Raw genomic sequence first — 57,248 nt, forward strand, 5'->3', positions numbered from 1 at the left:
CGACCAGAAACGAGCATCGACCTCGGATATGTCCCCACCCATGAACAGCCCAACGAGCGAACCCAACGAACGTCACGGTAAGCACCGTTGCAGTACTAGTACGGCTGCGGCTTCACGTAGACCACGACCTGTGCCGCCAGGCCGGAAGCCAGGAGGTGGTCGACCAGCACCAGGTCCGGCAGGAGCTCCCGGCCGGCGTTGTCCGCAATGATGCAGACACGCCCGCCTTCGGCCCGCTCCAGCTCGGCCCACAGCGACTCGCTGTCGTCGGCCACCAGGTCGGACGCGATCGGCCCTCCGGCCTCCGCAGTGATCTGGAAGCTCAGGTCGGCGCGGTTGCCCCAGAGCGCCGAGGAGAGAAGCGCGGCGGCTCGCTTGTCGGTGAAGTCCGCAGGCAGGTCGCCCAGGGCCGCCAGCTCGGCGTCGACGGCCGGGCCGGCAAGTTCGGCATCCTTGAACGGTGCGAACGGGTCGATGCCCTGCCAAGCCCCGGGCCGGAAGTAGCCGGTGGCTTCGAGCAGCCTGCGGTAGAAGTAACTCTCGGCCCACAGGAACGGCGCATCGCCCCACGGTCGTCCGAACAGGCCCTCACCCCACTCCAGCCACTGCTGGTGATCGTGGGCACTGGTGCTGAGCGGCTGCAGCACACCGTCAATGCTCTCGGCGAGGAGCTCCTCGATCGCGACCCGCTCGCTCGGCCCGTACGGCAGTGCATCGAGCACCTGGCGAATGAGCTTCGGGTGACGCTCGTGGAAGACATCCCGGGCGAACGAGCCGGGGGAGCCGCTCAGGATCACGGGTGCGCTGGGCATGCTCAGAGTCGTCCTTCCACTCGGCTATCGGCGGGTTCGGAACTGGCCGGCCCAGCGTCGCGGACGTGGATCTCCTCGGTGCCCAAGCCCACCGCGAGGTGGGTGCCCGCGGCATCGACGGCGATCGAACGCGCCCACCCTCCGAGGTTCACGAACCGGCTGAGGTGCCGAACCGTGCGCGAGTCCGGGGTGCACGGAGCCGTCGCCGCCGCTGACCACAATGACCGCCACCGAACCCTCATTGGAGCCCGCCCACTCGGCGAGCTCCCGCACCAGTAGCAAGTGCTGCGGTGGTGAGAGCGATCACGCCGCAGCAGTGAGCTCCCGCGCCCGCTCCGCGAAGTCCACCACCAGACGGTGACCGCCGAACGGCTCCATGCGGCGCTGGAGGTCCTGGACGGCCTCGATGGCGCGGGAGGACTGCACCTGCTTGGTGAGGGAGAGGGTCCGTACACCGGCAGCGTGCGCGGCTTCAAGGTCATTGCGCTGCAGGTGCGAGACGGCCAGTGCCGCCTGGGACATCGCGCCGCGCCGGGCACGCTTCTGCTGCCGGGCGTGGTCGATGGAGAGGCGGGCGTGCTCGGCCGCGTGGTCGGGCTGGTCGAGGTCGCGGAAGGTGTTGGCGTGCTCGCCGTGGAGGTAGGCGGCGTCGATGAACTTCGCCCACTCGGGCTCCTGATCCGACTGGACCCGCTCGAAGGCGTCCTCGGAGCGGATGATCGCCTGAGCGGCGCCGCCCTTGTCGCCGAGCTTGGCCAGGGCGCGAGCCTCCAGCGCCCAGAGATCGGCCAGGCAAGCGGGCGAGGAGACCCCGGAGAGTCCGGCTCGGCCGGCTTGGGCGAGTCGGCGGCCCTCGTCAGGGTGGCCGAGGAGGGTGGCCTGGTCGGCCATGCCTGCCAGCACGTGGGCGCCGAGCGCGGGGTTGTGCGATTCCTCGGCGAGGCGGAGGGACTGGATCAGGTAGCGCTGGGCGGTGCCGTGTTCGCCGTTGTCGTAGGCCATCCAGCCGAGGAGGTACGTCTGCTCGGCGGCGGCCTCGCACAGTGCCCGCCGAACCTGCTCGGTGTAGGTGCGACGGAGCAAGGGGTAGACGTGGGCGTTCATGTACTGGGCGAGCGCCAGTCGGCCCGAGCCGCCGCCCTGGAAGATGTCCATCTGTTGGAAGGCGCCGAACATGTTCCGGACAGCCGTCACGTCTTCCAACCGCACCTGCGGACCAGGGGTTGGGGACTGATCCAGCGTGCTCAAGAGCCAGTCACGCGAGGGCCCGACGCCCGCGACAGCGGCGAACGGGGCCATGGCCAGGAACTTGCGACGGTCCACGTCAGCTCTCCCCAGGTTGGTGACGGCTTCCACGGTAGCCGCGTACGAGGAGTTGTACACCAGTGAGCGATCGGCGGACGGGGCGTCGGCGAGGCCGAGATCGTAGGTGGTGACCCGGTAGCCGAGTTCGGCGGAGAACACGTCGGCCAAGATGTCCGGCACCGGCTGGCGTGGAATCTCGCCGCCCAGCCAGCGGCGGACGCTCGTCGTGTCCGGCGCGATGTGGGGCTGGCCCCACTCCTTCGCCTTCGCACGAACTCGCCTGCTCAGCTCGCCCCGGCTGATGCCGGACTGCTCCAGCAGCTGCTCGAGTTTGGCGTTCACTGGTTTCATCGCCGTGGCCCCCAGCACGATCGGTAGCGGAAGTGACACCCTTCGACACCCCCACCGACATTACTCCCGATTACTCAACAGCGGTTACCTGGTTGCCCGAAGTGATCTGCACCGCTTGAGGAGTACTCAGCCATGAGGACCGAGAGCACAGCAACTGATGTGACGTCACTCGGTTCTCCGGATGCCTGCCTCAACGCAGGGGAGCCGAGCGACCCGCCCGAAGTCGCGAGGCCGACCGAGCGGAGGTGGTACCGCATGAGCCTCCCCCTCGTCCGGCCCGAGCACATGGAACCGGTACGCGAGATCGTCCGCGCGCACCTGCGGCTGTGGCGCAAAGCCGAGTTGAGCTTCGTCGCCGAGCTCGGCGTCACGGAGTTGCTCACCAACGTCTACAAGCACACCCGCGGTGACTGCGAGCTCGTCCTGTCGGAGACGGACACCGGCGTCTTCGTCGGGGTCAGCGACTTCGACGGGACCTTCCCGGTGATCCGAGAGCCGGCCGATGACGAAGTCGGCGGACGAGGGCTGTTCCTGCTCGCGGCCATGGCGGATGAGTTCGGCACCAAGCCGCGCAGAACAGGCAAGCAGGTCTGGTTCCGGCTCGGCCCCGAGGCATCAAGGCCCTACGAGGAGGAGAGCGCCGCATGACGTCGGCACCCACCCTGCCTGTCGCGCAGCCTGAAGGGCTCGGAATGACCCGCCCAGGCGTGCTCTACCGGTGCACCTCGTACTTCGACGTGCATGGCACTGAGTTGGCCCAGCTCTTCGACTGGGAGGTACTGCCGAACGCGGAGGCCGCGTACAAGCACCTGCGGCGAGCCGCTGCCGGCGTCAGCCAGGCGCTGAGTCGAAGCACGGATGCAGAGCTACGGAGGTGGCTGGGCGACCACTCCGTCCTTCCCTCCGTGATCAAGGCGATCGACGACGGCGGTGGCTACGAACTGGAGCTGTGCGGCACCGGCGTCCGCATGGCGCTCGCCGTTCATCGCGTCACCCTGCTGCCTCTGCTGAGTCGACGCCACTTCACCTGCCCTGCGCTCATTCTGCGCGGGCGACGGCTCTGGATAGACAGCCGCGACAGCGCTGGCTAACCCGGCGACCCACGCAGACCGCGCCGCCGCCGAGCTCGTCCTGCGCGTGCTCGACGCTGCCCTCAAGGCTTCACCGCTGGGTCAGCGACGTGCCTGTGCGCGTCCGAAAAACCCCAAATAACCCACAAGCAGCCGATTCGAATGGAGACCCCGTGCCCGAGTCCGTTATGAAGCCCGGCCTGCCCGGCCCGCCGTCCGGCTACCGGTACCTCGACTTCTTGGGAGGCCCCAGCCGCCTTGTCCACGAGGACACCTGCCGGGGCTGCTTCATGAACCTCGCCGAACGCGAGCTGCCCGACATCCTCGCCCCCGTGTACGACGACGGCGTCATCACCGTCAGGCAGGACGCGGAGTGGGCGGTGCCCGGCTTCATGGTCGTCGGTGTCCGTCCGCACATCGGCGCTCTTGACGAGATGGAGCTGCCGTTGGTGGAACGGCTCGGGCGGGTGACGCACTTCGTCCGGCGAGCCATGCGTGAGCGGCTGGGCCTGGCGGCGGTGCAGATGTACCAGGAGGAGAAGCTCGACCGCCCGCACTTCCACGTGTGGATGCTCCCGCTGTGGCCGGACACCATGGCCGCTCACGGCATCAACCCGCGGATCTACGAGTCCAACATCGCGCGCTACCTCACGCTGTTCGCCCTCGACTCCCACGAGAAGGAGATCCGCCGCTGCGCGGACGAGGTGCGCGGCTTCCTCACCGAGGTACCCGAGCTTGGCGCTGACACTCGCGGCTGAAGCCGAGTGAACCTCGCCGACGGCCGAACAGCCGGCCGTTCCGGGCTACGGCCCTCGTTCCCAACTGCCGCAGGCGGCCCGCCGCAACGGCAGGTCGCCGTATCGAGAGGAGCTTGAACGTATGCGCATCGCACATGTGGCCCCCTTATGGGAGAGCGTCCCTCCCCGGGGCTACGGGGCCGTCGAGTCGCTGGTCGCCGACCTCACCGCCGCCCAGGTCCTCGACGGGCACGACGTCACCGTCTTCGCCTCTGGCGACTCCAAGGTGGCCGGCAACCTCCACAGCATCGGTACGACGGCTCTTCACGCGGACCCGAGTGTCCGCGAGCCCGAGGTCTACCGGATGCTCCAGCTCCAGGAGGTCCGCGACCGCGCCTTCGAGTTCGACGTCATCCATTCGCACGTCCACTCCAACACCGGGTGTCTGGCGATTCCGGCGCTCCACGGACTGAGCACTCCGGTGGTCCACACGGTGCACTGCTTCTTCAACGAGGACAACGCGCCGCTCTTCCGCCGGTTCGCCGCCGAGCGCTACGTGGCGATCAGCGGCGACCAGCGCTCCCACCTGCCAGAGCTCAACTACCTCCGCACGGTCCACCACGGCATCGACGTGGAAGCCTTCCCCTTCGGCACCGAAGCGGCCGACTCGTGGCCGTACCTGGTGTTCCTCGGCCGGATCCGACCCGAGAAGGGCGTCCACGTCGCCATCGAGGCGGCGCGCCGCGCAGGGCTGCGGCTGAAGATCGCCGGCCGGGTCAAGCCCGGTGACCGGGCGTACTTCGAGCAGCAGATCCAGCCGCATGTGGACGGCGACCAGGTGACCTTCCTGGGTGAGCTCGACTTCCCGCAGAAGACCGCACTCCTCGCTGGCGCCGCTGCCACCCTGATGACCTCGCTCATCCCGGAGCCGTTCGGACTCGTGCCGATCGAGTCGATGGCCTGCGGCACCCCTGTGGTCTCCCTGCGCGCCGGGGCCGCCCCCGAGCTCGTCCGAGACGGCATCACCGGGTTCCTCGCCGAGAACGCCCAGGAGATGGCCGACGCGATCCGCCGCTCGCCGACGATCGACCGCGCCAGCTGTCGCGCGCACGTGGCCTCGGAGTTCTCGATCCGCCGGATGGCGGACGGCTACCAAGCCGCCTACCGGATGGCCATACAGGGCTGATCCGCTCGGCGACGCACTGCTCAACTCCCGACCCCACTACCGCCAGTGAGGCATCATGCGCAGTGTCATCCTCAGCGCGGGCAAGAGCTGCTTCGTGGCCTGCCCCGGCTGCTACAACTACTTCGGCCGCACGATCACCGAGACGCCCCAAGTGCTCCGGTTCGCGGCCGGCTTACACGAACAGTTCGGCATCGAGAAGATCACCGTCGGAGGCGGCGACCCGCTCACCCGGCCCGACATCATCACGCTGCTCACCGGTCTGCACGACCTGGGTCTCCGAATCCACCTGGACACCGTCGGCACCGCCTTCCTCGGCGCCGCGCAGATCCGCTTCATGGGGACGGGTACCGTCGACCAGGTGTCAGCCGACGATGTGGCCGCCGTCAGCGACCTGATCGGCATCCCGCTCGACGGCAGCACCGACGCCGTGCAGCAGCAGTTTCGCCGGCACGCGACCGTCGCCTCCCAGCTGGCGGTCTTATCGCTATTGGGCAAGGTCGGAGCCCGGATCTGCGTCAACACCGTCGTCCACAGCGGCAACAGCGGTGACATCGCGGCGATCGCCGGGCTGCTCAGCGGATTCGTCGGCATCGAGGAGTGGCAGCTCTTTCAGTTCATGCCGATCGGGCCCTTGGGGCACCGGAACCGCGAGCGCTACCTCATCAGCGAAGGCGAGTTCCAGCGCGCCGTTGCCGTTGCCCGGGATAACGCGCCCGGACACGTCAGGATCGCCGCCAAGAGCGCGGGTGGCCGCAAGCATCGCTACCTGCTGATCGACTCAGCTGGCCTCGTGTGGACACCGGAGCAGTCGCAGGCCGCCGTCTGGCACAGCGAGGACGCCAACGACCGCCGACACCTGATCGGCAACGTCAGCGACGCCGACATCCTCGACCGCCTGGCCGCGCTGGAGAACGCCGTCGAGGAGGTGCCGGCATGACGGTCGCCGACCTGCTCGTCGTTGTCGCCCATCCCGACGATGAGACCTTGCACTGCGGCGGACTCCTCCACCGCACCGCCCTTCGCGGCGGTACGACGGTCACAGTCACCCTGACCCGCGGAGGCGCGGGCAGGACCCTCGGCATGTGCACTGAAGAGGACCTGCCCGCCGTTCGCGAGCAGGAGCTCCGTCGCGCCACCGAGGCGCTCGGAGTCACGTGCGCCGAGGTCCACGACCTGCCCGACGGCGGCCTCAGCGACCACGAGGCGAGCGGGACAACTCTCGTCCTGGAGGCATTGCGCCGCTGGAGGCCCCATCGAGTGGTGGCCTTCCCACCCAACGGGATGAACGGCCATCCGGACCACCGCGCCGCACACCGGATCGCCCTCGCCGCGCTCGACCGCTACGAGGCCAGCCCGGACGTGCTCCTGGTGACCAGCACGATCCAGTACACCGAACCGGCCAGACCCGGCTTCCTGGACCCCCGCCAGGTCGAGGCGATGCGACTGTCGGCCACCCTGCGGATGCAGGTGGGCGATGCCCTGGAAGCGAAGCTGCGCGCCATGGGCCACTACGAGACCCAGGCGCGCAGCGTCGCGAAGATCCTTCGCTGTTACCCGGAGACGCTCCTCACCGAGGCGTTTCACCGGGTGTCCGGCTGACGAGCCGATCGCCTCACACGGCGGCGGTCAGCAGCTTGCGGACGTGCTCCACCGCCTCGGCCACCGGCACGGACTGGGTCTCGCCGGTGGCCCGGGTGGTGACCTCGACCGTGCCGTCGGCCAGGCCGCGGGCGCCGACCGTGATCCGGTAGGGGATGCCGATCAGCTCGACGTCGCGGAACTTCACGCCGGGCCGCTCGTCTCGGTCGTCCAACAGCACGTCCACCCGCTCACCTTGGAGCTGCCTGTACAGGTTCTCGGCGGCCTCTGTCACCTTCTCGTCGCTGGTGCCGAGCATGACGACCGCCACCTCGAACGGGGCGACCGCAACCGGCCAGATGATGCCCTTGTCGTCGTGGTGCGTCTCCACGATCGACGCCAGTGCCCGCTCCACGCCGATCCCGTAGCTGCCCATGATCGGGACGACGCGCTCGCCGTCCCGGCCGAGCACGGTCACGCCCAGGGTCTCGGTGTACTTGCGGCCAAGCTTGAAGATGTGGCCCACCTCGATCGTGACCACCACCTCCAGCGGCGTACCGCACTGCGGGCAGGGCTCGCCGGCGGTCACCTCGCGCAGGTCCGCCCATCGCTGTACCGCGATGTCCCGCTCGACGGACACACCGCGCAGGTGGACGCCGTCGATATTGGCACCGGTGGTCATGTCGGTGCGGCCGCGCAGGGCTTCATCCGCGAGGACGGGCAGCTCGGCGACGCCGACCGCGCCCAGGCTGCCGGGGGAGGCGCCAAGCGCCGCCTGGATTTCCTCGGCAGTGGCGGGCCGCACCGCCGTGGCGGCGAGCGTGTCGATGAGCTTCTGCTCGACCAGGGCGTGGTCACCGCGGACCAGGATCAGGGTCAGCTGGTCGTCGACCACATACACCAGCGTCTTGATCTGCCGCTCGGCCGGCACGTCGTGCTGGACGGACAGCTCCTCGATGGTGCGCGCGTTCGGGGTGTCGAACCGCTCCGGGGCGTCCAGACCAGGGCCGTCCACCACGGCGGGCAGGGCGGAGGTCGCCTTCTCGGTGTTCGCCGCGTAGTCGCAGCCGGGGCAACGGACCACGAGGTCCTCGCCGGCGTTCGACGGGCTCATGAACTCCACGGACGCGCTGCCGCCCATGCTGCCGCTGGACGCCTGCACCGGGATCGCGGGCAGCCCCAGGCGGGCGAAGATCCGCTCGTAGGCGGCCTTGTGCAGGTCGAAGGAGCGGTCGAGGCCGCCGGCCTCGATGTCGAAACTGTACGAGTCCTTCATAGTGAACTCGCGCACCCGCAGCAGGCCGCTCTTCGGGCGGGCCTCGTCGCGGAACTTGGTCTGGAACTGGTACCACATCTGCGGAAGGTCCCGGTACGACTTCAGCTCCTGCGACAGGACGGTGAAGATCTCCTCGTGCGTCATGCCGAGCGCCAGGTCCGCGCCCTTGCGGTCCTTGAGCCGGAACATCTCCTCGCCCATCACCTCCCAGCGGCCGCTGCGCTGCCAGATCTCGGCCGGGTGCAGGGCGGGCAGGATGAACTCCTGGGCGCCGATCGCGGTCATCTCCTCGCGGATGATGTCCACGATCTTGGCGCGGACGCGCACGGCCAGCGGCAGCAGGGAGTAGTGGCCGGCCATGAGCTGCCGGACGAACCCTCCTCTCACCAGCAGGCGGTGGCTCACCGCATCCGCGTCCGCCGGGTCCTCCCGGAGAGTGGGCACGTACAGCTGGGACCAACGCATCGGACCGGAGACCGTCCTCTCGGTGAAACTGCGGAGTGTCGCGGCGGCGCTCACGCCGACATCACGACGGGGAACGCATTCTAGTGGCGGAGCCCTGCCCGAATCGCTCCGTTTTGAGAAGCCCAGGTCAGAGGCCACGTGCAGAGCAGCGTCCCTGATGACACGGACGGAGGCAGATGGCTGACACATCGGATGAGACGCCCAGCAGCGATCAATCCGTCGACGCCATCCGCCGCTACTACGACGCCCTCGGCGAGGCCGAGCACGACCGGCTCACCAAGGACGTCGCCGGTCGGGTCTCCTTCGAGATCCACCGCCGCTTCCTGGCCCCATATCTGAGCAAGGATCAGCGAGTCCTGGAGATCGGAGCGGGCCCAGGCCGCTTCACGACGGTGCTCGCCGAACACGACGCTCGCGTCGTGGTTACCGACATTTCGCCCGTCCAACTCCACCTGAACGAGATCAACGTCACCGCCGCTGGACACGAGCACGCCATCGAAGCCCGCCACACCCTCGACGTGCGCGACACCAGCCGCTTCCCCGACGCCGCGTTCGACTTGGTCCTCGCCTACGGAGGCCCGCTCTCGTACGCGTTCGACCAGGAACACCAGACCCTCACCGGCCTCTTCCGCATCGTGAAGCCCGGGGGCGTCGTGGTCGCTTCGGTCATGTCCCTGTGGGGAAGCTGGCGAGCCCGCTTCCCCGGCGCCACCCAGCTCGCTATCCGCTACGGCGCCGACGTCACCGATGCAGTCATCCGCACCGGCGACCTGCGCCACGTACCCGGCATGACCCACGTCTGCCGCATGTTCACCTGGGAACAACTCACCGCCCTCGTGACCGAATCCGGCGGCGAGACCCTCGCCGGATCGGCGAGTAACTGGGCGAGCCTCGAGGACCCGGCCGTGCTCGCCGACATCGAACGGTCTCCGGGACTCTGGGAGCGATTCCTCACCTACGAGACCGCCGCCTGCGCCAGCCTCGGCGCCCGCGACGGCGGCACACACATCCTCTTTGCCGCCCGCCGGGCCGGTCCCGCGTAGCGAGCCAGGTGCGCCTGGCAACAGTCAGTTCAGGAGGTCAGCCGCGGACGAGGGGAGCCGCAAATGCCGACCTTGGTCGGCCATAGCCCGCATTAACGCGTAAGCGTCCTGTGCAGTGATCTCCCCGTTCACAGCCGCGATGGCCATGAGATCGATGGTCTCGCGGGTGGTGATGCCCTTGAGTCGTGCGTACCTGAGCGCCTCGTTGTCATCCGAGATCCACCACGAGCCCGCGAACTCCCCGAGGTTCAGGATGACGTGGCAGGTCTCAGCTTCGCCGAGATGCTTCAGCGGCTCGTCGTCGGTGCCGCCGAAGACCGTGCGGCGGATGCGGTTGATCTGTTGGACATCGACGTCACTGGTGATCTCGATTGGCTCGCCGAGCCAGCCATCAGTCGCGAGGTTGCCGAGGGAGGGCAGGACGGATGCGGACCGGTGCGCTTCGTAGGCGACTGCGGCGGTCCATCGTCCGCGTTCGTCGAGTACTGCCTTGAGCAGATCGAGTCGCTCCACCGAGGCGAAATTGCACAGCACCGTATTGTCGGGGAAGAAGTAGGCGTTCACGAGGAGCTGGGAGCCTCGCTTCCCGTCTCCAGATCGCGCCTGAGCGCGTCAACATCCCTGCCAAGAAGGCCAGCGTACGGGCGGAGCGTGGCCTCGCCCGCCTCGTAGGCCGCGTAAGTGTCGCGCACGAGGAGTCCTGGGGGTCTAGAGCTGCTTGTGGTGACGGTTCGTCGGGCGAGCTCCTCACCTCGGCCAGCCAGGGCTGCCGCATTGGCCGAGCTGATGGCCTTGTAGCGCTCGCAGGCGCCGGCGTCGATCAGACGAAGGTTCAGTAGCCGATACGCGAGAGCCGAAGGGGTCACCATCCAGTCACACGCCAGAGCAGCGAACGATGCCTCGGTGAGACCGATGGTGCCCACGGCCTGGCGCATTTCCTCTTCTGGCATGAGGAAGGCTGCGGCGAAGGCGTTGGCCTGGATCTCGCTTGGCTCCTTCGCGTACGCCTTGTCGAATACGTCGTTATCGAGGTGCAGCTCTTGGTTGTCACCCGCCAGCAGGTGACCGAGTTCGTGGGCCAGGGTGAACCGCTGCCGAGAGGGGAGGTGGCAGGTAGCGAGCACAATGATCTTCGCCTCGCTCGATGCGGCGGCAAGCCCGTCGAAGTCGGGGCCCACCTCGACGACCGCCACATCGGCTCCAAACACCTCCTCCACCAGCTTGGGAAGGTCCTCCTGTTGCACGGACAGCCCGCTGCGAGCTACGGCCTCTAGCGCGCTGGCGGCCAGACGGCGCCCCCGCTCCGTCCAGCTCCCTGCAGCGGGATGTTGGAGCACGGGTCGCCACGGCTGCGGGAAACCGACAGCTGCCATGTCTGATCTGAGCGTGCTGTACCGCCTCGCCGCGCGGATCGCCTCACCGGCGCTACCGCCGGTGGTCCGCGCTGCCAGAGCCAGCGGAGGCTCCTCTCCGGTGATCAGCCAGTCGACTGTCACGGTGCACACCTCGGCGATACGCGCCAGGTCAAGCGATGAGAAGCGGCGGCTGCCGCTGAGGGACTTGGAGAGCTTGGAGTCGTCGAGCCCGATTCGGAGGCCGAAATCGCGTTGACTCAGCCCCGATGCCTGGATCAGCTCGCGTACGCGGTCGGGGGTGTTCGGCATGCAAGCCATGCTAGCAGGGATGTTTGCGAAAATCGAAAATCAGCGCGAGGATGATGGGGCACATGGGCCGTCGTACTCTTCGGCTGGTTTGCTCCAGAGATGATCCCGGTTCCGGCATGATCAGGTGGCAGTAGCAGCGGTGGTGGCGAAGGGACGCGCGATGGCGGTTGTGTCTGACGAGCAGGTGCAGCGGGGCCCGCGCACCGCGCAGCCTGCGGCTCTGCCGCAGATCCCCGAACCGGGACAGGTCGTCAACGTTCGGGGTTCCACCTGGGCGGTCGCGGACGTGCGCCAACAGGGCTTGCCGCGCAGCCCCGCCGATGAGGGCATGGCTCGGCTTACGCACGTAGTCAGCCTCCAGTCCCTGGAAGAAGACCGCCTTGGCGAGGAACTGGCGGTTGTCTGGGAGCTAGAGGTCGGGCACACCGTCGCGCCTGATCAGGGTCTGCCGGAGACCATCGCAGTGGATGGCTTCGATGACCCGAACACGCTCGCTGCATTCGTTGACGCCGTACGTTGGGGTGCGGTTACCTCCGCTGACGCCGACTCGTACCAGGCTCCGTTCCGCAGCGGCGCCAACGTCGAGGCGTACCAGTTGGAGCCGCTGCGCCGCGCCCTGCAGTCCTCTCGCACCAATCTGCTGCTCGCCGACGACGTCGGCCTGGGCAAGACCATCGAGGCCGGCCTGGTCATCCAGGAGCTGCTGCTGCGGCACCGGGCGCGCTCGGTCGTCATTGTCTGCCCGCCGAGCCTTGCCCTGAAGTGGCAGGACGAGATGCGGGAGAAGTTCGGCCTGGACTTCGTGATCGTCAACAGCGAGCTGATGTCGCAGGTACGGCGCAGCCACGGGCTGAACGCGAATCCGTTCCGGCTCTTCCCGCGGGTCATCGTGAGCCTGTCGTGGCTGCCGACGGTACGCGCGCAGCGTCTGCTGCGCGCGATTTACGCTGACGCCCGGGACACAGCCACCGCCCGGCGGTTCGCGTTCGATGTGCTCGTCGTCGATGAAGCCCACCATGTCGCACCCGCTGGCCCGAGCGCTGCGGACGGCCACCGCGGGTACGCCGTGGACAGCCAGCGCACGATGGCCACCCGCGAGCTGGCGGAGCGGTGCGAGCACCGCCTGTTCCTGTCCGCCACCCCGCACAATGGCTACCCGGAGTCGTTCACCGCGCTGCTGGAGATGATCGACGGTCGGCGGTTCAGCCGCGGCGCCCTCCTTGACGAGCGGGCGCTGCGTGAGGTGACGGTGCGTCGGCTGAAGACTGAGCTGAAGGAGAAGGGCTTCAAGGCCCGGCAGCTGAAGACCATCCCGTTCACGCCAGACGACGACGAGCAGCAGCAGTTCGCGGTTCTGGAGCGCCTCCTCGCCGAGAGCGCCCGCGCCAACGGCAAGAAGCGCTCGGGTGACATCGTGGCGATGCTGCTGAAGAAGCGCTTCTTGTCCAGCCCGTGGTCGTTCGCCCGCACGCTGGAGCTCTACGAGCAGGCCGCCGCAACGGGTCGGCTGCCGGATCTGGATGACGAGGACGACTACTACGAGGAGATCCTCGGCAGCCAGCAGTCGGACGAGGAGGAAGGCCGGGAAGACCATCCGGAATTCACCGCCCTGCGGCAGAGCAAGGGCTCCGATCCGCTGGTAGCCGCGAGCCCCCAGGAGATTTCCGCCCTGGTCTCATGGGGCCGGCGCTTCGAGCACCGGCCGGATTCGCGTCTGAAGGCGCTGATCGGCTTCCTCGACGCGGTCTGCCGTCCGGATGGCAAGACCTGGATGAATGAGCGGGTGGTGGTGTTCACCGAATACGCCGCCACCTTGGACTGGATCGCCGACGTGCTCACCCAGCGCGGCTACGGCGAGGTGCTGGCCACCATCCAAGGATCCACGCCCGCTGAGGAGCGGGAGGAGATCCGTGCCCGCTTCACCGAAGACCCGAGCAAGGAGCGCGTGCGGGTGCTCGTCGCCACCGACTCGGCCGGCGAGGGCATCGACCTGCAGGCGTACTGCCACCGGCTGGTCAACTTCGACATCCCGTTCAACCCCTCCCGGTTGGAGCAGCGGATCGGGCGTATCGACCGCTACGGCCAGCACCACACGCCCGAGATCTACCACTTCGCGCCCGACTCGACCTCGGCGACCTACGCCGCGGACATGGACTTCATGCGCCGCATCGCGGAGAAGGTCGGCAACGTCGCCCACGATCTCGGCTCGGTCAACCAGATCATCGACGGCGAACTGCAGGAGCACTTCAGCCCGACCACGACCGCTGCCCGCAAGACCAGGGCTGCCGACCACGACAGCGGCGACGCGATCATCACCCGAGCGCTGGCGGGCGGCATCGAGCTCAACCGTCGACTCACCGAACTGTCCCGCACCTACGACCAGCGCAAGCTGGAGATGCACCTGACTCCCGGCAATGCGCGCCGGGTGGTGGATGCGGCCCTGGCGCTCACCGCGCAGCCGCCGCTGATCGAGATCGGCGATGATCGCAGCGACGCCAGGGTGTTCGAGATCCCCTCGCTCGGGTCGGCCTGGCAGCACGCCCTCGATGGGCTCGACACCCGCCTGAACCCTGGCGTCCTGCGGCCGATCACGTTCGACGACAAGGCGGCCCAGGACCGCACCGATTTGGTGCACGTCCACCTCGGCCACGCGCTGATGCAACGGTCGGCCCGGCTACTGCGCAGCGCGCTGTTCAGCGTCGACTCCCCGGTGCACCGGGTGACCGCAGTCGTGGTCGAGGACCTGCCGCAGTCGTGCGTGGCCGCCGTCTCGCGGCTGGTCCTCGTCGGGCGCGGCGGCCTGCGGCTACACGAGGAGGTCTTCCTCACCGGCGTCCGCCTGCGGGGGCAGGCCATGGCCGAGGTCAAGGTGGAGGAGGTGCTCGACCAGGCCCTCGACGCGGAGCATCTGATCCTGGCCGACGAGGGCGTGCGTGCATCGCTCGCCCAGCTGTGGGACGCCGAGGACTCCCGGCTGCGGACCCGCCTGCTCAATGCGGTGGCGCGCAGGGCCGAGTCCCATCAGGAGCGGGTCACCGAGACACTCCGCACCCGCCAGGAGTCCGACGTGTCCCGTGCCCGGGAGATCTTCACGGCCTTCCGGATCAACCTGGAGGAGTCCCGCGAGCGGCTGGCGCGGGAGATCAAGGCCCAGGAGGAACTGCTGTTCACCGACGACCAGCAGGCACAGCGCCGCCGTGACCTGCTGGCCATGGAGGACCGGCTGGCAAACCTCCATGAGGAGGAGCAGCGCGAGATCGCCGCGATCGGCGAGCGCTACGCCGACGTCAAACCGCACGTGTCCGCCGCAGCCGTGGTCTTCGCGCTGACCCCGGCCGACGCCGAAGCAGGGAGGGTGCAGTCATGAGGCGCAAGTCCGCCGGGTCGGCACGATCCACCGCCGACCTCCACCGCGCGTGGCTGGAACTGGTGGACGCCGACGGGCCGTTCCTGTCCGTTCCCGCCCTCAAGCGCGTCTGGCAGCAGGGGATGCCCCAAGTCGGTGCCGACCAGGCGGCCCTGCTCAAGGACGCCAAGCCGGCATTTGAGAAGGCATGGGAAGGCTGGGACCTGCGCCGAGACGACCCGTCCGCGCTCGACCGCTACCGCGAGGCCCGCGACGCCTGGGTCGAACTGGTTCTGCGGAACATCCTCGGCTGGGGCGACCACTACACCAGCGATCTGACCGGGGCGCTGTTCGCCGAGGTCGCCGGCGGCGTGCGGTCACCCAACTATGCCGTGACGGTGACGCCCACCGGAGCACTCGCCTACGGCGAGACGGTCGGCGCGCTCGTCCTTGTCGTTGACCCCGTGGACTCGCTACGCGATCCGCTGGACGACGGTTGGGCGACCAGTCCGATCGACCGCATGGAAGAACTGCTGCGGCATGGAAAGGTCCCCGTCGGCGTCGTCACCGATGGACGCTGGTGGGCGATCGTCAGCGCCCGCAAGGACACCATGGTCGCCTCCGGCATCGTCGACGCCCAGACCTGGATCGAGGAGCCCCAGACCCGCAACGCCTTCGTCGAATTGCTCCGTCTTCGGCGACTGCTCGGCGGACGCCCCGAGGACCGTCTAACCGAGTTGTTCGGCGAGTCGGTCGCCGCAGCTGAGGAGATCACCGAAGCGCTCGGCGTCCAGGTGCGGCGCGCGGTCGAGCTGCTCGTACAGGCCCTGTCGGAGGCCGGCCTGGACGCCGTCCGCCACGGCGAGCCCGACCCCCTGCCGACGGACCGCGAGGGGGTCTACGAGGCCGCCGTGACTGTGATGATGCGAGTGGTCTTCCTGCTCTTCGCCGAGGAACGCGGCCTGCTTCCGCAGAGCCGGCTGTTCGCGATGGGCTACGGCATCAGCGACGAGCTGGACGCCCTCGACCGCCGCGAACGCGAAGAGGGCAGCGAAACCCTCGACGGCACCCACCTGACCTGGCACCGGCTGCTGGCGACCTCTCAGGCGCTCTCGCGCGGCGCCTCGTTCGAGGACCTGCGTCTGCCCTCCTACGGCGGATCACTTTTCGACCCCGACCGCTTCCCGTTCCTCACCGCCCGCAGCCCGCGCGGCACCCTGGCCATCACGGTCAGCGACCGGGTCATGCTGGAGGTGCTGCGCGCAGTGCAGATGGCCCAGCTACGGGGCGAGCCGGCCCGGCGGATCTCCTTCCGCGACATCGACGTCGAGCAGATCGGCTACATCTACGAGGGCCTGCTCGGCTACGCCAGCAAGGAGACGGACCAGGTCACCATCGGACTCATCGGCAAGGCCGGCGAGGAACCGGAAATGCCGCTGGCCGAGCTGGAGGCCATGGCCGCCCACTACCGTGACCCTGCGAAGCTGGCCGACGCCATCCTGGCCTGGGTGAAGGACGAGCAGCCCGCCGCCAACTTGCCATCCAAGGCCGCACTGGCCAAGGCGATCCGCGGCAGCGACGAGGTCGAGGACGCCGAACGCGCGCTGAGAGCCGTAACCATCGACGAGGCCCTGCGCGACCGGCTGCGGCCCCACATCGGCATCATCCGGCGGGACCTGCGCAACCGGCCCTTCGTGGTCGAGCCCGGCGGCGTGCTGATCGTCGAAACCCCGTCACGTGCCACGGCCGGCGCCCACTACACCCCGCGCAAGCTGGCGGAGGAGGTCGTCAAGCACGCCCTGGAGCCGCTGGTCTTCAATCCCGGCCCGCACCAGATCGGCGACCCCGATGCGTGGCGACCGGTGTCGTCCGACGACATCCTCGACGTCAAGATCGCCGACATCGCCTGCGGCTCCGGCGCGTTTCTCGTCGCCGCCGCGCGGTACCTGGCCGCCCGGCTTGTCGAGGCGTGGCGTCGCGAGGGCGTGGCAACCGGAACGGCGCACGACCTGTATGTCCACGCGATAAGGACAATCGTCGCGAAGTGCCTGTACGGCGCGGACATCAACGCCATGGCCGTGGAGATGTGCAAGCTCTCGCTGTGGCTGGTCTCCCTGGACCCCAAACTGCCGTTCTCCTTCGTCGACGACAAGGTGCTGCACGGCAACTCCCTGCTCGGCCTCACCGACACCGAACAGCTGAGCGCGCTCCACATCACCCCGGCCAAGGCCGCAGCGACACCGCTCTTCGACTTCGACGAGGGCACCGCGACGATCCGCCACCTCGACATCGACGGCGTGCTGAACAGGGCGACGAAACTGCGCCAGAACCTGGCGAGCGAGGTCAACGACGACGACCCGCAGCGATCTGCGGCGACGAAGCGGCGGCAGTGGCGCGAGTATCAGGAACTCACTCGCCAACTCGCGGATGTCGCCGACGGCGTTATCGCCGCCGGACTACGACTGGGCGGCAAGCCCGGCAAAGCGCTCACCGAGGCGTATGAGAACCTCCGAGTCGCCGTCGGCCTGGCCTACCCCGCGGACGGCGGCACTGCTAATCGGGCGATGCTCGACGGCATCCTCTCCGCCGGCCTCACCCCGACCATCGAGACCGACTACGACCGGTGGAAGCCGCTGCACTGGATCCTGGCCGTACCAGACGTGATGGAGCGTGGCGGCTTCGACGCCATTATCGGCAACCCGCCCTTCCTAGGTGGGCAGAAGCTCACCGGCGCGATGGGCACCAATATGCGCGACTGGTTTGTCAACGTGTTGGCGTCCGGGACACGGGGTAGCGCCGACGGCGTCGCCTACTTCTTCCTGCGCGCGATGGCCCTAGTGACCCGTAAGGGCAACCTCGGCCTGATCGCGACGAACACCGTCGCCCAGGGAGGCACTCGCGAAGTCGGGCTCGATCGCATGGTCGCCGACGGATTCGCCATCACCCGGGCGATCCAGAGCCGGTCGTGGCCAGCCACTAGCGCCAACCTGGAGTACGCGGCGGTCTGGGGGACTCGGAATTCAGTCAATCCGAATGTGCCACGAGTGGCCGATGGCGTCGAAGTGAAGCAGATCTCGACGCTTCTGGAACCTGCAGGGCGCATCGATGGTACCCCGGTACGACTGCCCGAGAACGCTGGCATCACATTCCAGGGATGCATCGTACTGGGAAAGGGATTCATCCTGAACCCCGAGGAGGCGATGGAATGGATCAACGCCGACCCGAAGAACGCCGAGGTGCTTTTCCCTTATCTAAACGGCGAAGACCTCAACTCGCGAGCAAATATGTCTCCCTCTCGGTGGGTGATCGACTTTTTCGATCGCTCAGAGGACAAAGCAAGAGAGTATCCGATTCCTTACGCCCGGCTCCTTGATCAGGTAAAATCTGAGCGCCAGAAGGTGAATCGCAAAGCCCTTCGCGAAAGATGGTGGCAGTATGCCGAAAAGCGCCCGGCGATGCGGAAAGCCATTGCAGACCTGAACGAAATGCTCATCATGACTCGGCACTCCGTAACGGTCATGCCGTGCCGAGTTCCCAAGGGGATCGTACCCAGCGAAGCCACGGTCATCTTTGCGACTGACTCATTTTCGGATCAGGCGGTGTTGTCGTCGAGCCTGCATCAAACCTGGGCAATCTTGTACGGTTCAACATTGGAGACGCGGGTCCGTTACACCCCCTCCGATGTCTTCGAGACTTTCCCTCGCCCGAAACCAACCAATCGGCTCACCGAGATTGGTGCGACCCTCGACACGGAGCGGCGCGAGATCATGCTGCGTCGCGATCTCGGGCTGACAAAGCTGTACAACCGCATCAACGACCCAGACATCACCGATACCGCCGACCCCGACATCGCGCGGCTGCGGCAGATCCACGTCGCGCTCGACCAGGCCGTCATGGATGCCTACGGCTGGGGGGAAGTGCCGCTGGAGCACGGGTTCCACATCTACCGGCAGATTCAGCGCTGGACGGTCAGCCCGGCGGCGCGGGTCGAGATCCTGGACCGGCTGCTGGGGGAGAATCACCGCCGCGCCGCCGGACAGAGTGAGGCACCGCCCCCACTCGAGAGCGAGGATGAGATCGAGGGTGAGGACGAGTGAGCACACCCAGCGCGAAGCCGACGGCTGCATCTCCCGCTGCCAGGGCCGATGACCAGCCGGAGTACCGGCTCGCATGTGAGCCGGATGGACGGTCGTGGACGGTACGGGAGAACCTGGTCGACATCCTCGAACGGGAGTTGCTCGGACCGGCGGGCGGCTCGGAGGAGGTGCTGGACGCGGCGCCGGACGCGGCGTACCTGGTCGGCCGGATCGCTCCGTTCAAGCTGACTGTCAGCCGCGACGACCCGCAGGACGCCGACGCAAACGAGCAGGCCACCGATGTCGGTGACGCCGTGGCCGCTGACGAGGGCCGCGGCGTGCCCGTCACGGCCGTCGATGAGAGCGGCTCGGCCGCCGACGAGGACGCCGGCGTGGAGGACCAGCCGCAGCAGCGTGGACTGATGATCCCCGCCTCAATGGGTCTGCGCTGCCAGATCCCGTCTGACCTCGGCTCTTTCACGGTCACCGCCTCCTGGGGACTGTACGAGCCGGTCAAGGTGGAGTCCGAGACCACTGATGGCGGGCGCGTCCGCCGCTACAAGCGCACGCCCATCGAGATCGTCACGAAGGTCGCCGTCGCCGACCTCAAAGCAGGGGCAACGACGGAGTTCCCGCTGAAGGACAAGGTCGTGCTGCGCGTCGACCGGCACGATGACGAGGCGCGGGGCTGCCTGATCGTCGAGGTGGCGTTGTGCAACGACCGGGAGACGCCGCGCAAGATCCCGGTCGAGGCGTGGCTGTACCAGACCAAGCTGACCGTGGACGCCGGTGGCGCCGAGGTGTTCCTCCCCGTCGCCGATCCCGTGGAGGACACCCGCCACGAGCGGGACGACGAGCTGCGGCGGCTGAATCTCCAATACCGGGACCGGCTGGAGTTCGCCGTCGGGCGCACATGCTCGGTGGACTGGCAGGTGGCAGCAGGTGCGCGCCGGGCCAGCGAAGTGTGGACGACCTGGCTGCCGACCTGTCAGACGCCACAGACCACGGCGGAGGAGATCGGCAAAGCGCTGCTGGACATGACCGCGCTCGCCACGGCGAGCGGGGAGGAGCTGCGGGCCGGCCTGGAGCCGATCGTCCGCGAGTACGCGGCCTGGCTGGATGGCGAGGAGCGTCGTGCCGAGGCTCTGCCGGAGCACCTGCGGGGCGAGGGGCTTGACGCGGTCAGCGAGGCGCGCAAGGTCCAGCGCCAGCTCGCCGAGGGCCTGGAACACCTGCTCGGCGACGACGAGGCGCTGCGCTGCTTCCAGTTCATGAACCGAGTGATGGCGGATCAGCGCATCCACACCCAGGTGGCCGAGCACCGGGCCAAACACCCGAAGGTGAGCATCGAGCAGGCTCGCGCCACAGTGCTCGCTGACAAGGGCGCGAAGGCACACTCGTGGCGCACCTTCCAGTTGGCCTTCATTCTCATGCAGCTGCCGCTGCTCACCGATCCGGCGGCGGAGAAGCGCTCCGGCGATCTGGCGAAGGCGCAGCTGCTGTTCTTCCCGACCGGTGGTGGCAAGACCGAGGCGTATCTGGGTCTGGCGGCCTACACGTTCGCGATCCGGCGACGTCAGGGCGTCGTCGTGACTCCGGACGGCGCGCTGGACGGTGGTGTGGGCGTGGCCGTGCTTATGCGTTACACGCTACGGCTGCTGACGGCGCAGCAGTTCCAGCGGGCTACGGCGCTCGTCTGCGCGGCCGAGCTGGCGCGCAGGAGGGACCCGAAGACGTGGGGCGAGGAGCCGTTCCGGATCGGGCTGTGGGTGGGCACGGATGTGAGCCCGAAGCGGTTCGAGGAAGCGGCAACGCAGCTGGAGAAGGCCAACAACCGCTCCGGTTACCGGCTGACGGTGCTGCAGATCCAGCGGTGTCCGTGGTGCGGCAGCAAGATCGGTGCCCGGGAGGTCAAGGCGGTCAAGGCGTCCCGTCGGGTGCACGTGTACTGCGGGGATGAACTTGCGGGCTGCCCGTTCGCGGAGGGTGGCGAGGTGGCTGAGGGGCTGCCGGTGCTGACGGTGGATGAGGAGATCTACCGGCTCACCCCGGCGTTCGTTATCGCCACCGTGGACAAATTCGCCCGCCTGGCGCGGGAAGGGGAGGCCGCCTCCCTGTTCGGCTACGCGTCCCGGTTCTGCGGGCGGCATGGTTACGTGCACCCGGACTCTCGGTACTGCGAGCTGACTGACAATGGCAGGCATCCGGCCAAGGACGGTCTGCCTGCTGCAGGGCTTCGCCCGGCCGGGCGGCTGCGCCCACCGGACTTGATCATCCAGGACGAGCTGCACCTGATCACCGGGGCGCTCGGCACGACGGTGGGCCTGTTCGAGGTGGCGATCGACGTGATGGCGGGCTGGCGAGACGCGCAGGGCCAGGCGGTCCGGCCGCTGCTGGTCGCCTCGACCGCCACTGCCCGCAACGCGGCCGATCAGGTGCGCGCCCTCTACGGGCGGGATGTGACGATCTTCCCGCCGCAGGTGCTCGACGCCGGGAAGACGTTCTTCTCCAAGGAGGAGCCCGTCTCGGAGCACTTCCCCGGTCGGCGCTACGTGGGGATCAGCACCACGGGCGTCCGGTTGACCACGGCGGAGATCCGGGTCGCCGAGGTCCTCATGGCCGGCGCGCAGTTGCTGCTCGACCGGTCCGGCACGGCCGCCGACCCCTACATGACCCTGGTCGGCTACTTCAGCGCCACACGCGAATTGGCTGGTATGGCCCGCTACATGGGCGACGACATCCAGACCGCTCTCTTCAAGCGGCGACCGTGGTCGAAGCTGCCCCGCCGCACCGGCACGGACTACGGGACGCTCAACACCGCGGAGCTCACCTCCCGTGTAGCCAGTGCTGACATCACCACCACGCTGGACCAGATGGCAGTGCCGTTCGACCCGGCCTTCGACTCCGTCTCCGGTAAGCGGGAGTTGCGCGCGTTGCGCGAGGCGGGCAAGCCGATGCCCACCCGCGAGGTAAGCCCGTACGACGCAATCCTGGCCACCTCGATGCTGCAGGTAGGCGTGGACGTGACCCGGCTCGGCCTGATGCTTGTGGTCGGCCAGCCGAAGAACACGGCGGAGTACATCCAGGCGTCCTCGCGCGTGGGACGTTCCGGGGAGAAGCCCGGACTGGTGGTCACGCTGGGAAACTGGGCCCGGCCGCGCGACCTGGCGCACTTCGAGCAGTTCCGGCACTACCACGAGACCTTCTACGCCAGGGTGGAAGCGCTGTCTGTCACGCCGTTCTCGGTCACCTCCCTGGAGCGCGGGCTGGACGGCGTGCTGGTCAGTGCGGCCCGGGTCCTCGACGCCGTCCGTCCCGACGGCTTGTCGCCCGAACAGCACGCAGGTCGGATCGCGGCCGAGCGCGACTTCGCGGAGGCGCTGATCGACGCGCTGGTGGCGCGGGTGCAGCGGGCATCCGACGAGGATGCGGCTGACCGGGCACGTCAGCGTCTGCGCAACCGGCTCGACCAGTGGGAGAAGCGGCGCACGCATTTGGCGCGCCTGCGCAAGGGCCTGGTCTACGAGCGGACTTCGGACGAGGCGCACTTCGGCCCGCTCATGATCAGCGCCGAGAACGCCCGCTCCGCGGCGGACAGCAAGGACGCTCCACCGTTCGTCGTGGCCAACTCGATGCGCGAGGTGCAACCGGAGATCAACCTCCTGGTGAGCCCTATCAAGGAGAACCTGATCTTCGTGGAACCGCCCGGCACTCCGAGCTGGGACTTCGCTCCGCTCAAGGAGGACTCGTGACCGCCGAACCCCTCGCTGAGACACGGTTCCTCTATGACGCGTCCAACGCCGTCGATCCGCTGGGCGACGCCGAGCGGGAGTCGGACGAGGGCCGCAAGCACAACCGGGCCAAGGTCGGCTCGGGCCGCCCGTCCTCCCTGCTGTACACCTACGGCCCGGGCGCGATCATGGACCTTCCGCAGTTCACGGTCATGCCCTCCGGCCTCGACGACTGGGACCGGATCTGGCGTCGCCGCGACGGCATCCCGCAGATCCGCGCGCCGCGGCTCCGTCAGGCCGTGGCCATGCTGCTGCGCTCACGGGATATCCAGCTGAGGCCCTTCCCCTGGCAGGCGAAGAAGATGAGCCTGTCCACCGAGGGCAACGACCTGGGTGTACCGGCTCGCGTGTTCCCGCAGTGGCTGCGGTGCACCGGCTGCGACATGCTCGGCGCCCTCGCGCAATTCGACTACCGCAACACCCACCCCTACCGCACGGACCTGGCCTGCTTCGAGCACACCCGGTGCACCGGCCGGGCCGGTGACCGTACGCGCAGGCCGACTCGCCGCCCGGCGGTGCCGGCCCGCTACCTCCTGGCCTGCGTCGACGGTCACCTCGACGAGTTCCCCTACGAGCGGTGGGTCCACCAGGGCCAGCAATGCGACAAGGCAGAGTTCCCGGCGCTGAAGATGGTCGACCGCACGGCCGGCAAGGGTGCTTCGGCCGTGATCCGCTGCGAGTCCTGCGGCGCGCGGCGGCCGATGAACGAGGCACAGGGCGAAGCCGGACGGTCCAAGCTGCCGCGCTGCCGCGGGCGCCACCCGCACCTGGACGCGTTCGAGCCGGGCGGATGCGGCAACGAGACCCGGCTGATGCTCGTCGGCGCCTCCAACTTGTGGTTCCCGGCGACGCACTCGATCATCGTGATGCCGGAGTCATCGGAGGAGCGCAAGAGCGACCTCGCCGACCAGATCCGTACCGCCCTGGGCGAGAAGCTCGCGAAGTACCGGGATGACCTGGAGACCCTGCGGGACGTGCTGGACGGCAAGGTCGACGTCACCGACCTGTCGGACGCAGAACTGGCGGAGGCGGTGGCAGCCGCTGGCGCGCCTCCGGCCTCCGAGGCGGAACAGGATGAGCGCATCCGCACCTGGGATCCCGTCGACCTTCTCGTTCCCGAATGGCTGTACCTGCAAAAGGACGTGCTCGGCCCCAGGGTTGAGGACCCGTCGAGCGGGCTGACGCTCTCGAAACGAGAGCGCGATCCCGGCCTGCCACCGCAGATCACCCGCGTGCTCGCGGTCGAGAAGCTGCGCAAGGTGAACGCCCTAATCGGCTTCACCCGGATCGACGCCATGGACCGCGTAGGGGACCTGCCACGCCGACTTGCCCCGTTGACCCGCAGCGCCCGCCCGGCGTGGACCGTCGCCACCGAGGACCGCGGGGAGGGCATCTTCCTTCAGCTGGACGACCAGGCGGTCGCCGTGTGGGAAGAGCGGATCTCCACCAGCGACATCTGGCGGGCGCACCGCGACGCCCATCGGCGCAACTTCCACCGCCGCTTCTCCGAGACGGCCGTCGAGGTTGACCCCGACACCCGGCTGAGGCCGCCGCGCTACTGGCTCGTCCACACCCTCGCCCACGTGCTTATCCGCGAACTGGCCATGACCTGCGGATACTCCGCGGCCAGCCTGAGCGAGCGCCTGTACGCCTGGCCGGAATCCGAGGGACGGGCTGCCGCCGCCGGCCTGCTGATCTGTACCACCGCCTCGGACAGCGACGGCACGCTCGGCGGCTTGGTGCAGCTGAGCGAACCCACGCGCCTGCAGGGGGTCGTCTCCCGCGCCCTCTACCGCGCCACCCGGTGCTCCTCGGACCCGATCTGCGCCACGCGCACGCCGCAGGACCCCGAGGACTTCCTTCACGGCGCCGCCTGCCACTGCTGCGTCATGGCCTCCGAGACCTCCTGCGAACGGGCCAACCGCTTCCTCGACCGCCGCTTCCTCGTCGACCTACCCGGGAGCAACCTTGGCTTCTTCGACCACGCCGATTGACCCGGCAGCGGCGAGACAGCTCGGGCAGCTCCTCAGCGGCACCGAAGCCCGGGAGATCGCCGACCGGCTCACCGATGGCGACACCCTGACGGCTGCCCTCAAAGTGGTCGCCACCGGACGCCGACCCGAGGTGCGAGCGCTGCTGGAACGGGGCTCTGGACCAGGATCTCCCGGCGCAGGCCAGGTCGTGGCCGTGCTCCGGGCCGTGGAAGGAGCGCGGTCGATCACTACCGCCCTCGACCCGCTCTGGACCATGCCCGGCCACCTCGCACAGTCCGGCCCGCTGACCAGCTCTGTCGCCCGCCTCGTCGACAGCGCCCGCCAGTCCGTCACCTGCTCGACCTTCAACTTCCAACGGTCGTCAGAGCTCTGGGGAGCGCTACGCCGAGCAGTCAGCCGTCCCGAGATCGACGTGCGGATCTATCTCGATTCCCAAGCAGCCGACCGGCACTCCAAGCCCGGGTCACCGACCACAGCAGAGGTGGCCGCGCACCTTCGCCCAGGGATCGTCCTACGCACTAGGGAGTTCGACGGAGGACCAGTGCGCAACCACGCTAAGTTCCTCGCCATCGATCACCGGTTCCTCCTGGTCACCAGCGCCAACTTCTCCTGGAGCGCGGAGTACGGCAACGTCGAGTTCGGAGTCCTCATCGACAACCCCAATCTGACTGAGTCCGTCGAGCGAGAGATCCATCGGATCGAAGACCAGCTCTATGAGCGCGTTCCCCGTCCTGGAACGACGTGAACCGCCGGAGTCACCGGCAGCGCCATCAGACAATCCCGCCACTCACTCTCGCTGACGACTACCGGCCGATGGTTCCACGCTCTCGTCTACCTTCCTGAACGATCCGTCGGTCACGCCGAGTCGTCCACGTCACTGGTCCTTGGGCCTGAGTTACACAGGGACCGGGGTACCCAAAACACCCTGCAGGTCAGCGCCTGCGGCAGACGATGCTTCCACCATCTGCCGGAGCGACTCACCGTGGAGGTAGCGGTAGCTCTGCGGTGGGTGGAACGGGCCGGCCGCCCGAAGCGCGCTGAGCGGAACCGGTTCCTCGAAGGTAACCGGTTCCGTAAGTGTGAGACCGCTTGCCTGCGAAGCGCCGCTCATGTATTCGTCGAACTCGCGCCTGCTGATGCCCGTTTGCGCCCGATGTGCTGACCAGACTTCCCGAGGAGAGCCGACGTGGACGGCAGCGACCAGAGCCGCTCCGACGAGGGCCATGGTGGGAGCAGTGGCGTAGAGCACGACGGGCGTGCCCGGCGGGACGGCGACGCGCTGTCGACGCACCTCCACGGTCTTACTGCCGGCGAGAATCGCGGTGGCGAAACGGGGGTGGACGGACAGCAGCATCGCGCGCTCCGGCTCGTTCACGTCCTTCGATGCCCTTCCTCGTAGATCGCTTGGAACAGCCTGTTGTCGATCTTCGTCAGCGATATCAGGGACAACGGTAGCCCCAGGTCACCGGCAAACGACTTCAGCTGTCGCAGCGTCACCGGTTTGGGGAAGATCTCGGTGTCCGAGAACCGCAAGGCCATCGCTCGACCGGAGCCCTCATGGGCGATCTCACGGACCTCAGCTCGACCATATACGCCCAGGTGTTCGAATCTGGCGAACAGGGTGTCAGCTGTGTCGATCACTACCTCGTCCAAGCGCGAACAGCCGATCACCATCTGCCCGTCCTGGCCCGGCAAGCCGTCGCTGACGTACCAGAGCAGGCGCCCCGGGACGCTCTCGTTTCGGTGCCCGGGTGACCGGTAGTAGACGTGCTCGCGACTGATTCCCAGCTCGCTGCTCCGCGGCAGCAGCATCGCGGGGACGTTAAACAGCTCCGTGGACCACCGCGGCTTGATGGGCGCCATGAAGGAGGGCATCAATGAATCCATGACTTTGGCCGGCCACCAGGCCCGCTCCACGGCTCCCGTCACCTCGGCCGATAGCCCAGTCTGGAGGGCTGTCGCCTTACGCTCCAGGGCGCGAGCGGCCTCCGCGGCGGACTGCGTGACCGCATCGGCCGTCCCGATCACGTTGACGAGCAGTGCCGCTTGGCCGCCTTGGTGCTCGAAGAACCCGTCGCTGCCGGCCGCTGCCCTTGCGACAGGCGAGATGAATGCGTCCGAGATATGTACTACTCGAGCGCCCCGCTCACGACCCAGGCGCTTCAGCCCGAAGAGCAACTGCCGGGCCAGAGTCTGCTCCAACCGGTGCGAAGCGGTACGCAAGAGGGGCACGGTCAACGTCCGGCCGTCCATTGCCCATACGTACAGAGCGACCGGTCGGCCGTCTCCGTCGCGGAGGAGCTCCCGACGCCACACGACGGCATCCTCCGCAAGCGCCCGAAGGCGCCGTGCGAACGCCGAGCCGTTGTCGCTACTCGACTGGTCGAAGAAGGCGACGAGTTCGCCCTCGGTGCCCGGAGTGACCTCCCCGACCCGAAACTCGGTACCCATGAGATCGGCCGGCCTGTAGACCTGGGCTTGGTGCAGTTCGTCCACGTGGAGAGTGACGACCGACGGATGGACGACCCGTACTCCGGCGATGTCCCATGCCACGTCTGCCAGCCCGGTGAGCAGCGGATCACGTGTGACGAGTACCTGGAGCCCCGCACACGAGGTCTCGGCCACGTACCTTACGCGCCGCTCCAGTTCGGTCCCTTGGGACAGGTCGGCCCCGACCCCGCGGGCCGCCTCGAGCAACTCGCGGCTTCTGGCCGCCACCGGTTCCGAAGCAGGTGTGATCTGTCGCAGCCCAGAGAGGGCAGCCCGCTGATGCTTACGCTCCGCCGCGTCAGTGATCTCGCGGACGTCACGGAACAGTTGAGGAGTGAAGGCCAACTCCACGAGGTCGGCCAGCCAGCCGGCCTCCAGAGCCTCTGACTCCAGTGCGCCGGGTGAAGGAGTCAGCCCGCGCAGGTCCGCAAATACTCCGTGGTCGACGACGATGGTCAGCGCATCGCTCTCAACGTCGGTGAAGAGATCCGGATGACTGTGGTCAAGCCACCAGCCGTCCAGGTCATCGCCATTCTTGCTGCGACCCCGCACCTCACCACGCGGGACGAAACCGAGACTCGTCCACATCTCCGTGAGCCCGTAGTCGCGTCGGCACTTGACCTTGATCCCGAGCCGCTGCGAGTACCTGGTCCGGATGGTCTCCACCAGTAGGCGGGCAACGCCTTCACCCCGGCGCTCTTCGGCGACACACAGGTGGGTCAACCGGACATGTGGGCTCCGCTTGGGAAGTCCGCAGAGCGCGTAGCCGATCACCTCGTCACCGTCGACAGCGATCAGCAGGCCACCTTCGTCCGCGGCGTTCTGGTAGACGGGTGGAGTCAACAGGCCCAGCGTCTTGGTGTAACGATTTCCCAGCGCAATCGCCGCTTCGATCAGCTCCGCCTGCGCACCGGACGCCGGCTCGATCTTGATCCCCATCAGTCCCCTCCCGAGAGATGCACACCCAGTCTCGCCTCTTCGGCGGTACCGGCACGGAGAATCGTGTGAATCAAGCAGCAGTCTGTTACCTGGTGGCGCTTCCAGCCCGCCCCGGTTGACGCCAACGCTGACGCCAACCGGCCCGAACGATGGCGTCCGACGGCAGCCTTCCATGGACGGCAGAATCACCCAAACAGGGGCATCTTGACGCCCCGGCTTGGCCTGAAAAGCGGAAGGTCGCCGGTTCGACCCCGGCCCTGGCCACAACCGGGAAGCCCCCGTGGCGAATTCGCTACGGGGGCTTCGTCGTTCCCCCCGGAGGGGGAGGGAGCACCGCCTGCGGGACGATCCGGTGCGGTGGGGCGGCGCGGGACCGTGGACGGCATGGAGACGACACGGGACACGGGCTGGAACCGGGTGGCTCTCGGCGCCGGGTACGCGGCGGCGGGGTGGGCGGTGGCCTTCGCGCTGGTGCACCTGTACTGGCTGGCGGACGGGCGGCTGGGGCTGCCGGACGGGCGGCTGGGGCTGCCGGACGGGCGGTCGGTGTGGAGCAGCGCGCCGCTGCTGGTGATCGACGTGATCGCGGTCCCGCTGTGCGCGGTGGCCGCGGGGGTGGCGCCGGCGCCGGTGCGGCGGTGGGGCGCGCGGGTGCCGGCCCGGCTGCTGGGCTTCGCGCTGTGGGGCACCACCGCACTGCTGGTGCTGCACGCCGCGCCGTCCGTGCCGGACTGGATCGCGCTGGCCATCGGCAGCCGGTCGAGTGACGAGCTGGACTCGATGGCCCGGTTCGCGACCTTCGGCTACGAGCCGTTCTTCCTGGCCGGCGGCCTGCTCTTCGCGGCCGCCGTGCTCGGCCGCCGGGTGTCCGGCCGAGCGGTGGCGCGGTGAGCCGTTCAGCCCCCGCGCGGTGCGATGAGCCGTTCAGCCCCCGCGCGGTGCGATGAGCCGATCAGCCGTTCAGCCGCTCCGCGAGCCAGTCGGCGGTGGCGGGCAGCCAGTCCGGCAGGGCGGTGCCGAGCAGGTGGTTGCCGTGCGGGACGAGCAGGAGTTCGGCGTGCGGGGCGCGCTCGACCAGGACGGTGGCGGGGGTGACGCCCGGGATCCGGTCCTCGCCGCCCTCGACCACCAGCAGCGGGACGGTGATCCCCGGCGCGAGGGCGGTCAGGTCGACCCGCTCGGCGAAGGCGCGGGCCGCCTCGTTCCCGCCGCAGCGCTGGGCCAGGGTCGCGGTGACGAACGGGACCAGGCCGTCCCAGTCCAGCCGGTACGGACCGCTGACCAGGGCCGCCGCGCACAGTCGCGGCTCGCGGGCGGCGGCCTCGGCCGCGTAGTAGCCGCCCAGACTGAGGCCGATCATGGCGGTCCGGGCTAGGTCCAGCCCCGCCCTGCCGACCAGTGCGTCGAGGGCGCGGCCGACCACCCGGTGGTACTCCGGCTCCGGCGCGCTGGTGGCGGCCTGCACGCCCTGCCCGGGCCCGTCGATGGCGAGCACCGCGACGCCCCGGGCCAGCAGGGCTTCGGCCACCGCGTGGAACTCCTCCTTGGTCGAGTCCATCCCCGGCACGACCACGACCACCGGGGCGTCCTCCCCGCCGGCCGCCGGGCGGCGCAGCCAGCCAGCGAAACCGTCCCCCTCGACGCGCTCCGCCCCCGGGTCGAGCAGCGCCAGCGCCCGCCGCATCGCCTCGTCGGCCTCGGCGGCGGCGCCGGCCGCGGCGGCCCGGTCGGGGTGCGGGAGCAGCCCGGCGAAGTGGCACCAGCGGGCGGCGCTCCGGTAACGCTCACCGGCGGTGACGGTGCGGCCCTCGGCGGCCGCCCGCTCCGCCGCCTCGACGTACCGGCGGCCGACGGCCCGGAAGGCGGCCGGCCAGTCCTGCGGGGAGGTCAGGGCGGCGGTCACCCGGTCGTACTCGTAGAGGTCCAGGCCCGCGCCGTGGGCGCGCGGGCGGTTCTCCTCGATCAGGGCGGGCAGCAGGCCGGGGGCGTCGAGGAAGGAGAGGTCGGCGGACTCGACGGGTTCGGCGGGACGTATGGGATCAGGCATGACTGGGGTTCCCCTCGGATCGTTCGGATCGTTCGGATCGGGTCTCAGGCGACGGTCAGGACGGCCTTGCCGCGGATGCGGCGTTCACGCAGGTCGGTGAGCACGGCGGCGGTCCGTGCCCAGGGGGCGACCAGACCCGGTTCCGGGGTCAGCCGCCCCTGCCGGGTCAGACGCACCAGGGTGGCCAGGTCGGCGCCGTCGGGCACGTCCGAGTCCGCGTAGTGGAAGTGCCGGAGGACGGCCGACTCCGGGCCCTTGAAGAAGTCGAAGAAGTCGAGAGTGACGGGCGTCCGCGAGGCCTGGCCGAACCAGATCAGGGTGCCGCGCCGGGCCAGCCCGGCCAGCGCGACCGGCAGCGCGGCACCACCGGTGGACTCCAGCACCAGGTCGTACGGACCGCGCGCCTCGCCCAGGTCGTGGACCACCTCGGCCGCCCCCAGTTCGACCAGCCGCCGCCCGCGCTCCGGGGAGGCGGCGACGGCGGTCAGCTCGGCCCCGGCCGCGGCCGCCAGCTCGGTGACGTAGTGCCCCACTCCCCCGGAGGCGCCGGTCAGCAGCACCCGCCGTCCGGCCAGCGGCCCCGCGGCGCGGAGCAGCCGCAGCGCGGTGAGGCCCGCCAGCGGCAGGGCGGCGGCCCGAACGGTGTCCAGGCCGTCGGGCAGCTCGGCGAGGGAGGAGGTCGGGACGCACACGTACTCGGCCCACCCCCCGGCCGGCGGATGCCCCACCACCCGGCGGCACGCGGCCGGCCCCGACCCGTCGGCGGCGGCCTGCACCACCAGCCCGGCCACGTCCTTCCCCGGCCGCCACCCGGCCCGAGGCGCCTCCAGCTGGAAGGTCTCCCCCCGGTTCACCGAGAACGCCTCCACCTTCACCAGCGCCTCCCCGGGCCCCGGCCGCGGCTGCTCCACCTCCGCGAACCGCACCGGCTCCGCCATCCGCCCCGTCGCCACCAGCGCCTTCATCCCCACCCCTCCGTCGGATACCCCCTCAGCTCACCCCGCGTGGCGGCACCCGGTCCAACAACCGGAGGGGAGAGTCGACAACCACCGGTTGTGCGGCGAGGAAGGAGGGCCGGAGGGGACGCGGCGACGTGCGCACCTGCGGGCCGCCGGCACCGTGGACGGCGGGGGGGCGGGGCGGGGCGGCCGGACGCGGCCGGGCCGGAAGGCCATCAGCGGCACAGCCGGCGGGCGCGGCCACCCCCACCCCGGACGGCAACCCCGGACGGCACCGCCGAACCTTTCCGGAGGCGAACACGGCACCCTCCGGGGAACCGCCCACCACACCCGGCAGACCACAGCTGCCCCGGCCCGCATCCAGGGCAGCACAGCCGGCGGGCGCGGCCCCCGCCCCGCTCCGGACGGCACCGCCGCACTTCGCCGGGGAGCAACCGGGCGCCCGGCAGACCGCAGCACCGCAGCACCGCAGCGGAACCCGACCGAGAAGCACCGCCGAACGGCCCGACCTGCCCCGCCCCGACCCGAACCCGGCAACCATCGGCGGCCGAGGACTCCCGGCAAGGCGCCCTCTTCCGGGCGACGGCCCTGCCGAAGGCCGCCGGAAGCGAGCGAGCGGGCACGCTGCGCTCCCGCCCCCGGGTCGGCCGCCCGACCCCCACGCCCTAAGGTGCCGGGGTGGATCTGGATCTGGCGCAGGTGCGGGCGTTCGTCGTCGCGGCCGAGGAGTTGCACTTCGGGCGGGCGGCCGGCCGGTTGGGGATCAGCCAGCAGGGGCTGTCCAAGCGGGTGGCGCGGCTGGAGGCGACGCTGGGAGTGCGGCTGCTGGAGCGGGACGCGCGCGGGGTGGGGCTGACGGGGGCCGGGCGGCGGTTCCTGGAGCCGGCCCGGCGGGTGCTGGCGCAGGGCGAGCGGGCGGTGGCCGCCGTGCGCTGCGCCGCGCGCCCGCTGCGGATCGACGTGTGGGGGCACCTCTACGCCCCGATGCGCACGCTGGCGCAGGCGGTGGCCGCCGCGCCGGGGCTCCAGGTGGAGCCGGTGCCCGGCCGGGACCTGCCATCGGTCGCGGTGGCCGTACTGCGCGGCGAGGCGGATGCCGGGTTCGGCCGGGTGCACCAACTTCCCAACAACAAAAGCGGGTTGACGCACAGGCTGGTACGCCTGGAACCGGTGGACGCGCTGCTGAGCACCGACCATCCGCTGGCCGACCGGGACACCCTGCGCCCGGACGAGCTGTGGGGCAGCGTGCTGCGCTACCCGGCGGCGGTGGACCGGCTGGACTTCCTGACCCGCTTCGCCACCCGGTTCGGCATCACCCACCGGGTCGGCTCGACCAACCTGGGGCTGGAGCACTTCGTGGAGCAGGTCCGCACCGACCCGACCTGCTTCTCCCTGGTGCCCGCCGACAATCCGCTCCCCGCTCACCCGGGCGTCCGCACCGTCCCGCTGGCGGACCCGACCCCGCTCTACGCCTGGTCGCTCCTGTGGCGCACCGGACCGGACACCGACCCGCACCCCCAACTCGAAGACCTGCTGCGGGCTTTCACCACCGAGGCCGCCCGCAGCCGCTGGCTGGAGTACGACCCGGCACGCGACTGGCTCCCGGACGCCGACCAGGCCGCCCTCCAGCCATGAGCCCTCCGCCTCCCCACACCGCGCGCCCACCCCCCGGCCTGGCACACCAGCACCTCGAAGTCAGCACGACAGTCGGCGGCACGGCGCTCCCGAACATCCGCCGGATGAGCCGGACCCCGGCCAGCCGTAGCGGCCGGGCACGGCGAAGCCGGGGCGGGCGACAGCCACCGCGACCCCCACGCCCCATCCGGCAAGCCCATCACACCCCAACAAAGGTGCCGCGTAACGGAGTTGGACGCCCGATAGGTGGTCGGCAACCATCAGCCGGCCGGGAGAGGACCTGAACCCCCACTGGCGACATCCGGGCAGAGACGAGGTAGTCACCCAGCGTGGAGACCGGGCCCCGCCGGACACCGCCCAGGCGATCGGGTTCGCGCTCGGCGGATTTGGTGTCGCGAGTGCTCCCCCGCGTCCTGCGCGCGCCACCACGCCCGAGGTCACCACCCCGGATGGAGCGGCCGGATGCCCCGATGGCCCCGACCGCGCGAGGCGGTCGGGGCCATCGGGGCCGGCAGCTAGCAGCCGACCGGCTGCCGTCAGGCGGCCGGTTCGGTCTGCGGCGTCACCGGGGCGTCGGGATCCGGGGCGGTGGTCTTCCGGGTGTCGCGCATCAGGGCCAGGGTGAGCGCCGCGGCCGCGACGACCGCGATGCCGCCCACCGTGAAGGTGGTGGAGGTGGCGGTGTTGAAGGCCTCGCGGGCGGCCGCGACGAGGCCGCCGTCCCCGGTGGAGCCGGCCGTCGCGAGCGCGCCGGTGATGTCGTGGCGGGCGGCGGCAGGGGCCGTGTCGGGCATCGCGCCGGTGTAGGTGCTGGAGAGCACGGTGCCGAGGATGGCCACGCCGAGGGCCGCACCGGACTGCTGGATCGTGTCGTTGAGCGCGGAGCCGACGCCCGCGTGCTCGCTGGGGATGGCGCTCATCAGCGCGTTGGCGGCGGCCGGCATGCCGAGGCCGGAGCCGGCCCCGAGCACCAGCATGGCCAGGACGACCTTGGTGAAGCCGTCGCCGACCGAGAGGGTGGCCAGCAGCCCGAAGCCGCACGCGATGACCAGCATGCCGATCGAGGTCAGCGCCCGCGCCGGGACCTTCTTGCCGAGCGCCGCACCCAGCGCGTTGAACGCCAGCGAGGCGACGGCCAGCGGGAGGAAGGCCAGGCCGGTGTCGGTGGGCGAGAACTCCAGGACGAACTGGAGGTGCTGGGTGAGGACCAGCATCAGCCCGCCGGTGGCGAAGGTCAGCAGGACGAGGGAGAAGCTGGCGCCAGTGAAGACCCGGTTGCGGAACAGCTTGAGCGGGACCATCGGCGAGTCGGTGCGGACCTGCCGGACGGCGAAGCCGGTCAGCGCGGCGGCGGCGAGGAGGAGCCCGCCGAGGGCGCTCGCGCTGGCGAAGCCGTCCCGGGGCAGCACGATGATCGACCAGACCAGCGCCGTCATGCCGACCATCGACAGCACCATGCCCGGCAGGTCGGGCCGCCGCCACGGGCCCTTGGACTCCGGCATCAGCAGCGCGGCCGCGACGATGGCCACCGCCGCGATCGGCACGTTGAGCAGGAAGACCGCGCCCCACCAGAAGTGCGCGATCAGCGCGCCGCCCAGCACCGGGCCGCCGACCAGGCCGACCATGGCCACCGCGGTCCAGGCGGCGATCGCCTTCGGGCGCTCCTCGTCGTCGAAGACGGTGATCAGGATGGAGAGCGTGCTCGGCATGACCAGCGCGCCGCCGACGCCCATCAGGACGCGTCCGGCGATCAGCTCACCGGGGCTGCCGGCGTACGCCGCGACCAGTGAGGCGGCGCCGAACAGGGCCAGGCCGACGATCATCACCTTCCGCCGTCCGAAGCGGTCGGAGAGGCTGCCCGAGGTGAGCAGCAGGCCGGCGAAGACCAGGATGTAGGAGTCGATGATCCACTGGATGTCCTGCGCCCCGGCCCCGAGGTCCTCCGCGATCGGCGGGATGGACACCGTGAGCACCATGTTGTCGATCACCAGCACCAGGCTGCTGAGACAGAGCACGACCAGGATGAGCCAGCGCTGCGGATGCCGTTCCACGGCGTTTCCCCCTTCAGACTGACGGGTCTTCGGATCTTCGAGTGTTCGGGTCTTCGGATCGAGCGCGCGGCGCGGGGCGAGGGCCATGGCCGCAGCCGCCGTCCGCCCCGGGCTGCGCGGAAGTCGTCGCGGGCACACCGCCCTCCGTCCCCACGGTACGGTGTGCGCCGCTCCGAACACTGTACGGACACCGCACACTGTTCGCAATGCCGTACGGTGTTCGTCTGCCGAACACCGTACGGCCGGGCGTACCCTGTTCGGGCACGACCGCAGCGTGCGGTGCCGAACCGGACGAAGTCCGGACGAAAGGTGAGGAGGGCCGATGGCGGCCAAGGCAGAAGACGGCTCGACCCCGGGCATCCCCCTCCCCTGGAGCCGCCCCCAGCCGCGGCGCCGGGAACAGCCCGCCCTCAGCCGCGACCAGATCGTCACCGAGGCCCTCGCGCTGCTGGACTCCGACGGCATCGAGGGGCTGAGCATGCGCAAGCTCGCCGCCCGGCTGAACGCCGGCGCGACCTCGCTGTACACCCACGTCGCCAACAAGGACGAACTGCTCGCCCTGGTCGTCGACCAGATCTTCGGCACCCTCCCGCGACCCGAGGCCGAGGGCTCGGAGGATCCGAAGGTGTGGCGCGCGAAGATCATGGAGTGCGCCGAGAGCATGCGCGCGGCGATCATGCGCTACCCGTGGATGGTCTCGGTGATCGGCGACGTCGGGATGATCTACCTCGGTCCCAACTGGATGCGGCTGTCCGAGTCCATGCTCGCCGTCACGGAGACGGCCGGCTTCGAGATCGGCGAGGCGAACCTCGCGATGAACGCGGTGCTCGGCTACACCATCGGGACGGCCTGCGTGGAGGCCTCCTGGGTGACCGCGCTGGCCCGCAGCGGCCAGGACGAGCAGGAGTGGATGAACCGGCTGCTGCCCGCCGTCATCGAGGCCACCAAGGAGTTCCCGCGACTGCACCGGCTGTACACCACGGAGGTGCCGGACGAGGTCGCCGCGGGCCGGGACGACAGCTTCGCCCTCGGCGTCAACGTCATCCTGGACGGGATCGAGGCGAACCTGAACGCCCGCCGTCAGGGCTGAGACCGCCCATCCGGGGGCTCAACTCCCGCTGAGCACCGCCACTTCGGCGTACCCCGGCACCGGACCGACCGGCTCGCCCGCCGCGACGGCGGCGGCCGTGGCCACCGCCGCCGCCAGCGCCGCGCGGTACAGCAGCGAGCCCAGGCTGACCCGGGCCACCCCCAGCGCGGCCAGTTCGGCGAGGCCCGGACCGGACGGCGACCAGAGGATGTTCAGCGGGGCGGCGAGCGCGCCGACCAGCCGGGCGATGGCCGCCGGATCGGCCAGTCCGGGGACGAACACGCCGTCCGCGCCCGCCTGCAGGTAGGCGTCCAGGCGCCGGAGCGCCTCCGTTTCGGGGGCGTCCTGGCCGCACCAGTAGGTGTCGGTACGGGCGTTCACGAACAGCTCCGGCACGGCCGCCTTCACCGCCGCGACCTTCGCGGCGTGCCGGGCGGCCGGGGCCAGGCTGCCGTCCGCCCGGCCGTCCTCCAGGTTGATGCCGACCGCGCCGGCCCGGGCCAACTCCACGGCCAGTTCGGCGACTTCGTCCGGGTCCTCGCTGAACCCGGACTCCACGTCGACGCTGAGCAGGAAGCCGCCGCGGCCGAGCCGCCGCGCCAGCCGTACGGTCTGCTCACGGGTGGCGGCGGCACCGTCGGGCAGACCGGCGGCGGCTGCCACGCCCAGGCTGGTGGTGCCGATCGCGGGGTGTCCCTGGGCGGCCAGGGAGGCGGCCGAGGCGTGGTCCCAGGCGTTGGGGAGCAGCAGGGGGCGGCCGGGCCGGTGGTGCAGGGCGGCGAAGGGGGTCATCGGTCCGTCTCCCGGGGCTCGTTCGTCGGGCTTCCGGCCGGGCTCTCGGCCGCGCTTGCCATCGGGCTTCCGGCCGGGCTTCCGGTCGGGCTTTCCTTCAGACCTTCCGCCGGACCGTCCGCCGGGCCTTGCGCCGGGTCTTCCGTCCGACCCTCGGTGGGGCGATCCGCCAGGCTCACCAGCGAGTTCGCGTAGTAGTACCCCGCCTCGGAGACGTGGCAGACGATCTGCCGGAAGCTCCAGCCCGTGCCCGGCGAGTCGTCCAGCCAGGCGTCCGGCAGGGCGGCGACCCGCCGCGACCAGATCCCGCCCAGCCTGGTCAGCCGGCTGCGGGCCTCGTCCAGGTCGGCGGTGGTGAACGGGGCGAGGTCGGCCGGGGTGGTGGTGGCGGAGGCGTGCCAGTGGTCCGGCTCGGTCGGCTCGCCGGCCAGTCGGGCCTCCAACTCGGCCAGGTGGTCGACGAGGTGGTCGGCGATCCGGCGAACCACCTTGTGCGGCGCGTAGGTCCGCCCCTCCGCGTTGACGATCGGGCGGCCGTCCCAGTTCGTCCAGGCAACGGCCGCAGTGAGCACCCGGTCGACCATCTCCGGCACCAGGGCGGCGAGTTCGGCCTTGCCGAGGTCCGGCGCCGCCGGAGTTCCGGTGTCCGACGGGCTTCCGGTGTCCGCCGGATCGGAGGCGCCGTACAGGATGCCCCCGGCGAGGGCCAGGGCCTGCGAGCTGCCGGGGCAACTGCGGGGCGGGGCACCGAAGGTGAGCGCGACGCCCTCGGGCGCCCCGGCCTGGGCGGCCGCGACGTCGAGCAGGACCACCGTCCCGGCCGGCACCGGCACTGCGCCCAGCTCGGTGGCCCGGGCGGCGAGCCGGCGCAGCGTCCGGACCGGCGGGTCCGCGCGCAGCACGCCGGGCAGCCCGCCCTCGTTCCGGCGGGCCGACTCGACCAGCGTGGCGGTGGCGTTACAGGCCTGGACGAGCAGGCCGATCCGGTTCGCGGCCGTCTCCTCGTCCGGGTCCCCCATCGCGGGCAGCAACCGGGCCACCGCGGCGTCCGCGGCAGCGTCCACCGCGTCCGTAGCCTGGCCGGCGCCGCTCGGGGCGGCGGCGAAGTACGCCTTCGACACCGCCGCGACGTCCCGCGCCACGGCCTCCGGGTCGGCGAGGCCGAGCTCCGCCGCGAGCACCCGGACCACCCTCAGCCGTACGTCGGTCTCGAAGCCGCCGGCCGCCGCCACCCGCAGCCGGGCCGGGTCCAGCCGTTCCAGATCGGCCAGCACCAGCGCCCGGCGCCGGGCGTGCGGCTCGCCCGAACTGAACCGGGCGACGGCGGACCGCAGCCAGGCCACCGTGCCGGGGCGGGCGCCGGGGACGGGGGCGGCGGGCGCCGGCACCAGCGCCGGGTCGGCCAGCGCCGCCGTCACGTCCTCGTAGCGGGAGAAGGTCATCGTCGCGGGGCCGGGGGCCACCGTGGTCTCGTTCATGCCGCCATCGTGGCCCCGGGTCGTTTCGGCCCCCGCCGAACCGTCCCGGGACGACCCTGGAGGCATGCCCACCCGACTTCTCCCACCCCCTACCGCGCGCCCGGGCCCGAGCCCCGACCATGGAGGCATGTCGCTCGCCGCCTTCGCCGCCCTGCTCGCCGATCCCACCCGCGCCGCCATCTGCACCGCGCTGCTCGACGGCCGAGCCTGGACCGCCGGCGAGCTGGCCCGGTACGCGCGCGTCGCGCCGTCCACGGCCAGCGAGCACCTGTCCCGGCTCATCGCGGGCGGCCTGCTGGCCGAGGAACGGCAGGGCCGGCACCGGTACGTCCGACTGGCCGGCCCCACGGTGGCCACCCTGATCGAGGACCTCACCGCCTTCGCCGAGACCGCCGCCGAAACCGCCCCCGGCCCCGGTCCCGGAGCCGGAACCGACGCCGCGAACGGCCCCCGAACCCGCGCCGCGAACGGCCGCACGGCCGCGCCCCGCACCCTGGGCGAAGCCACCCGGCTGAGCGCCGAGGCCCGTGCCCGCACCTGCTACGACCACCTGGCAGGCCGCCTCGGCGTGGCCGTCTCGGACGCGCTGCTCGCCCGCGGTCTGGTCACCGAGGACGGCGGGCTCGCCGTCACCGAGCGCGGCCGGGACTGGCTGGCGGCGCAGGCGATCGAGCTGCCGCCGCGCGCGGGCCGCCGGGGCGGACGCCCGCTGGTGCGCAGCTGCCTGGACTGGACGGAGCGTCGCAGTCATCTGGGCGGGGCGCTGGGCGCGGCGCTCTGCCGGGCCGCCCTGGACCGCGCCTGGGTGGAGCGGATCGGCTCCGGCCGGGCCCTGCGGGTCACCCCGGACGGCGGGCGGACGCTGCGCGAACTCCTCGGCGTCGAGCTGCCCTGACGCCGCCCCCGCACCGCCCCGCACCGCCCCGCACCGCCCCGGCATCACCCTGCGCCGCCCTGCACCACCCCCCGCACCGCCCCGGCACCGCCACCGCCGGGTCAACCCATCGACTTCGCCCCGTCCAGCGACTCCCGGATGATGTCCGCGTGCCCGGCGTGCTGCGCGGTCTCCGCGATCAGGTGCAGCAGCACCCGCCGGGCCGACCAGGCCGCCCCCGGCGTGAACCAGGGCGCCGGCGGCAGCGGGTGGCCGACATCGAGGTCGGGCAGCGTCCGGACCAGCTCGTCCGTCCCGCGCGCCACCCGCTCGTACTCGGCGAGCAGCCCGGCCGGCGTCTCGCCCTCCGTCATCCGGAACTGGGCCGCCCAGGCGTCCGGGCCGCCGGGCCCGCCCCAGTCGCCGTCCCCGGCGCGCATCGCCTCCGCGCCGCCGGTGATGAACCGCGCCCAGCGCGCCTCGACCGCCGCCACGTGCTTGATCAGGCCGCCAAGGCACAGCTCGCTGACCGTGGTGCGCTCGGCCGCCTGCGCGTCGGTGAGGTCGCGGACGGTGCGCCGCAGCAGTCCCCGGTGCCGGTCCAGCGTCTCGACGAGTTCCTCGCGCTCACCCATGAGCCGCCCCCTGCGGCCGCTCCGCCGCCCGCCGCCCCATCAGACGTCCTCGGTCGGCGGCCGCTCGCCGACCGTCCGCCCGAGGTCGATCAGCCCGAAGGCCGCGCCCTGCGGGTCGCCGACCGCCGCGAACCGGCCGAACGGGCTGTCCATCGGCCCGAAGTACACCGTGCCGCCGCGCGCCGTCAGCCGCCCGATCGCGGCGTCGGTGTCGTCCACCGCGAAGTAGACGCTGATGTACGAGGGCGCCCCGGGCGGCAGGACGTCGCCCTCCGCCGCCATCCGGCCGAGCACGATCCGCTCGCCAACGCGGTACATCCGGTAGTCGAAGTCCCCGCCCGCCATCTTCTTCACGCCGTACGGGAAGACTGCCGGGAAGAAGGCGTCCGCCTTCGCGGGCTCCCGGGTCACCAGCTCGGCCCAGCTGTACGCACCGGGCTCGCCCTGCCGCTCGAAGCCCTCGTGCCGCCCGGCCTGCCAGACGCCGAACACCACCCCCGCCGGGTCCTTGGCGATCACCATGGTGCCGAAGTCGCCGACCCGCAGCGGCCCCATGACCACCTCGCCGCCGTGGGCGCGGATCCGTGCCGCGGTGGCGGCGGCGTCCGGCGAGGCCAGGTAGAGGCACCAGGCGGACCGCGCCGGCGTGCCCTCCGCAGCGCCCTCCGCACCCGGCATCGGCGGCACGATCGCGGCGACCGCCTTGCCGTCCGAGTAGGCCTGGGTGTAGTTGCCGAACTCCGACGAGCTCTCGCCGAAGGTCCAGCCCAGCACGTCACCGTAGAAGGCCTTCGCGCCCTCCAGGTCGGTGAACATCGCGTCGGCCCAACAGGGTGTGCCCTCAGGTAGCGCAGCCATCTCTCTGCCCTCGTGTGTGGCGGAACGCGTGCGCCGGAGGGCGTACGCCGGCCCCCGGTTCGCCAGCCTAGCCACGAGGCGGCGCACCCGCACGGGATGACCCCGCACGGGTACGCCGCTCACCGCCCGCCGCCCACCGCCCGCCGCCCGCCGTCAGCCGTCAGCCGTCAGCCGTCAGGCGCAGCGAGAACGTCAGCCGCCCGCCGTCAGCCGCAGCGAGGACGTCCCCAGGCCGGTCGGCCCGAGCGGCAGCACGGGCTTCGGCACCGTCGGGGCCACCGGAACCACCGGGGCGGTACGGCCCGTCGGCGCCTCCGCGCCCGCCGCCGTGGCCGCCCGCCGGGCCCGCGAGGCCTCCACCAGGTCCCGCTCGGCGCCGAAGTGCCGCTCCAGGTCGGCGGTGCCGTACCGGAGGCAGCCCTCGTGCCAGCTCAGGATGCCCGCGAGCCAGTTCTCCAGCTCCACCACGTACCCGTCGAGCACCTCCCTGGCCGCCTGGTCCAGGCCGAAGTCCTCGTACATGACCGGGAGTTCCTTCCGCGCCACGTGCTGGAACTGGCCCAGCCGCGAGTGCATCAGGTCGTCGACGATCCGGACGGCCGAGTCGTAGTCGCAGTCGAAGAAGTTCTGCACCACCAGGACGGCGTTGTGGAGTTCGCCCTCGTACTCGATCTCCTTCTGGTACGAGAACAGGTCGTTCATCATGCACGCGTAGTCCATCGCGGAGTTCTCCAGCGCGCGCATCGAGCCGTGGTCGTACACCTCCTGCGGCACGGTCCTGCCGTGGCCGAGGCGGGAGAGGCTGGTGGTGAGCTCGGAGCCGAAGGTGGAGCGGCGCATCTCCAGGTAGTCCACCGGGTCCGGGATCCGGTTCTGGATCTGGTTGCTCAGCTCCCAGATCCAGCTGTCCAGCATGGCCTCGACCGCCACCCGGAACCGGCCCCTGGCCTCGACCGCCATCGGACCGGCGGTGCGCTCCCAGAGGTCGGCGAGGCTGCGCTCCAGCGCGTTGACGGGCTCCGGCGCGGGGGTGCCGTCCACCGGCATGAACAGGGACAGCCGGGCGTTGGCGGCCTTGGCGCCGCCCAGGTCGCGGGTGCGCCCGAAGGCCCGGGGGTAGTAGTCGTCGGCCCAGGTGCCCCAGGCCAACCAGGCCGACGCGATGTCGAGTTGGTCGGCCGTGGCGTCCGGGTGGATGCCGGCCGCACAGAGCGGGAGGTCGTAGTCGCGCATCGACTCGGCGTCCCAGATGCCGGATCCCGGCACGCCGGGCAGCGCGTCCAGCAGCCCCATCCGACCGGCCCACTCGATCACCCGCTCCCGGGCGCCGTCCAGGTGCGGGCTCAGCCTGAGGTCATACGGCAGCTTGAACTCGGGCAGCCGGGACGGGCCGACGGCCTGGTACGGCACGTGGGCGTGCGAGCGCGCCCGCCGCTCGGCCGGTCCCTTCGCCGCCCCGGCCGCCGGCGGCACGGGCGGTTGCGCGCCCGTGGCCGTCTTGCGCAGGATGTCCAGCGCCGAGGTGCCGATGTCGCCGATCGCGTACTGGTCCCACCAGTTGCCGCCTCCCGGCCCGCCCGGCAACCCAGGCAGCGCGGCCGACCCCGGCACTCCCGACGACCCCGGCAGCGCGGCCGACTGCCCACCCGCGGCACCCGAACCGGCCGCCGCCCCACCGCCGTTCATGTAGCGGCTGGAGCGCAGGTGCCACTCGTGCCCGCCGGACTGCCAGTCCTGGAGGCCCTTGACGTACGCCATCACCCGGGCGCGCCCGGCCGGGTCGAGCCCGGTCTCCGCGAACAGCACCGGCAGTTCGGTGAACACGGTGTTCTCGAACTGCTGGAGCCGCGAGGTGAGCAGGTCGTTGACGGCCTCGGCGGCCTCCTGGGTGGAGCACTCCAGGAACCGCTCCAGCACCAGGATGCCGTTGCTCAGCTCGCCCTCGTCCTCCACCTCCCGCTGGTACGAGAAGATGTCGTTGCGCAGGTGCACCCCGTCGGAGAAGGCGTCCATCAGCACCCGGAGCGCCCGCGAGCCCGACACCTCCTCGGGCACCTCGGCCCCGGCCGCGTACTCCACCAGCTGCGCGGACCAGGGCGCGCCGCCGACCTTGCGGCGCATCTCGATGTACTCCACCGGGTTGGCCACCCGGCCCTCGTTGATGTTGGCGAGCTCCCACAGCGACTCGTCGAGCAGGTTCCGGGTGCTCCGGGCGAACCGGATCCGCCAGTCCTCGCCCATCGCCGGCACGGTGCGCCGCCACAGGTCGGCCAGGCCCGCCTCGACCGGGTTCTCCGGCTCCGGCGTCCCGGCGGCCGGGTCGGCCGGCATGAACAGCGGCAGCCGGTCGAGGTGGATCTTGCCCGCCTCGCGGTCGTTGGTGCGCTTGTACATGTCGAGGAAGTGGTCGTCGAAGAAGAAGACCCACACGTACCAGTCGGTGACCAGCGACAGCACCTCGGCGGAGGCGTCCGGGTGGGTGTAGGCGCAGAGCAGGCCGTAGTCGTGGGCCTCCAGGTCGGCCTGGTCCCAGATCCCGGAGCCCTCCAGCATGCCCATCTCCCGTGCCCAGCCGGTGGAATGGGCCCGTGCCTCGTCCAGATGCGGGTTGAGCCGTGCCGGGTGCGGCACGTAGAAGGACGGCAGTTCGAACGGCTGGGTCACGGCGGTCTGGCCTCTCTGGACGCTTCGGTTGAGCAAAGGATGACCTGCCGTCAGGTCGCCACAGCGCCACAACAGAAACAGTCATATGAAATGACTCGCTACCCCCACGCGAAACCACCCACCCGGCCGAGCGCGCCCCCACCCTTCACACACCCCCACGCCCGCCCCCGGAAGAACGGCCCGGAGGACCGGCTCCGGCCTCGCCCCGCAACCGCCCCGACGACGCTCCGGACACGGGCAAAAAATTGTCCGCACCACCCCGCGGCCGCCCCGCCGGGACGCGCGGGAACCGCTCCGCCGACGAACCATGCAGCACTGGCAAGGGCCTTGAACGGACAAGACTTCCCACGCTACGGGCGTGTTGACCGCGTTCGCCAACGCCGCTTCCACCAGACTGGGCGCCGACCCGACGTCAACTCCGAGGAGGGCAAGCCCATGAACGTCACCGTTCGGCTCGCACAGCAGCCCGAGGCCGACGAACTGCTCGGACGCAGTGCGCTCGCCGCGCTCGTCGGCATGCTGCTGGACCAACAGGTCCCGATGGAATGGGCGTTCACCGGCCCGCTGACCATCGCCCAGCGCCTCGGGCACGACGACCTGGACGCCCACGAGATCGCCACCTACAACCCGGAGGAGTTCGTCGCGCTCCTCTCCGCGAAGCCCGCCGTCCACCGCTACCCGGCCGCGATGGCCAAACGGGTGCAGCAGCTCTGCCAGTTCCTCGTCGCCCAGTACGACGGCGACGCCTCCGCGCTGTGGAAGAACGTCCGCACCGGCAAGGAGCTGCTCAGCCGGCTCAACGCCCTGCCAGGCTTCGGCAAGCAGAAGTCGCAGATCTTCCTGGCCCTGCTCGGCAAGCAGTACGGAGTCCGGCCCGAGGGCTGGCGCGAGGCCGCCGGGGTGTACGGCGAGGAGGGCGCGCACCGGTCCGTCGCCGACATCACCGGGCCCGAATCCCTCACCCTGGTCCGGGAGTTCAAGCAGGAGGTGAAGCGCGCCGCCAAGGAGGCCAAGGCCGCCGCCAAGCCGCGCACCACCACCCGCACCACCGCCTCGCCCGCCCCGACCGGTGTGCGCTGACCGCCCGCCGACCCACCCGGCCGACCGTACGGGGGCCGGGCCCTCCCAGTGCGCGACGCGGGCCCCGGCCGCGCCGCGCGACCGGGGCCCGCGAACGGGGGCGCCGCGTCAGAGCAGGACGGGCTCCTGCTCCTCCGCGGCGGCACCGGACCCGGCGACCACCCCGGCCGCCCCGGCCGCCTTGCGCCGCCGCGGCAGCGCGAACATCAGCAGGAAGACCACGAGCAGCACCCCGGCGACCCACCACATCGCGTGCACGAAGGCCCCGCCGAACGCCGTCCCGACCGCCTCCGGCGCGACCACGTCGTCCATCGCCCCGAAGAAGGCCACCGAGACCAGGCCGAGCCCGAGCGCGTTGCCCACCTGCTGCACGGTGTTGATCAGCCCGGACGCCGAACCCGCGTGCTCGCGCGGCACCTCCGCCAGTACCGCGTCGGTGATCGGCGCGACGACCAGCCCCATCCCGAGGCCCATCACCACCAGCGGCAGCGTCATCTGCCAGGCCGTGATCGCCGACCCGTACCGGTCCGCCTCCCAGATGTAGACGAGCACGCCCGCCGCCATCACCAGCGCGCCGGTCTGGAGCACCTTGCGCCCGAACCGCGGCACCAGCTTCTGCACCGAGAGCCCGGCCGCCGTGGAGACCGCGATGGAGAACGGGATGCCGGTCGCGCCGGCCTTGAGCGGGCTCCAGCCCAGCCCCACCTGCATGTAGAGGGTCCAGACCAGGAAGTAGATGCCGAGCGCCACGCCGAAGGCCAGCTGCACGCAGATCCCGGCCGCGAAGGACTTCACCCGGAACAGCGCCAGCTCCACCAGCGGCGACCCGTCCCGCCGCGTCTTGACCCGCTCGTACAGCACGAACAGCGCGAACACCGGCAGGCTCCCGGCCATCGACAGGTGGCCCCAGAGCGGCCAGCCGGCCTCCCGGCCGTGCGTCAGCGGGTAGATCAGCATCAGCAGGCCGAGGCTGGCCAGTGCCACGCCCACCAGGTCCAGCTTCAGCGCCTGCTCGGCCTTCGACTCGTCGATGAAGCGACGGCCGAGCAGCAGCCCGGCGATGCCGACCGGCAGGTTGATCAGGAAGATCGGACGCCAGGCCAGGCCGAACAGGTCCCACTCGGTGAGCAGCGCGCCGATCAGCGGCCCGGAGACCGCGCCCAGCCCGACCACCGCGCCGAACAGGCCGAACACCTTGCCGCGCTCCTCCGCCGGGAAGGTCGCGTGGATGATCGACAGCACCTGCGGCACCATCAGCGCCGCCGTCCCGCCCTGGAGCAGCCGGGTCGCGACCAGCATCTCCGGCCCGGAGGCCAGCCCGCACAGCGCCGAGGCGAGGGTGAAGCCGCCGATCCCGATCAGGAACACCCGCTTGCGGCCGTGGATGTCGCCCAGCCGGCCGCCGGTGATCAGGCCGATCGCGAAGGCCAGCGCGTAGCCTCCGGTCACCCACTGGATGGCGCTGAAGGTGGCGCCGAGGTCGTGCTGGATGCTCGGGATCGCGATGTTGACGATGGTGACGTCCACCAGGTCCATGAAGGAGGCGACCATCACGATCGTCAGTGCGATCCACCTCCTGCGGTCCGCTGCCGCGGTGCCCATTGCGTACTCCTCTTCCTTGCTCCACGTCCGGGACGCTCTTCTCGACGCCCATGACGGTACGGGCCATGTAGGTCAGGTCCTGTCCCACTTGGTCCGGCATGCTGGAGGCCATGACCGACACCCCGGCCCGGCTGCTGAGCCTGCTGTCCCTGCTCCAGACCCCGCGCGAGTGGCCCGGCAGCGAGCTCGCCGAGCGGCTCGGCGTCAGCCCGCGCACCATCCGGCGCGACATCGACCGGCTGCGCGAGCTGGGCTACCCGGTGCGGGCCAGCATGGGCGCGGTCGGCGGCTACCGCCTGGTCGCGGGCACCGCGATGCCCCCGCTGCTGCTGGACGACGAGGAGGCGGTGGCCATCGCGGTCGGGCTGCGCGCGGCGGCCGGACACGCCGTGGTCGGCATCGAGGAGGCCTCGGTGCGGGCGCTCGGCAAGCTGCTCCAGGTGCTGCCGAGCCGGCTGCGGCAGCGGGTCGGGACGCTCAACTCGGCGACCGTCCCGCTGCTCACCGGGGACGGCCCGACCGTCGACCCGGAGGACCTCACCGTGCTCGCCCGCGCCGTCACCGCCCGGGAGCGGCTGCGCTTCGGCTACCGGGCGTACGACGGAGCCGAGAGCAGGCGCCAGGTCGAGCCCGAGCGGCTGGTCTCCGTCGGCCGCCGCTGGTACCTGGTCGGCTACGACCTGGACCGCGCGGACTGGCGGCTCTTCCGGGTCGACCGGCTGGTCGCCCCGGCCGCCACCGGCGTCCGCTTCACCCCGCGCCAGCTGCCCGCCGAGGACGCCGCCGCGTACGTGGCGGGCAAGCTGCGCCGCCCGTCCCCCGGCGGCACCGTGGTCGCCACCGTGCACGCCCCGGCCGAGCGGGTGCGCCACAGTCTCAGGCCGGGGGACTCCGAGGTCGAGCCGATCGACGGACGCAGCTGCCGGCTGCGCTCCCGCTCCGACTCCCTGGAGTGGACGGCGATGCGGCTGCTCTCGCTGGACTGCGCCTTCGAGGTGCACGAGCCGCCGGAGCTGCGCGAGCACCTGCGCCGGCTCGCCGCCCGCGCCCACCGGGCGGCGGGGGAAGACTAAGCCGCCACGCGGTACCAGCCGTTGCCGGAGCGGAACCACAGCACGCCGTCCCGGCCGTACGCGCGGTGCCGGTCGAGGTCGCCGAGCACGTCCAGCTTGCGCCTGCCGGTCTGCTTCCACGTCTTGCCGACCAGCAGGTGCCAGGTCAGCTCGCCGCCGCGGCTCAGGAAGACGGCCTCGCGGGCGCGGACCGCGAAGCCGACCGGCAGGCGGACCGGGCAGGGCACCGTGGTCGAGGTCCCGTCGGCCGCGTCGACCCGGGTGAGGTAGCTGCCCGAGGAGCTCGGGTACCAGGCCAGCCAGGCGTACCGGCCCTCGGTCGCCCCGGCCAGGCCCTCCAGCGGGTAGCCGGGCAGGTCCTTGCCGTGGTCGGGGCGCCAGACCACCCGGCCGTGGGTGTCGGCGGCCGTCAGCCCCGGGTAGGACATCGGGTGGTCGCCGTAGATGCCCTCGTCGCCGTAGGCCATCCAGATCCGGCCGCCGCGGTCGCTGACCAGCACGGGGGTGTCGTCGCCGAGCAGCAGCTCCCGGCCGGGGGTCCCGTCGGGGCCGTGCACGAAGCCGTTGGGCCGCCACTCCTCGCCGTCCTGCTCGGCCCGGGCCGCCGCCAGCAGCAGCCGCCCGCCCGGCAGCAGCGCCAGGTGGTCCGGCGGGCAGCCGACCCCGGACAGCGGCACCCGGCGCTCGCCGCCCCGGTCCGGCACCACCACCTCGGCGTCGTACGGGAAGCGGACCGCCGGCCACGACCCGGCCGGTTCCACGTACTGCTCCGGCACCAGCAGGACGGCCGGCTCGCCGTCCGGTCCGACCGTCCAGGTCACGGCCCGGCGGCCGGCCCGCCACTCCTCCTCGGGCAGCCGCCAGACCTCGACCGGACGGTCGGACACCGCCATGGCTCAGACCCCGTACTCGGCGGTCAGCAGGGCGCGACCGAGGGTGTGGAAGGTGAGGTTGAAGCCGACCTGGGCCGGCGGGGCGTCGGCGGCGACGTCCAGCTTCTCCACGTCCAGCGCGTGCACCGCGAAGACGTAGCGGTGCGGGGCGCCGGGCGGCGGGGCGGCGCCGTCGTAGCGGTTGCCCGGGAAGTCGTTGCGGGCGTGGAAGGAGGCCGCGCCCGGCAGGCTCGCGTCCGAGGAGCCGGCGCCGCGCGGCAGCTCCGCGGTGTCGGCGGGCAGGTCGAGGGCGAGCCAGTGCCACCAGCCGGAGCCGGTCGGCGCGTCCGGGTCGTAGCAGGTGACCGCGATGCTCCGGGTGCCCTCCGGCAGGCCCGACCAGGCCAGCTGCGGCGAGAGGTTGCCGCCGGCGTGGACGAACTCCCGGGCCAGGGTGCCGCCTTCGGTGATGTCCTCGCTGGTCAGCTGGAAGGACGGCACCTGCGGCAGGAACTCGTAGGGCAACGGCGGACGCACGCTCATGGGACGGTCACCTCTCACAGTCGGAACGACATCGGTCACTGTAACGGGGTGCACGTGCGATCCCCCCGCCCCTAGAGTCGACCGCATGGCCTCCAGGATGACCCGTCTGCTCTCCGACTCCCGCGACGCGCTGTTCACCATGCTCGGCCTCCAGGCCGTCATCTGGTCCGTCCAGGTGCTCAACTGGCTGGACGACTACGGGCTGTCACGGGAGCTCGGGCTGCGTTCGGAGCGGATCGGCGATCTGCCCGAGATGTTCACCATGCCGTTCCTGCACTTCAGTTGGGAGCACATCGAGGCCAACTCCTGGCCGCTGTTCGTGCTCGGCTTCCTGTCCGCCTACCGGGGCATGCGGAAGTTCCTGCTGGCCAGCCTGGTGATCATGGTGTCCGGCGGGCTGACGGTCTGGCTGCTGGAGAGCCCGAACACCGTGACGGCCGGCGCCAGCGGCATGGTCTTCGGCTACCTCGGTTACGTGGTGCTACGCGGCGTCCTGGACCGCAACGTGCTGGACGCGGTGGTCGGCGTCGCGGTCGCGGCGGTCTACTCGACCATCCTGATCGGCGTGCTGCCGGTCACCCCCGGCGTCAGCTGGCTGGGGCACCTCGGCGGGCTGGTCGGCGGAGTGGCCGCCGCCTTCCTGCTCCGCGACCGCCCGGCCGAGCGGCGGGCCCCGGAGCCCGCCGCCCCGGACACTCCCGGCTCCGCCCTGCTCAAGCAGCTGGACGACCTGGGCATCTGAGGCCCGCGCGCCCAGGGCACGGGCGTCAGGTATAGACCAATTCCACCCCTGCGGCTAGCGTGGACAGCTCACCCTCCCCCAGTTCCGGAGCCGCACCGTGGAGTCGTCCGTCCTCGCCTTCGCCACCGACCTGCTCGACGAGGGCGCCGACACCTTCTTCGGCAACCTCACCGACCGCGCCGGTGTCGGCGGGGCCACCCTGGCCTCGGTCTACCACGAGGCCCGCGACGTCTTCCCGCACAACCCCCGCCGGGTGGTCCGCTACCTGGAGCCGGGCGCGGCGTACTTCCGCCCCGACCCGGCCGCCTGGCGGGGCCGCCGGCTCGCCCCCGCCCCGTCCACCGCGATCGGCGAGCGCGACCCCTTCGCCGAGGCGGCCGAGGAGACCCGCCGCCGCGGTGTGAAGCTGCACGCCTGGACGGTCTTCTGCCACAACGACCGGCTCGGCTTCGCCCACCCCGACTGCGCCCCGGCCAACGCCTTCGGCGACCGCCACCTCACCGAGCTCTGCCCGGCGAACCCGGAGGTCCGGGAGTACGCGCTGACCCTGGTCGCCGAACTCGCCCGGTACGGCGTGGACGCGATCCGCGCCGAGTCCCTGCACTTCCACGGCCTGCGCCACGGCTACCACCACGAGCGCTACTTCGAGGAGCTCGGCCCGACCGCCGAGGCCCTGCTCGGCGTCTGCTTCTGCCCGCACTGCCGCACCGCCGCCACCCGGGCCGGCGTCCCCGCCGAGCAGGTCGCCGAGGCGGTCCGCGCCGAACTGCGCCGCCGGCTGGCCGACGAGTCCGCGGCCGCCGAGCCCGCCGACCTGAGCACGCTGGCCGACGGCGCCTTCGCCGCCTACGTGGACGCCGCCACCGCCACCGTCACCTCGCTCGCCGCCGAACTCACCGAACAGGCCCGCCGGCACGGCATGCGGCTGAGCTTCATGGACGGCGGCGGCCCGGGCAGGGGCTGGCTCTCCGGCATCGACCTGCCCGCCCTCGCCCGGGTCACCGACCAGATCGAGACCCTCGGCTACGCGAGGACCCCGGCGGAGGTCCGGGAGAAGATCGCCGCCTTCGCCCTGCACGGCGTCCGCCCGCAGTCCATGGCGGTGATCCTGCGCCCGATGTCCTCCGACTGCGACGGCCCGGAGAACCTCGCCGCCAAGCTCGCGGCCCTGCGCGAACTCGGCGTCCCCGAGGTCGAGTTCTACAACTACGGGCTGATGCGGCTGTCCTCCCTGGACCGGATCGGCGCCGCGCTCTCCGGCTGACCGGCGCCGCCACCGGGAAAGCGGTCAGCGCCGCCGCTTGGACGTCCCGAACAGGCTGCGCGAGATCTCCTGGCCGAGCTGCCGGCCGGCCGAGCGCGCGAAGGACTTCACGGTCGGGTTGCTCAGCAGCGAGCCGAGCAGCCCGCCCGCCGCCTCCTTCTCCCTCGGCGCCCGCCGCCGCGGCGCGGGCGGCTCCTCCCGCTCCGGCGCCGGCCCGGTCGGCTCCGGCCCGGTCGGCGCCGCCTCCGGCCGGGGAGCGCGCGCCGCCAGCTTCTCGTACGCCGACTCCCGGTCGATCGCGTCCCGGTAGCGCGCCGTCAGCGGCGAGGCGTCCACCACCGCCCTCAGGGCCGCCGCCTCGATCGGCCCCATCAGCGAGCGCGGCGCCCGCAGCCTGGTCGCCGCGACCGGCGTCGGCGCGCCCTTCTCGGACAGCACGGTGACCACCGCCTCGCCGGTGCCCAGCGAGGTCAGCACCGCGCCGAGGTCGTACGAGGAGCGCGGGAAGGTCGAGACGGTGGCCTTGAGCGCCTTGGCGTCGTCCGGGGTGAAGGCGCGCAGCGCGTGCTGCACCCGGTTGCCCAACTGCGCCAGCACGTCGGCCGGGACGTCCCGCGGCGTCTGGGTCACGAAGAAGATGCCGACCCCCTTGGACCGGATCAGCCGCACGGTCTGGGTGATCGCCTCCAGGAAGGCCCTGGAGGCGCCCCGGAACAGCAGGTGCGCCTCGTCGAAGAAGAAGACCAGCTTGGGCTTGTCCGGGTCCCCCACCTCCGGCAGCTCCTGGTAGAGGTCGGCGAGCAGCCACATCAGGAAGGTGGAGAACAGCCGCGGCCGGTCCTGCACGGCGGGCAGTTCCAGCACCGAGACCACGCCCCGGCCGTCCGCCGCCGTCCGCAGCAGCTCCGCGGTGTCGAACTCGGGCTCGCCGAAGAAGGCCCCGGCGCCCTCGTTCTCCAGCACGGTGAGCGCGCGCAGGATGACCCCGGCGGTGGCCGCCGAGAGCCCTCCGATGGTCCTCAGCTCCTCCTTGCCCTCGGGCGAGGTGAGGAAGGCGATCACCGCGGTGAGGTCCTTGAGGTCGTACAGCTCCAGGCCCTTGCGGTCGGCGTAGTGGAACACCAGGCTGAGCGAGGACTCCTGGGTCTCGTTCAGGTCGAGCACCTTGGCCAGCAGCAGCGGCCCGAAGCTGGTGACGGTGGCCCGGATCGGGATGCCGGTGCCCTGGCCGCCGAGCGCGTAGAACTCGGCCGGGCAGCCCTGCGGCGACCACTGCTGCCCCACCTCGGCGGCCCGGGCCGCGGTCCGGTCGCTCGGCACCCCGGGCGCCGCGACGCCGGAGACGTCCCCCTTGATGTCGGCCAGGAACACCGGCACGCCCTGCTCGGAGAGCTGCTCGGCGACGAGTTGGAGGGTCTTGGTCTTGCCGGTGCCGGTGGCCCCGGCGACCAGCCCGTGCCGGTTGAGCACGCCCAGCGGGATGCGCACCGGGGCGTCCGGGTACGCGGTGCCGTCCAGCAGCACCGCGCCGAGTTCGAGGGCGGGACCGGCGAAGGCGTACCCGTCGGCGATCTCCCGGACGGCCGGCGGGGTGAGGTCGGAGGACATCGGTGCACACTCCTGAGCGGATCGGAACGCTTCGGAACGCTTCGGCGTCGACACCGGAACCCGATCGGCACCGGGGCGATGTTCGCGACATTTCCCATCAAACAGCCGTATTCGTCCGCCCGCAGTTCACACCGGCGCGCGTGGCGGGGCCTCGGCTGCTGCGCCATCCGCCGTCCGAACGGTAGGCTTTCCGTGTGATCTTCAAGCGCATCGGCAATGGGCGGCCGTACCCGGATCACGGCCGGACGAGCACCCGCCAGTGGGCTGACGTCGCCCCGCGTCCGGTGCGACTCGACCAGCTGGTGACCACCAAGGGCCAACTCGACCTCGAAACCCTGCTGGCCGAGGACTCGACGTTCTACGGGGACCTCTTCGCCCACGTGGTGAAGTGGCACGGCGACCTCTACCTGGAGGACGGGCTGCACCGGGCCGTACGGGCCGCGTTGCAGCAGCGCCAGGTGCTGCACGCCCGCGTCCTCGAAATGGAGTGACGGACTCCCGCCCGGGGCCCGTCGGACCCGTCACAGGCCTTCCGGACCGCCCGCCCGCCACCAGGCGGAGGGCGGTCCGCTCGTACCCCGGTACCCCCTTTCGGGTACCGGGGTACGCCAGATGATGATCGTTTAGTACCTTCGACGCCGTACGGCACTACGCTGCTGACTACGGCCGCGACCAGGGGATTCCGCCCGCACCGGGGGAAGTCCCCACCCGGCCGATCCGTCATCCCGACCCCGCCCCGGCACGAGGGGGAGACAAACCGTGAGCATGTTGACTCCCCGAGGTCTCAAGGGGAAGCAGTACCGCGTCACCGGCAACACCTACCCGCGGCTGGGCCGGCCCCCGAAGAAGAGCCGCAAGGTGATCGCCGCGCTGGCCGGGCTGCTCGCCCTGGCCCTGGTCGGGCTCGGCGGCGTGCAGCTGTACGACATCTTCACCGGCAGGAGCAAGAACGCCTCGGCGCAGGCCTGCGCGACGCCCTCCGGCAAGCCGCTGGCCGCCCCCACGCCGGGCGAGACCCCGGGCGCCCCCGCGGCCTCCGGTGCGCCGGGCGCACCCGCCGCGCCGGGCGACCCGCACGCGATCCCGCAGCCGACCGCGGTCACCGTGAACGTCTACAACGCCACCACCAAGGGCGGTCTGGCCGGCCGGACCGCCGAGGAGCTCAAGAAGCGCGGCTTCGTCATCGGCAAGGTCGGCAACGCCCCGGCCGAGCTGGACAAGAAGGTGCCCGGCACCGCCCAGGTGATCGCCGGCCCGGCCGGCGCCGGCGCGGGCACCCTGGTCGGCTCGCAGATCGCGGGTGCCACCGTCACCGCCGACGCCCGCACCGACGCCAGCGTGGACTTCGTGATCGGCGACAGCTACAACGCCCTGCTGGACGAGACCCAGGCGGCCGCCGCACTCGCCCTGGCCACCAAGCCCTCCCCCACCCCGACCGCCACCGGCAGCTGCTGAGGCGGCCACGAGCAGGAGAGAGCCCCCGGCAGACGCAGCGCCGGGGGCTCTCGGACGTTCAGGGGCAGGGGCTCAGCCCGCGGTGCCGTACAGCCGGTCGCCCGCGTCGCCGAGGCCGGGGACGATGTAGCCGTTCTCGTTGAGCCGCTCGTCCACGGCGGCGGTGACCACGGTGACCGGCAGGTCCGCCAGCTCCCGGCGCATCACCTCGACGCCCTCGGGGGACGCCAGCAGCACCACGGCGGTGACGTCGGTGGCACCGCGCTCGATCAGCATCCGGATCGCGGCGACCAGGGTGCCGCCGGTGGCCAGCATCGGGTCGAGCACGTAGACCTGGCGGCCGGAGAGGTCGTCCGGCATCCGGGTGGCGTAGGTGGAGGCCTCCAGGGTCTCCTCGTTGCGGACCATGCCGAGGAAGCCCACCTCGGCGGTCGGCAGCAGCCGGGTCATCCCGTCCAGCATGCCGAGGCCGGCCCGCAGGATCGGGACCACCAGCGGACGCGGGTAGCTGAGCCGGGTACCCAGCGTGACCGCCACGGGGGTGGTGATCTCCACCTCGTCGGTGCGGACGTCGCGGGTGGCCTCGTAGGCGAGGAGGGTCACCAGCTCGTCGGTCAGGCGACGGAAGGTCGGTGAGTCGGTGCGCTCATCGCGCAGGGTGGAGAGCTTGTGTGCGACCAGGGGGTGGTCGACGACGTGGAGACGCATGTATCGAGGTTAGCCCGGTCCTGGACGGGTGTACGACCCACCGTGCCCCGGCCGGGCGGCCGGGCGGGTGACACCCCGGTGACACGCCGTGACCTGCCGCGAATCTCGGACGGAAGCACCTCCTGTGGTATCAACCGGGCCGTTCGGGGAATGTCACCTCTTATGACGAGCAACCCGAGCGCCGGGGACGGCTCGGAGGACGAGCCCGCGGACGGCTCGGGCCCGCCGCACGACCCCCCGGAGACCGAGGCGGACCGCCGCAGACGGCGGGCCGTCTTCCTGCGCGAGCTCGCCGAGGCCCGCGAACTGCGGGAGCGGGTCCAGCCCCGGCGGACCAAGGAGCGGCGGATGCGCGAGGCGATGCGGATGCGAACCTTCCGGATCTGACACGGCCCGGAGCCGCCCCGACACCGACCGCACACCGCCCCAACGGGCGTTCGGAGCAAATTTCGACCGGCTTCGGACCGCCCCGGCCCGGGTTCGTTGTCCGCCACCCGGTCCTTCCGACACGACCTGCGAAGACGCGCTGCCGAACACCCCCCGCGAGGGCGGGCTTTCTGTCACGATTCCGATGGGACGGTCCGAACAAGCGGACCGCCTCTGGCGCGGGGGCGGCCAGATTTTCGCATTGCCCGTGCGCGCCGACAGCCGAGACCGACGATCTTGGGAGAGTCCCTGGTGGCGTACTTCGCTGCAGTGCTTGCTCGCACCGAGGACGGGTGGGATGTGAGCGAGACGGAGCTCGACGACGTCGAAACCCTGGCCGATCTGGCCGACCTGGCGCGCGACAGCGCCCAGGACGACGACAGCGTCCTGCTCTTCATCGAACAGGAGGACGCCTGGTTCGCCATCGTCCGCGTGGACGGCGAGGAGGACCCGCGGATCTTCGTGTCGGACGGGGCCGCGGCCGCCCGCAGCTCCTACGGATCCATCCTCACCGACGAGTTGGTGGACCAGGCGGGCGAGAGCGAGTTCGGCGACCTGGACCACCTGCTGGACGAGGCCGAGGAGGCCGAGGAGCAGGACGACGAGGACGCCGAGGCCCGCGGCGGCGTCCCGGTCGGCCCGCTCGGCGACGCCCACCTCCTCACCGAGTTCGGCCTCGCCTCCGAGGAGCTGCTCGCGCTCAGCGGCGAGGGCGCGGTGCCGGGCGACGCCCTGGAGGAGATCGCCGAGGCCCTGGGCTGCGGCGAGGTGCTGGAGGCCGTCCGGTAGCGGGGGCCGGTCGGTCCTGCCGGTGTCCGCCACCGGATGCCCGACACTGGATGCCATGCAGCCCGCATCCACCCCGCTGACCGTCCCGCACGTCCCCCCGCTGCCCGCACCCGTCCGCCCCGACCCGGTCCGCGACCGCTGGGCGGCGCCGATGCGCCTCGCCATGGCCGAGGCCGCACTGGCGCCGGCCACCGGAGACGTACCGGTCGGGGCGCTCGTGCTGGACCGGGACGGCGAGGTGATCGGGCGCGGCCACAACGAGCGCGAGGCGGTCGGCGACCCGACCGGGCACGCCGAGGTGGTCGCGATCCGGCGGGCGGCGGAGAAGACCGGAGCGTGGCGGCTGAGCGGCTGCACGCTGGTCGTCACGCTGGAGCCGTGCACCATGTGCGCCGGCGCCATCGTGCTGTCCCGGATCGACCGGGTGGTCTACGGCGCCCTCGACGAGAAGGCCGGCGCGGCCGGCTCGCTCTTCGACGTGATGCGCGACCGCCGGCTCAACCACCGCCCCGAGGTGATCCCGGGCGTCCTCGCCGACGAGTGCGGCGAGCAGCTGCGGGCCTTCTTCGACACCCACCGCTGAGGGCCCGCCGGCCGCCCCGGCGATACGGATTTCGTGACTGCGCCACCCCTCCGGTAGAGTTCCTCTCGGTAGCGTGTCCGAGCGGCCAAAGGAGCACGCCTCGAAAGCGTGTGTGGGGGCAACTCCACCGTGGGTTCGAATCCCACCGCTACCGCTCGAAAGCCCGAGGGCCCGTCCGATCCGGACGGGCCCTCGGCGTTTGCCCCGCCCCCGTACCCGACCCGGCCCCGGCAGCCAGGTGACGGACGGGCACGAAAAACGGCTCCGCACCCCGGGCCGATGACCACCGGTGCCCGGTCCGTACGGAGCCTGGAGGGGGAGCGGTTCGGGGGGACTGACCGCTCCCCCGGCGGAGTCCCACAACCGGCGCCGCGTCGGGGGGGAGCCGCGACGGCCGGTCCCACAGCGGGGAGCTCCGGATCCACGTACCGGGGATTCCTGCCAGATCCGCGGTACACCTCCATCCTGCCGCCCGGCCGTCGACCGGGCACCCGGAGAAAGGCCCCACTCACGGGGACCTTCGTCCCGCCGGCCGAACGCGTCGCACACTTGATAGCCCGTCCGGGTGGATAAGCTGCCCCCTGGCAGGCCGCTCGGGGACCGGACGACGGCGGCCCACGGTTCGGAGGAAGGTCACCCGATGGCGCAGGCGAAGAAGATCGGCATCGTCCTCCTGCTCGTCTTCGTGCTCTACTCGATCATCACCTCGCCCTCCCGGTCCGCCGAGCTGGTCCAGCTCGGGTTCGAGGGCATCTCGAACGCGGCCAAGGCGGTCGGCACCTTCATGACCGGTCTGATCAAGTAGCGGGCGGCCCCCGGACGGCCGCCACCCACCGGCTACGGTGTGCGGGACCCTCTTGTCCCCGTCCGCGAGGAGCGGCAATCGTGATCCGGCACCTGGTCCTGTTCAAGCTCAACGAAGGCGTCAGCAAGGACGAGGAGCGCGTGCTCGCCGGCGCCGAGGCCTTCGCCGCGCTCGGCGCGGTGATCCCCGAACTGCGCGAGTGGGAGTGCGGCTGGAACACCACCGAGCGGGACATCGCCTATGACTATGCGATCAACAGCCTGGTCGAGGACCGCGACGCCCTCCAGGCGTACCTGACCCACCCGGACCACCAGGCCGCCGCCGGCCTCTGGCGCGAGTTCGCCACCTGGGTGATCGCCGACGTCGAGGTCTGAGCACCCGTCCGACCCGGCCCCGTCCGAAGCCCGCTCCGGGCCCTTCCCCCGGACGGACCCGGGGGGAACCCGCCAGCCTCCCCATGTGGGGGTCCGGTACGGCCATGGAGGAGCGAGC

The 57,248-nt window shown here is 71.1% G+C and carries 47 protein-coding genes and 1 tRNA gene; 28 read left to right on the forward strand and 20 right to left on the reverse strand.

The annotated features are described in order from the left end of the window. Positions 1-95: 95 nt before the first annotated feature. Both ACZ55U_RS29430 and ACZ55U_RS29435 read right to left on the reverse strand, forming a co-directional pair. On the reverse strand, positions 96-812 hold the full coding sequence (locus ACZ55U_RS29430; RefSeq protein ID WP_465530788.1) for an ARMT1-like domain-containing protein: 717 nt from the start codon (positions 810-812) through the stop codon (positions 96-98). Between the two features lie 303 nt (positions 813-1,115). Further along, positions 1,116-2,468, reverse strand: a complete 1,353-nt coding sequence (locus ACZ55U_RS29435; protein WP_465530790.1) for a transcriptional regulator — start codon at positions 2,466-2,468, stop codon at positions 1,116-1,118. 255 nt (positions 2,469-2,723) lie between these two features. Between ACZ55U_RS29435 and ACZ55U_RS29440 the strand changes: the two genes are divergently transcribed. From ACZ55U_RS29440 to ACZ55U_RS29465, 6 genes are all read left to right on the forward strand, one after another. Further along, complete coding sequence (locus tag ACZ55U_RS29440; protein WP_465530792.1) at positions 2,724-3,116, forward strand: ATP-binding protein; 393 nt, start codon at positions 2,724-2,726, stop codon at positions 3,114-3,116. Beyond that, the gene (locus ACZ55U_RS29445; RefSeq protein WP_465530794.1) at positions 3,113-3,559 is read left to right on the forward strand and encodes a hypothetical protein; all 447 of its coding nucleotides are present in this window, start codon (positions 3,113-3,115) and stop codon (positions 3,557-3,559) included. The genes ACZ55U_RS29440 and ACZ55U_RS29445 overlap by 4 nt, the downstream gene beginning before the upstream one ends. A gap of 152 nt (positions 3,560-3,711) precedes the next feature. Continuing rightward, the gene (locus tag ACZ55U_RS29450) at positions 3,712-4,296 is read left to right on the forward strand and encodes a hypothetical protein (protein WP_465530796.1); all 585 of its coding nucleotides are present in this window, start codon (positions 3,712-3,714) and stop codon (positions 4,294-4,296) included. A gap of 121 nt (positions 4,297-4,417) precedes the next feature. Beyond that, positions 4,418-5,461 carry a glycosyltransferase family 4 protein gene (locus ACZ55U_RS29455; protein WP_465530798.1) on the forward strand — a complete coding sequence of 348 codons (1,044 nt, stop codon included), beginning with the start codon at positions 4,418-4,420 and terminating at the stop codon, positions 5,459-5,461. 55 nt (positions 5,462-5,516) lie between these two features. After that, on the forward strand, positions 5,517-6,398 hold the full coding sequence (locus ACZ55U_RS29460; protein WP_465530800.1) for a radical SAM protein: 882 nt from the start codon (positions 5,517-5,519) through the stop codon (positions 6,396-6,398). Then, a complete protein-coding gene (locus ACZ55U_RS29465; protein WP_465530802.1) occupies positions 6,395-7,060 on the forward strand; it encodes a PIG-L deacetylase family protein in 666 nt (221 codons plus the stop codon). The genes ACZ55U_RS29460 and ACZ55U_RS29465 overlap by 4 nt, the downstream gene beginning before the upstream one ends. Positions 7,061-7,073: 13 nt before the next feature. Here the strand turns inward: ACZ55U_RS29465 and ACZ55U_RS29470 are convergent, their stop codons facing one another. Continuing rightward, positions 7,074-8,780 carry a proline--tRNA ligase gene (locus ACZ55U_RS29470; protein WP_465530804.1) on the reverse strand — a complete coding sequence of 569 codons (1,707 nt, stop codon included), beginning with the start codon at positions 8,778-8,780 and terminating at the stop codon, positions 7,074-7,076. A 176-nt stretch (positions 8,781-8,956) separates the two neighbouring features. Here ACZ55U_RS29470 and ACZ55U_RS29475 point away from each other — a divergent pair, with 176 nt between their 5' ends. Further along, positions 8,957-9,823: a class I SAM-dependent methyltransferase gene (locus ACZ55U_RS29475; protein ID WP_465530806.1), complete on the forward strand. Its 867-nt coding sequence runs from the start codon at positions 8,957-8,959 to the stop codon at positions 9,821-9,823. 24 nt (positions 9,824-9,847) lie between these two features. Here the strand turns inward: ACZ55U_RS29475 and ACZ55U_RS29480 are convergent, their stop codons facing one another. After that, on the reverse strand, positions 9,848-10,387 hold the full coding sequence (locus ACZ55U_RS29480) for a PIN domain-containing protein (RefSeq protein ID WP_465530808.1): 540 nt from the start codon (positions 10,385-10,387) through the stop codon (positions 9,848-9,850). Further along, complete coding sequence (locus tag ACZ55U_RS29485; protein WP_465530810.1) at positions 10,384-11,487, reverse strand: helix-turn-helix domain-containing protein; 1,104 nt, start codon at positions 11,485-11,487, stop codon at positions 10,384-10,386. The genes ACZ55U_RS29480 and ACZ55U_RS29485 overlap by 4 nt, the downstream gene beginning before the upstream one ends. A gap of 169 nt (positions 11,488-11,656) precedes the next feature. On the opposite strand from ACZ55U_RS29485, the gene drmD reads away from it, so the two are divergent. Genes drmD through drmC form a run of 5 tightly spaced genes read left to right on the forward strand, consistent with a single transcriptional unit; the run spans position 11,657 to position 25,439 of the window. After that, positions 11,657-14,854, forward strand: coding sequence for a DISARM system SNF2-like helicase DrmD (gene drmD / locus ACZ55U_RS29490; RefSeq protein WP_465530812.1), 3,198 nt, complete (start codon positions 11,657-11,659; stop codon positions 14,852-14,854). Beyond that, a complete protein-coding gene (locus tag ACZ55U_RS29495) occupies positions 14,851-18,930 on the forward strand; it encodes an Eco57I restriction-modification methylase domain-containing protein (protein ID WP_465530814.1) in 4,080 nt (1,359 codons plus the stop codon). Before drmD ends, ACZ55U_RS29495 begins: the two co-directional genes overlap by 4 nt. Beyond that, positions 18,927-22,661 carry a DISARM system helicase DrmA gene (gene drmA, locus ACZ55U_RS29500; RefSeq protein ID WP_465530816.1) on the forward strand — a complete coding sequence of 1,245 codons (3,735 nt, stop codon included), beginning with the start codon at positions 18,927-18,929 and terminating at the stop codon, positions 22,659-22,661. The genes ACZ55U_RS29495 and drmA overlap by 4 nt, the downstream gene beginning before the upstream one ends. Beyond that, positions 22,658-24,694 carry a DrmB family protein gene (gene drmB, locus ACZ55U_RS29505; RefSeq protein WP_465530818.1) on the forward strand — a complete coding sequence of 679 codons (2,037 nt, stop codon included), beginning with the start codon at positions 22,658-22,660 and terminating at the stop codon, positions 24,692-24,694. Before drmA ends, drmB begins: the two co-directional genes overlap by 4 nt. Beyond that, positions 24,669-25,439 (forward strand): DISARM system phospholipase D-like protein DrmC, encoded by a 771-nt coding sequence (drmC, locus tag ACZ55U_RS29510; RefSeq protein ID WP_465530820.1) that lies wholly within the window; start codon positions 24,669-24,671, stop codon positions 25,437-25,439. The genes drmB and drmC overlap by 26 nt, the downstream gene beginning before the upstream one ends. 150 nt (positions 25,440-25,589) lie before the next feature. Here drmC and ACZ55U_RS29515 read toward each other — a convergent pair whose 3' ends face one another. Beyond that, positions 25,590-26,069 carry an ASCH domain-containing protein gene (locus ACZ55U_RS29515; RefSeq protein WP_465530822.1) on the reverse strand — a complete coding sequence of 160 codons (480 nt, stop codon included), beginning with the start codon at positions 26,067-26,069 and terminating at the stop codon, positions 25,590-25,592. Then, positions 26,066-28,123, reverse strand: coding sequence for a GNAT family N-acetyltransferase (locus tag ACZ55U_RS29520; RefSeq protein ID WP_465530824.1), 2,058 nt, complete (start codon positions 28,121-28,123; stop codon positions 26,066-26,068). Before ACZ55U_RS29520 ends, ACZ55U_RS29515 begins: the two co-directional genes overlap by 4 nt. Positions 28,124-28,507: 384 nt before the next feature. On the opposite strand from ACZ55U_RS29520, the gene ACZ55U_RS29525 reads away from it, so the two are divergent. Then, positions 28,508-29,014, forward strand: coding sequence for a DUF3995 domain-containing protein (locus ACZ55U_RS29525; RefSeq protein WP_465530826.1), 507 nt, complete (start codon positions 28,508-28,510; stop codon positions 29,012-29,014). A 61-nt stretch (positions 29,015-29,075) separates the two neighbouring features. On the opposite strand, the gene ACZ55U_RS29530 is transcribed toward ACZ55U_RS29525, so the two are convergent. Both ACZ55U_RS29530 and ACZ55U_RS29535 read right to left on the reverse strand, forming a co-directional pair. After that, on the reverse strand, positions 29,076-30,170 hold the full coding sequence (locus ACZ55U_RS29530) for an alpha/beta hydrolase family protein (protein WP_465530828.1): 1,095 nt from the start codon (positions 30,168-30,170) through the stop codon (positions 29,076-29,078). A gap of 44 nt (positions 30,171-30,214) precedes the next feature. After that, entirely contained in the window at positions 30,215-31,135 is a 921-nt protein-coding gene (locus ACZ55U_RS29535) for a zinc-binding dehydrogenase (RefSeq protein WP_465530830.1), read from the reverse strand. A gap of 672 nt (positions 31,136-31,807) precedes the next feature. Between ACZ55U_RS29535 and ACZ55U_RS29540 the strand changes: the two genes are divergently transcribed. Beyond that, positions 31,808-32,764 (forward strand): LysR family transcriptional regulator, encoded by a 957-nt coding sequence (locus tag ACZ55U_RS29540; RefSeq protein WP_465530832.1) that lies wholly within the window; start codon positions 31,808-31,810, stop codon positions 32,762-32,764. 536 nt (positions 32,765-33,300) lie between these two features. Here the strand turns inward: ACZ55U_RS29540 and ACZ55U_RS29545 are convergent. Continuing rightward, positions 33,301-34,815, reverse strand: coding sequence for an MFS transporter (locus tag ACZ55U_RS29545; protein ID WP_465530834.1), 1,515 nt, complete (start codon positions 34,813-34,815; stop codon positions 33,301-33,303). Between the two features lie 322 nt (positions 34,816-35,137). Between ACZ55U_RS29545 and ACZ55U_RS29550 the strand changes: the two genes are divergently transcribed. Beyond that, positions 35,138-35,905 carry a TetR/AcrR family transcriptional regulator C-terminal domain-containing protein gene (locus ACZ55U_RS29550; RefSeq protein WP_465530836.1) on the forward strand — a complete coding sequence of 256 codons (768 nt, stop codon included), beginning with the start codon at positions 35,138-35,140 and terminating at the stop codon, positions 35,903-35,905. 18 nt (positions 35,906-35,923) lie between these two features. Here ACZ55U_RS29550 and ACZ55U_RS29555 read toward each other — a convergent pair whose 3' ends face one another. Both ACZ55U_RS29555 and ACZ55U_RS29560 read right to left on the reverse strand, forming a co-directional pair. After that, complete coding sequence (locus ACZ55U_RS29555; RefSeq protein WP_465530839.1) at positions 35,924-36,697, reverse strand: isocitrate lyase/PEP mutase family protein; 774 nt, start codon at positions 36,695-36,697, stop codon at positions 35,924-35,926. Then, positions 36,694-38,175 (reverse strand): cytochrome P450 family protein, encoded by a 1,482-nt coding sequence (locus tag ACZ55U_RS29560; RefSeq protein ID WP_465530841.1) that lies wholly within the window; start codon positions 38,173-38,175, stop codon positions 36,694-36,696. Before ACZ55U_RS29560 ends, ACZ55U_RS29555 begins: the two co-directional genes overlap by 4 nt. Before the next feature lie 127 nt (positions 38,176-38,302). On the opposite strand from ACZ55U_RS29560, the gene ACZ55U_RS29565 reads away from it, so the two are divergent. Continuing rightward, a complete protein-coding gene (locus tag ACZ55U_RS29565; RefSeq protein ID WP_465530843.1) occupies positions 38,303-39,070 on the forward strand; it encodes an ArsR/SmtB family transcription factor in 768 nt (255 codons plus the stop codon). 101 nt (positions 39,071-39,171) lie between these two features. On the opposite strand, the gene ACZ55U_RS29570 is transcribed toward ACZ55U_RS29565, so the two are convergent. From ACZ55U_RS29570 to ACZ55U_RS29580, 3 genes are all read right to left on the reverse strand, one after another. Continuing rightward, positions 39,172-39,684 carry a DinB family protein gene (locus ACZ55U_RS29570; protein WP_465530845.1) on the reverse strand — a complete coding sequence of 171 codons (513 nt, stop codon included), beginning with the start codon at positions 39,682-39,684 and terminating at the stop codon, positions 39,172-39,174. Positions 39,685-39,723: 39 nt separating this feature from the next. Then, on the reverse strand, positions 39,724-40,542 hold the full coding sequence (locus tag ACZ55U_RS29575) for a VOC family protein (RefSeq protein ID WP_465530847.1): 819 nt from the start codon (positions 40,540-40,542) through the stop codon (positions 39,724-39,726). Between the two features lie 192 nt (positions 40,543-40,734). Next, positions 40,735-43,206, reverse strand: a complete 2,472-nt coding sequence (locus tag ACZ55U_RS29580; RefSeq protein WP_465530849.1) for a terpene synthase family protein — start codon at positions 43,204-43,206, stop codon at positions 40,735-40,737. A 435-nt stretch (positions 43,207-43,641) separates the two neighbouring features. On the opposite strand from ACZ55U_RS29580, the gene ACZ55U_RS29585 reads away from it, so the two are divergent. Next, positions 43,642-44,286: an HhH-GPD-type base excision DNA repair protein gene (locus ACZ55U_RS29585; RefSeq protein WP_465530851.1), complete on the forward strand. Its 645-nt coding sequence runs from the start codon at positions 43,642-43,644 to the stop codon at positions 44,284-44,286. A gap of 108 nt (positions 44,287-44,394) precedes the next feature. Here ACZ55U_RS29585 and ACZ55U_RS29590 read toward each other — a convergent pair whose 3' ends face one another. After that, the gene (locus ACZ55U_RS29590; RefSeq protein ID WP_465530853.1) at positions 44,395-45,888 is read right to left on the reverse strand and encodes an MFS transporter; all 1,494 of its coding nucleotides are present in this window, start codon (positions 45,886-45,888) and stop codon (positions 44,395-44,397) included. Positions 45,889-45,998: 110 nt separating this feature from the next. Between ACZ55U_RS29590 and ACZ55U_RS29595 the strand changes: the two genes are divergently transcribed. Then, positions 45,999-46,961 carry a helix-turn-helix transcriptional regulator gene (locus tag ACZ55U_RS29595; protein ID WP_465530855.1) on the forward strand — a complete coding sequence of 321 codons (963 nt, stop codon included), beginning with the start codon at positions 45,999-46,001 and terminating at the stop codon, positions 46,959-46,961. Here the strand turns inward: ACZ55U_RS29595 and ACZ55U_RS29600 are convergent. Next, positions 46,958-47,854: a hypothetical protein gene (locus ACZ55U_RS29600; RefSeq protein ID WP_465530857.1), complete on the reverse strand. Its 897-nt coding sequence runs from the start codon at positions 47,852-47,854 to the stop codon at positions 46,958-46,960. The genes ACZ55U_RS29595 and ACZ55U_RS29600 overlap by 4 nt on opposite strands. Positions 47,855-47,857: 3 nt before the next feature. After that, a complete protein-coding gene (locus tag ACZ55U_RS29605; protein ID WP_465530859.1) occupies positions 47,858-48,376 on the reverse strand; it encodes a YbhB/YbcL family Raf kinase inhibitor-like protein in 519 nt (172 codons plus the stop codon). Between the two features lie 85 nt (positions 48,377-48,461). Between ACZ55U_RS29605 and ACZ55U_RS29610 the strand changes: the two genes are divergently transcribed. Together ACZ55U_RS29610 and ACZ55U_RS29615 are read left to right on the forward strand one after the other, a co-directional pair. Further along, the gene (locus ACZ55U_RS29610; protein WP_465530861.1) at positions 48,462-49,118 is read left to right on the forward strand and encodes a rhomboid family intramembrane serine protease; all 657 of its coding nucleotides are present in this window, start codon (positions 48,462-48,464) and stop codon (positions 49,116-49,118) included. 97 nt (positions 49,119-49,215) lie between these two features. After that, the gene (locus ACZ55U_RS29615) at positions 49,216-50,382 is read left to right on the forward strand and encodes a hypothetical protein (RefSeq protein ID WP_465530863.1); all 1,167 of its coding nucleotides are present in this window, start codon (positions 49,216-49,218) and stop codon (positions 50,380-50,382) included. 24 nt (positions 50,383-50,406) lie between these two features. On the opposite strand, the gene ACZ55U_RS29620 is transcribed toward ACZ55U_RS29615, so the two are convergent. After that, a complete protein-coding gene (locus ACZ55U_RS29620; protein WP_465530865.1) occupies positions 50,407-51,990 on the reverse strand; it encodes a helicase HerA-like domain-containing protein in 1,584 nt (527 codons plus the stop codon). Positions 51,991-52,184: 194 nt separating this feature from the next. Here ACZ55U_RS29620 and ACZ55U_RS29625 point away from each other — a divergent pair, with 194 nt between their 5' ends. Both ACZ55U_RS29625 and ACZ55U_RS29630 read left to right on the forward strand, forming a co-directional pair. Then, positions 52,185-52,481, forward strand: coding sequence for a type II toxin-antitoxin system VapB family antitoxin (locus tag ACZ55U_RS29625; RefSeq protein WP_030061387.1), 297 nt, complete (start codon positions 52,185-52,187; stop codon positions 52,479-52,481). A gap of 274 nt (positions 52,482-52,755) precedes the next feature. Further along, positions 52,756-53,445 carry a LytR C-terminal domain-containing protein gene (locus tag ACZ55U_RS29630; protein WP_465530879.1) on the forward strand — a complete coding sequence of 230 codons (690 nt, stop codon included), beginning with the start codon at positions 52,756-52,758 and terminating at the stop codon, positions 53,443-53,445. A 72-nt stretch (positions 53,446-53,517) separates the two neighbouring features. Here the strand turns inward: ACZ55U_RS29630 and upp are convergent, their stop codons facing one another. Beyond that, a complete protein-coding gene (gene upp / locus ACZ55U_RS29635; protein WP_380699758.1) occupies positions 53,518-54,153 on the reverse strand; it encodes a uracil phosphoribosyltransferase in 636 nt (211 codons plus the stop codon). Positions 54,154-54,315: 162 nt separating this feature from the next. Here upp and ACZ55U_RS29640 point away from each other — a divergent pair, with 162 nt between their 5' ends. The 6 genes from ACZ55U_RS29640 to ACZ55U_RS29665 all read left to right on the forward strand — a co-directional run bounded on the left by ACZ55U_RS29640 (position 54,316) and on the right by ACZ55U_RS29665 (position 57,130). Then, the gene (locus ACZ55U_RS29640) at positions 54,316-54,540 is read left to right on the forward strand and encodes a hypothetical protein (protein WP_465530867.1); all 225 of its coding nucleotides are present in this window, start codon (positions 54,316-54,318) and stop codon (positions 54,538-54,540) included. A gap of 273 nt (positions 54,541-54,813) precedes the next feature. Then, a complete protein-coding gene (locus ACZ55U_RS29645; protein WP_465530881.1) occupies positions 54,814-55,368 on the forward strand; it encodes a tRNA adenosine deaminase-associated protein in 555 nt (184 codons plus the stop codon). 55 nt (positions 55,369-55,423) lie between these two features. Beyond that, entirely contained in the window at positions 55,424-55,951 is a 528-nt protein-coding gene (gene tadA / locus ACZ55U_RS29650; protein WP_465530869.1) for a tRNA adenosine(34) deaminase TadA, read from the forward strand. Between the two features lie 67 nt (positions 55,952-56,018). Further along, positions 56,019-56,105 (forward strand) — tRNA-Ser (locus tag ACZ55U_RS29655). Positions 56,106-56,591: 486 nt separating this feature from the next. After that, positions 56,592-56,756 (forward strand): hypothetical protein, encoded by a 165-nt coding sequence (locus tag ACZ55U_RS29660; protein ID WP_316522556.1) that lies wholly within the window; start codon positions 56,592-56,594, stop codon positions 56,754-56,756. An 80-nt stretch (positions 56,757-56,836) separates the two neighbouring features. Beyond that, positions 56,837-57,130, forward strand: coding sequence for a Dabb family protein (locus ACZ55U_RS29665; RefSeq protein ID WP_465530871.1), 294 nt, complete (start codon positions 56,837-56,839; stop codon positions 57,128-57,130). Positions 57,131-57,248: the final 118 nt, after the last annotated feature.

This window comes from Kitasatospora sp. NPDC034533, assembly GCF_055575155.1.

Coding starts and splice junctions, on each gene's coding strand:
- ACZ55U_RS29525 (WP_465530826.1), top strand. CDS start 28,508: ATGGAGACGACACGGGACACGGGCTGGAACCGGGTGGCTCTCGGCGCC.
- ACZ55U_RS29575 (WP_465530847.1), bottom strand. CDS start 40,542: ATGGCTGCGCTACCTGAGGGCACACCCTGTTGGGCCGACGCGATGTTC.
- ACZ55U_RS29640 (WP_465530867.1), top strand. CDS start 54,316: ATGACGAGCAACCCGAGCGCCGGGGACGGCTCGGAGGACGAGCCCGCG.
- ACZ55U_RS29470 (WP_465530804.1), bottom strand. CDS start 8,780: ATGCGTTGGTCCCAGCTGTACGTGCCCACTCTCCGGGAGGACCCGGCG.
- ACZ55U_RS29570 (WP_465530845.1), bottom strand. CDS start 39,684: ATGGGTGAGCGCGAGGAACTCGTCGAGACGCTGGACCGGCACCGGGGA.
- ACZ55U_RS29495 (WP_465530814.1), top strand. CDS start 14,851: ATGAGGCGCAAGTCCGCCGGGTCGGCACGATCCACCGCCGACCTCCAC.
- ACZ55U_RS29660 (WP_316522556.1), top strand. CDS start 56,592: ATGGCGCAGGCGAAGAAGATCGGCATCGTCCTCCTGCTCGTCTTCGTG.
- ACZ55U_RS29550 (WP_465530836.1), top strand. CDS start 35,138: ATGGCGGCCAAGGCAGAAGACGGCTCGACCCCGGGCATCCCCCTCCCC.
- ACZ55U_RS29590 (WP_465530853.1), bottom strand. CDS start 45,888: ATGGGCACCGCGGCAGCGGACCGCAGGAGGTGGATCGCACTGACGATC.
- ACZ55U_RS29585 (WP_465530851.1), top strand. CDS start 43,642: ATGAACGTCACCGTTCGGCTCGCACAGCAGCCCGAGGCCGACGAACTG.
- ACZ55U_RS29560 (WP_465530841.1), bottom strand. CDS start 38,175: ATGAACGAGACCACGGTGGCCCCCGGCCCCGCGACGATGACCTTCTCC.
- ACZ55U_RS29465 (WP_465530802.1), top strand. CDS start 6,395: ATGACGGTCGCCGACCTGCTCGTCGTTGTCGCCCATCCCGACGATGAG.
- tadA (WP_465530869.1), top strand. CDS start 55,424: ATGCAGCCCGCATCCACCCCGCTGACCGTCCCGCACGTCCCCCCGCTG.
- ACZ55U_RS29620 (WP_465530865.1), bottom strand. CDS start 51,990: ATGTCCTCCGACCTCACCCCGCCGGCCGTCCGGGAGATCGCCGACGGG.
- ACZ55U_RS29535 (WP_465530830.1), bottom strand. CDS start 31,135: ATGAAGGCGCTGGTGGCGACGGGGCGGATGGCGGAGCCGGTGCGGTTC.
- ACZ55U_RS29600 (WP_465530857.1), bottom strand. CDS start 47,854: ATGGCGGTGTCCGACCGTCCGGTCGAGGTCTGGCGGCTGCCCGAGGAG.
- ACZ55U_RS29485 (WP_465530810.1), bottom strand. CDS start 11,487: ATGCCGAACACCCCCGACCGCGTACGCGAGCTGATCCAGGCATCGGGG.
- ACZ55U_RS29435 (WP_465530790.1), bottom strand. CDS start 2,468: ATGAAACCAGTGAACGCCAAACTCGAGCAGCTGCTGGAGCAGTCCGGC.
- ACZ55U_RS29520 (WP_465530824.1), bottom strand. CDS start 28,123: ATGGGGATCAAGATCGAGCCGGCGTCCGGTGCGCAGGCGGAGCTGATC.
- ACZ55U_RS29445 (WP_465530794.1), top strand. CDS start 3,113: ATGACGTCGGCACCCACCCTGCCTGTCGCGCAGCCTGAAGGGCTCGGA.
- ACZ55U_RS29605 (WP_465530859.1), bottom strand. CDS start 48,376: ATGAGCGTGCGTCCGCCGTTGCCCTACGAGTTCCTGCCGCAGGTGCCG.
- ACZ55U_RS29610 (WP_465530861.1), top strand. CDS start 48,462: ATGGCCTCCAGGATGACCCGTCTGCTCTCCGACTCCCGCGACGCGCTG.
- ACZ55U_RS29595 (WP_465530855.1), top strand. CDS start 45,999: ATGACCGACACCCCGGCCCGGCTGCTGAGCCTGCTGTCCCTGCTCCAG.
- ACZ55U_RS29440 (WP_465530792.1), top strand. CDS start 2,724: ATGAGCCTCCCCCTCGTCCGGCCCGAGCACATGGAACCGGTACGCGAG.
- ACZ55U_RS29460 (WP_465530800.1), top strand. CDS start 5,517: ATGCGCAGTGTCATCCTCAGCGCGGGCAAGAGCTGCTTCGTGGCCTGC.
- ACZ55U_RS29475 (WP_465530806.1), top strand. CDS start 8,957: ATGGCTGACACATCGGATGAGACGCCCAGCAGCGATCAATCCGTCGAC.
- ACZ55U_RS29430 (WP_465530788.1), bottom strand. CDS start 812: ATGCCCAGCGCACCCGTGATCCTGAGCGGCTCCCCCGGCTCGTTCGCC.
- ACZ55U_RS29630 (WP_465530879.1), top strand. CDS start 52,756: ATGTTGACTCCCCGAGGTCTCAAGGGGAAGCAGTACCGCGTCACCGGC.
- ACZ55U_RS29555 (WP_465530839.1), bottom strand. CDS start 36,697: ATGACCCCCTTCGCCGCCCTGCACCACCGGCCCGGCCGCCCCCTGCTG.
- ACZ55U_RS29530 (WP_465530828.1), bottom strand. CDS start 30,170: ATGCCTGATCCCATACGTCCCGCCGAACCCGTCGAGTCCGCCGACCTC.
- ACZ55U_RS29455 (WP_465530798.1), top strand. CDS start 4,418: ATGCGCATCGCACATGTGGCCCCCTTATGGGAGAGCGTCCCTCCCCGG.
- upp (WP_380699758.1), bottom strand. CDS start 54,153: ATGCGTCTCCACGTCGTCGACCACCCCCTGGTCGCACACAAGCTCTCC.
- ACZ55U_RS29565 (WP_465530843.1), top strand. CDS start 38,303: ATGTCGCTCGCCGCCTTCGCCGCCCTGCTCGCCGATCCCACCCGCGCC.